This window comes from Paramagnetospirillum caucaseum (assembly GCF_000342045.1).
GTDB lineage: Bacteria > Pseudomonadota > Alphaproteobacteria > Rhodospirillales > Magnetospirillaceae > Phaeospirillum > Phaeospirillum caucaseum.
Genome location: NZ_AONQ01000017.1, coordinates 1 through 54,377, shown reverse-complemented (window position 1 = coordinate 54,377; position 54,377 = coordinate 1). Strand labels below are relative to the sequence as shown.

General features: G+C 66.2%; 63 protein-coding genes and 2 pseudogenes (1 of these 65 running past the window's edge). 39 read left to right on the top strand and 26 right to left on the bottom strand.

Annotated elements, in window-relative coordinates; all coding sequences use genetic code 11:
• On the top strand, positions 1–721 hold the 3' portion of the coding sequence (gene hemW / locus H261_RS08220; protein ID WP_008616371.1) for a radical SAM family heme chaperone HemW. Its footprint begins 407 nt before the window's first position; the window shows 721 of its 1,128 coding nt (coding positions 408–1,128); its start codon lies beyond the left edge, outside the window; the stop codon is at positions 719–721.
• 2 nt (positions 722–723) lie between these two features.
• Here the strand turns inward: hemW and H261_RS08215 are convergent, their stop codons facing one another.
• The gene (locus H261_RS08215) at positions 724–1,890 is read right to left on the bottom strand and encodes a penicillin-binding protein activator (protein ID WP_235062895.1); all 1,167 of its coding nucleotides are present in this window, start codon (positions 1,888–1,890) and stop codon (positions 724–726) included.
• 119 nt (positions 1,891–2,009) lie between these two features.
• On the opposite strand from H261_RS08215, the gene rsmI reads away from it, so the two are divergent.
• From rsmI to H261_RS25995, 8 genes and pseudogenes are all read left to right on the top strand, one after another.
• Positions 2,010–2,987, top strand: coding sequence for a 16S rRNA (cytidine(1402)-2'-O)-methyltransferase (rsmI, locus tag H261_RS08210; RefSeq protein WP_152426777.1), 978 nt, complete (start codon positions 2,010–2,012; stop codon positions 2,985–2,987).
• Positions 2,984–3,373 (top strand): YraN family protein, encoded by a 390-nt coding sequence (locus H261_RS08205; protein ID WP_008616365.1) that lies wholly within the window; start codon positions 2,984–2,986, stop codon positions 3,371–3,373. The genes rsmI and H261_RS08205 overlap by 4 nt, the downstream gene beginning before the upstream one ends.
• 60 nt (positions 3,374–3,433) lie before the next feature.
• On the top strand, positions 3,434–4,042 hold the full coding sequence (locus H261_RS08200) for a BON domain-containing protein (RefSeq protein ID WP_152426776.1): 609 nt from the start codon (positions 3,434–3,436) through the stop codon (positions 4,040–4,042).
• The gene (locus H261_RS08195) at positions 4,042–4,890 is read left to right on the top strand and encodes a transglutaminase family protein (protein ID WP_008616359.1); all 849 of its coding nucleotides are present in this window, start codon (positions 4,042–4,044) and stop codon (positions 4,888–4,890) included. Before H261_RS08200 ends, H261_RS08195 begins: the two co-directional genes overlap by 1 nt.
• 16 nt (positions 4,891–4,906) lie before the next feature.
• Positions 4,907–5,872, top strand: coding sequence for a glutathione synthase (gene gshB, locus H261_RS08190; protein WP_008616357.1), 966 nt, complete (start codon positions 4,907–4,909; stop codon positions 5,870–5,872).
• A gap of 773 nt (positions 5,873–6,645) precedes the next feature.
• The gene (locus H261_RS08185) at positions 6,646–6,786 is read left to right on the top strand and encodes a hypothetical protein (RefSeq protein WP_008616356.1); all 141 of its coding nucleotides are present in this window, start codon (positions 6,646–6,648) and stop codon (positions 6,784–6,786) included.
• Positions 6,779–7,219, top strand: coding sequence for a hypothetical protein (locus tag H261_RS24755; RefSeq protein ID WP_152426775.1), 441 nt, complete (start codon positions 6,779–6,781; stop codon positions 7,217–7,219). Before H261_RS08185 ends, H261_RS24755 begins: the two co-directional genes overlap by 8 nt.
• Positions 7,216–7,878: pseudogene (locus tag H261_RS25995) on the top strand (magnesium chelatase domain-containing protein); the annotation flags it as partial. The gene H261_RS24755 and the pseudogene H261_RS25995, both read left to right, overlap by 4 nt.
• A gap of 3 nt (positions 7,879–7,881) precedes the next feature.
• On the opposite strand, the gene H261_RS08175 reads toward H261_RS25995, so the two are convergent.
• Positions 7,882–9,630 carry a recombinase family protein gene (locus H261_RS08175; RefSeq protein ID WP_008616354.1) on the bottom strand — a complete coding sequence of 583 codons (1,749 nt, stop codon included), beginning with the start codon at positions 9,628–9,630 and terminating at the stop codon, positions 7,882–7,884.
• A gap of 289 nt (positions 9,631–9,919) precedes the next feature.
• On the opposite strand from H261_RS08175, the gene H261_RS08170 reads away from it, so the two are divergent.
• The 5 genes from H261_RS08170 (at position 9,920) to H261_RS08145 (ending at position 13,464) form a co-directional block, all read left to right on the top strand.
• The gene (locus H261_RS08170; RefSeq protein WP_152426774.1) at positions 9,920–10,633 is read left to right on the top strand and encodes a hypothetical protein; all 714 of its coding nucleotides are present in this window, start codon (positions 9,920–9,922) and stop codon (positions 10,631–10,633) included.
• The gene (locus tag H261_RS24750) at positions 10,624–11,040 is read left to right on the top strand and encodes a hypothetical protein (RefSeq protein ID WP_152426773.1); all 417 of its coding nucleotides are present in this window, start codon (positions 10,624–10,626) and stop codon (positions 11,038–11,040) included. Before H261_RS08170 ends, H261_RS24750 begins: the two co-directional genes overlap by 10 nt.
• Positions 11,030–11,326, top strand: coding sequence for a hypothetical protein (locus H261_RS08160; protein ID WP_008616349.1), 297 nt, complete (start codon positions 11,030–11,032; stop codon positions 11,324–11,326). Before H261_RS24750 ends, H261_RS08160 begins: the two co-directional genes overlap by 11 nt.
• Positions 11,319–12,194, top strand: coding sequence for a hypothetical protein (locus H261_RS08155; RefSeq protein ID WP_008616347.1), 876 nt, complete (start codon positions 11,319–11,321; stop codon positions 12,192–12,194). Before H261_RS08160 ends, H261_RS08155 begins: the two co-directional genes overlap by 8 nt.
• Before the next feature lie 607 nt (positions 12,195–12,801).
• Positions 12,802–13,464 carry a recombinase family protein gene (locus H261_RS08145; protein WP_008616345.1) on the top strand — a complete coding sequence of 221 codons (663 nt, stop codon included), beginning with the start codon at positions 12,802–12,804 and terminating at the stop codon, positions 13,462–13,464.
• Between the two features lie 55 nt (positions 13,465–13,519).
• Here the strand turns inward: H261_RS08145 and H261_RS08140 are convergent, their stop codons facing one another.
• Positions 13,520–13,729 carry a hypothetical protein gene (locus H261_RS08140; protein WP_008616344.1) on the bottom strand — a complete coding sequence of 70 codons (210 nt, stop codon included), beginning with the start codon at positions 13,727–13,729 and terminating at the stop codon, positions 13,520–13,522.
• Positions 13,730–14,172: 443 nt separating this feature from the next.
• Between H261_RS08140 and H261_RS08135 the strand changes: the two genes are divergently transcribed.
• Positions 14,173–14,895 carry a response regulator transcription factor gene (locus tag H261_RS08135; protein ID WP_008616343.1) on the top strand — a complete coding sequence of 241 codons (723 nt, stop codon included), beginning with the start codon at positions 14,173–14,175 and terminating at the stop codon, positions 14,893–14,895.
• Between the two features lie 166 nt (positions 14,896–15,061).
• Positions 15,062–15,841 (top strand): hypothetical protein, encoded by a 780-nt coding sequence (locus H261_RS08130; RefSeq protein ID WP_008616337.1) that lies wholly within the window; start codon positions 15,062–15,064, stop codon positions 15,839–15,841.
• 23 nt (positions 15,842–15,864) lie between these two features.
• Here H261_RS08130 and H261_RS08125 read toward each other — a convergent pair whose 3' ends face one another.
• Positions 15,865–16,377 (bottom strand): phospholipase D family nuclease, encoded by a 513-nt coding sequence (locus H261_RS08125; protein ID WP_008616335.1) that lies wholly within the window; start codon positions 16,375–16,377, stop codon positions 15,865–15,867.
• Between the two features lie 191 nt (positions 16,378–16,568).
• Here H261_RS08125 and H261_RS08120 point away from each other — a divergent pair, with 191 nt between their 5' ends.
• From H261_RS08120 to H261_RS08110, 3 genes and pseudogenes are all read left to right on the top strand, one after another.
• Positions 16,569–17,810: a hypothetical protein gene (locus tag H261_RS08120; protein WP_152426772.1), complete on the top strand. Its 1,242-nt coding sequence runs from the start codon at positions 16,569–16,571 to the stop codon at positions 17,808–17,810.
• A gap of 205 nt (positions 17,811–18,015) precedes the next feature.
• Positions 18,016–18,897: pseudogene (locus tag H261_RS08115) on the top strand (YifB family Mg chelatase-like AAA ATPase); the annotation flags it as partial.
• Positions 18,898–19,048: 151 nt separating this feature from the next.
• Entirely contained in the window at positions 19,049–19,654 is a 606-nt protein-coding gene (locus H261_RS08110; RefSeq protein WP_235062894.1) for a hypothetical protein, read from the top strand.
• A 126-nt stretch (positions 19,655–19,780) separates the two neighbouring features.
• Here the strand turns inward: H261_RS08110 and H261_RS08105 are convergent, their stop codons facing one another.
• The 6 genes from H261_RS08105 to hisB form a co-directional block, all read right to left on the bottom strand.
• Positions 19,781–20,149 carry a histidine triad nucleotide-binding protein gene (locus H261_RS08105; RefSeq protein ID WP_008616319.1) on the bottom strand — a complete coding sequence of 123 codons (369 nt, stop codon included), beginning with the start codon at positions 20,147–20,149 and terminating at the stop codon, positions 19,781–19,783.
• A gap of 23 nt (positions 20,150–20,172) precedes the next feature.
• Positions 20,173–20,502: a phosphoribosyl-ATP diphosphatase gene (locus tag H261_RS08100; RefSeq protein WP_008616309.1), complete on the bottom strand. Its 330-nt coding sequence runs from the start codon at positions 20,500–20,502 to the stop codon at positions 20,173–20,175.
• A 94-nt stretch (positions 20,503–20,596) separates the two neighbouring features.
• A complete protein-coding gene (hisF, locus tag H261_RS08095; RefSeq protein ID WP_008616308.1) occupies positions 20,597–21,355 on the bottom strand; it encodes an imidazole glycerol phosphate synthase subunit HisF in 759 nt (252 codons plus the stop codon).
• A gap of 4 nt (positions 21,356–21,359) precedes the next feature.
• The gene (gene hisA / locus H261_RS08090; protein ID WP_008616301.1) at positions 21,360–22,079 is read right to left on the bottom strand and encodes a 1-(5-phosphoribosyl)-5-[(5-phosphoribosylamino)methylideneamino]imidazole-4-carboxamide isomerase; all 720 of its coding nucleotides are present in this window, start codon (positions 22,077–22,079) and stop codon (positions 21,360–21,362) included.
• Between the two features lie 2 nt (positions 22,080–22,081).
• Complete coding sequence (hisH, locus tag H261_RS08085) at positions 22,082–22,732, bottom strand: imidazole glycerol phosphate synthase subunit HisH (RefSeq protein ID WP_008616300.1); 651 nt, start codon at positions 22,730–22,732, stop codon at positions 22,082–22,084.
• Positions 22,729–23,328, bottom strand: coding sequence for an imidazoleglycerol-phosphate dehydratase HisB (gene hisB, locus H261_RS08080; RefSeq protein ID WP_008616299.1), 600 nt, complete (start codon positions 23,326–23,328; stop codon positions 22,729–22,731). Before hisB ends, hisH begins: the two co-directional genes overlap by 4 nt.
• Before the next feature lie 179 nt (positions 23,329–23,507).
• Here hisB and H261_RS08075 point away from each other — a divergent pair, with 179 nt between their 5' ends.
• The 3 genes from H261_RS08075 to hslU all read left to right on the top strand — a co-directional run bounded on the left by H261_RS08075 (position 23,508) and on the right by hslU (position 26,577).
• Positions 23,508–24,635, top strand: coding sequence for a M48 family metallopeptidase (locus tag H261_RS08075; RefSeq protein WP_152426771.1), 1,128 nt, complete (start codon positions 23,508–23,510; stop codon positions 24,633–24,635).
• Positions 24,636–24,703: 68 nt separating this feature from the next.
• Complete coding sequence (gene hslV / locus H261_RS08070; RefSeq protein WP_008616297.1) at positions 24,704–25,252, top strand: ATP-dependent protease subunit HslV; 549 nt, start codon at positions 24,704–24,706, stop codon at positions 25,250–25,252.
• The gene (gene hslU, locus H261_RS08065) at positions 25,249–26,577 is read left to right on the top strand and encodes an ATP-dependent protease ATPase subunit HslU (protein WP_008616280.1); all 1,329 of its coding nucleotides are present in this window, start codon (positions 25,249–25,251) and stop codon (positions 26,575–26,577) included. The genes hslV and hslU overlap by 4 nt, the downstream gene beginning before the upstream one ends.
• 110 nt (positions 26,578–26,687) lie before the next feature.
• On the opposite strand, the gene H261_RS08060 is transcribed toward hslU, so the two are convergent.
• Positions 26,688–27,056, bottom strand: coding sequence for a hypothetical protein (locus H261_RS08060; RefSeq protein ID WP_008616279.1), 369 nt, complete (start codon positions 27,054–27,056; stop codon positions 26,688–26,690).
• A gap of 83 nt (positions 27,057–27,139) precedes the next feature.
• On the opposite strand from H261_RS08060, the gene H261_RS08055 reads away from it, so the two are divergent.
• Positions 27,140–27,724, top strand: a complete 585-nt coding sequence (locus tag H261_RS08055) for a Crp/Fnr family transcriptional regulator (protein ID WP_008616278.1) — start codon at positions 27,140–27,142, stop codon at positions 27,722–27,724.
• 5 nt (positions 27,725–27,729) lie between these two features.
• Here H261_RS08055 and H261_RS08050 read toward each other — a convergent pair whose 3' ends face one another.
• The 5 genes from H261_RS08050 to H261_RS08030 form a co-directional block, all read right to left on the bottom strand.
• Complete coding sequence (locus H261_RS08050; RefSeq protein WP_008616277.1) at positions 27,730–28,083, bottom strand: helix-turn-helix domain-containing protein; 354 nt, start codon at positions 28,081–28,083, stop codon at positions 27,730–27,732.
• Positions 28,080–28,676 carry a Smr/MutS family protein gene (locus H261_RS08045; protein ID WP_008616276.1) on the bottom strand — a complete coding sequence of 199 codons (597 nt, stop codon included), beginning with the start codon at positions 28,674–28,676 and terminating at the stop codon, positions 28,080–28,082. The genes H261_RS08050 and H261_RS08045 overlap by 4 nt, the downstream gene beginning before the upstream one ends.
• 13 nt (positions 28,677–28,689) lie before the next feature.
• The gene (locus H261_RS08040) at positions 28,690–29,451 is read right to left on the bottom strand and encodes a hypothetical protein (RefSeq protein ID WP_008616275.1); all 762 of its coding nucleotides are present in this window, start codon (positions 29,449–29,451) and stop codon (positions 28,690–28,692) included.
• Positions 29,452–29,540: 89 nt separating this feature from the next.
• On the bottom strand, positions 29,541–30,725 hold the full coding sequence (gene mltA / locus H261_RS08035) for a murein transglycosylase A (protein WP_040475991.1): 1,185 nt from the start codon (positions 30,723–30,725) through the stop codon (positions 29,541–29,543).
• Positions 30,722–31,381, bottom strand: coding sequence for a Tim44/TimA family putative adaptor protein (locus tag H261_RS08030; protein ID WP_008616264.1), 660 nt, complete (start codon positions 31,379–31,381; stop codon positions 30,722–30,724). Before H261_RS08030 ends, mltA begins: the two co-directional genes overlap by 4 nt.
• A gap of 72 nt (positions 31,382–31,453) precedes the next feature.
• On the opposite strand from H261_RS08030, the gene H261_RS08025 reads away from it, so the two are divergent.
• Together H261_RS08025 and secB are read left to right on the top strand one after the other, a co-directional pair.
• The gene (locus tag H261_RS08025) at positions 31,454–31,936 is read left to right on the top strand and encodes an FxsA family protein (RefSeq protein ID WP_008616262.1); all 483 of its coding nucleotides are present in this window, start codon (positions 31,454–31,456) and stop codon (positions 31,934–31,936) included.
• Between the two features lie 62 nt (positions 31,937–31,998).
• The gene (gene secB / locus H261_RS08020; RefSeq protein WP_008616259.1) at positions 31,999–32,466 is read left to right on the top strand and encodes a protein-export chaperone SecB; all 468 of its coding nucleotides are present in this window, start codon (positions 31,999–32,001) and stop codon (positions 32,464–32,466) included.
• 1 nt (position 32,467) lies between these two features.
• On the opposite strand, the gene dnaQ is transcribed toward secB, so the two are convergent.
• The 5 genes from dnaQ to H261_RS07995 form a co-directional block, all read right to left on the bottom strand.
• Positions 32,468–33,151: a DNA polymerase III subunit epsilon gene (gene dnaQ, locus H261_RS08015; protein ID WP_008616257.1), complete on the bottom strand. Its 684-nt coding sequence runs from the start codon at positions 33,149–33,151 to the stop codon at positions 32,468–32,470.
• Positions 33,152–33,227: 76 nt separating this feature from the next.
• Positions 33,228–33,854, bottom strand: a complete 627-nt coding sequence (gene coaE, locus H261_RS08010) for a dephospho-CoA kinase (protein ID WP_008616255.1) — start codon at positions 33,852–33,854, stop codon at positions 33,228–33,230.
• Entirely contained in the window at positions 33,851–34,687 is an 837-nt protein-coding gene (locus tag H261_RS08005) for a shikimate dehydrogenase (protein ID WP_008616254.1), read from the bottom strand. The genes coaE and H261_RS08005 overlap by 4 nt, the downstream gene beginning before the upstream one ends.
• Positions 34,684–35,274 (bottom strand): Maf family protein, encoded by a 591-nt coding sequence (locus tag H261_RS08000; RefSeq protein WP_008616253.1) that lies wholly within the window; start codon positions 35,272–35,274, stop codon positions 34,684–34,686. Before H261_RS08000 ends, H261_RS08005 begins: the two co-directional genes overlap by 4 nt.
• Positions 35,271–36,113, bottom strand: coding sequence for a pyruvate, water dikinase regulatory protein (locus tag H261_RS07995; protein ID WP_008616252.1), 843 nt, complete (start codon positions 36,111–36,113; stop codon positions 35,271–35,273). The genes H261_RS08000 and H261_RS07995 overlap by 4 nt, the downstream gene beginning before the upstream one ends.
• A gap of 410 nt (positions 36,114–36,523) precedes the next feature.
• Here H261_RS07995 and hemE point away from each other — a divergent pair, with 410 nt between their 5' ends.
• From hemE to rho, 4 genes are all read left to right on the top strand, one after another.
• Positions 36,524–37,564 (top strand): uroporphyrinogen decarboxylase, encoded by a 1,041-nt coding sequence (gene hemE / locus H261_RS07990; RefSeq protein WP_008616251.1) that lies wholly within the window; start codon positions 36,524–36,526, stop codon positions 37,562–37,564.
• Positions 37,565–37,568: 4 nt separating this feature from the next.
• Positions 37,569–38,582 carry a ferrochelatase gene (gene hemH / locus H261_RS07985; protein ID WP_008616250.1) on the top strand — a complete coding sequence of 338 codons (1,014 nt, stop codon included), beginning with the start codon at positions 37,569–37,571 and terminating at the stop codon, positions 38,580–38,582.
• On the top strand, positions 38,576–39,013 hold the full coding sequence (gene hemJ / locus H261_RS07980) for a protoporphyrinogen oxidase HemJ (protein WP_008616249.1): 438 nt from the start codon (positions 38,576–38,578) through the stop codon (positions 39,011–39,013). Before hemH ends, hemJ begins: the two co-directional genes overlap by 7 nt.
• A gap of 225 nt (positions 39,014–39,238) precedes the next feature.
• A complete protein-coding gene (gene rho, locus H261_RS07975) occupies positions 39,239–40,495 on the top strand; it encodes a transcription termination factor Rho (RefSeq protein WP_008616247.1) in 1,257 nt (418 codons plus the stop codon).
• Between the two features lie 115 nt (positions 40,496–40,610).
• Here rho and H261_RS07970 read toward each other — a convergent pair whose 3' ends face one another.
• From H261_RS07970 to H261_RS07955, 4 genes are all read right to left on the bottom strand, one after another.
• On the bottom strand, positions 40,611–40,988 hold the full coding sequence (locus H261_RS07970; protein WP_008616244.1) for a hypothetical protein: 378 nt from the start codon (positions 40,986–40,988) through the stop codon (positions 40,611–40,613).
• Between the two features lie 62 nt (positions 40,989–41,050).
• A complete protein-coding gene (locus H261_RS07965) occupies positions 41,051–42,028 on the bottom strand; it encodes a quinone oxidoreductase family protein (RefSeq protein ID WP_008616242.1) in 978 nt (325 codons plus the stop codon).
• Positions 42,025–42,477, bottom strand: a complete 453-nt coding sequence (locus tag H261_RS07960) for a methylated-DNA--[protein]-cysteine S-methyltransferase (RefSeq protein ID WP_052004188.1) — start codon at positions 42,475–42,477, stop codon at positions 42,025–42,027. The genes H261_RS07965 and H261_RS07960 overlap by 4 nt, the downstream gene beginning before the upstream one ends.
• An 8-nt stretch (positions 42,478–42,485) precedes the next feature.
• Positions 42,486–44,501: a thioredoxin domain-containing protein gene (locus tag H261_RS07955; protein ID WP_008616240.1), complete on the bottom strand. Its 2,016-nt coding sequence runs from the start codon at positions 44,499–44,501 to the stop codon at positions 42,486–42,488.
• Between the two features lie 89 nt (positions 44,502–44,590).
• On the opposite strand from H261_RS07955, the gene H261_RS07950 reads away from it, so the two are divergent.
• The 10 genes from H261_RS07950 (at position 44,591) to H261_RS26495 (ending at position 53,468) form a co-directional block, all read left to right on the top strand.
• Complete coding sequence (locus H261_RS07950; RefSeq protein WP_008616239.1) at positions 44,591–44,842, top strand: DUF6489 family protein; 252 nt, start codon at positions 44,591–44,593, stop codon at positions 44,840–44,842.
• A gap of 2 nt (positions 44,843–44,844) precedes the next feature.
• Positions 44,845–45,186 (top strand): (2Fe-2S) ferredoxin domain-containing protein, encoded by a 342-nt coding sequence (locus H261_RS07945; protein WP_008616238.1) that lies wholly within the window; start codon positions 44,845–44,847, stop codon positions 45,184–45,186.
• A gap of 10 nt (positions 45,187–45,196) precedes the next feature.
• Entirely contained in the window at positions 45,197–46,522 is a 1,326-nt protein-coding gene (gene mnmE / locus H261_RS07940) for a tRNA uridine-5-carboxymethylaminomethyl(34) synthesis GTPase MnmE (RefSeq protein WP_008616237.1), read from the top strand.
• A gap of 35 nt (positions 46,523–46,557) precedes the next feature.
• On the top strand, positions 46,558–48,414 hold the full coding sequence (gene mnmG / locus H261_RS07935) for a tRNA uridine-5-carboxymethylaminomethyl(34) synthesis enzyme MnmG (RefSeq protein ID WP_040475987.1): 1,857 nt from the start codon (positions 46,558–46,560) through the stop codon (positions 48,412–48,414).
• A gap of 46 nt (positions 48,415–48,460) precedes the next feature.
• The gene (gene rsmG / locus H261_RS07930) at positions 48,461–49,078 is read left to right on the top strand and encodes a 16S rRNA (guanine(527)-N(7))-methyltransferase RsmG (protein ID WP_040476002.1); all 618 of its coding nucleotides are present in this window, start codon (positions 48,461–48,463) and stop codon (positions 49,076–49,078) included.
• Positions 49,059–49,859 (top strand): ParA family protein, encoded by an 801-nt coding sequence (locus H261_RS07925; protein WP_008616234.1) that lies wholly within the window; start codon positions 49,059–49,061, stop codon positions 49,857–49,859. The genes rsmG and H261_RS07925 overlap by 20 nt, the downstream gene beginning before the upstream one ends.
• Positions 49,860–49,911: 52 nt before the next feature.
• Complete coding sequence (locus tag H261_RS07920) at positions 49,912–50,856, top strand: ParB/RepB/Spo0J family partition protein (RefSeq protein ID WP_008616233.1); 945 nt, start codon at positions 49,912–49,914, stop codon at positions 50,854–50,856.
• Positions 50,857–50,945: 89 nt separating this feature from the next.
• Positions 50,946–51,302, top strand: coding sequence for a hypothetical protein (locus tag H261_RS07915; protein WP_008616232.1), 357 nt, complete (start codon positions 50,946–50,948; stop codon positions 51,300–51,302).
• Entirely contained in the window at positions 51,303–51,794 is a 492-nt protein-coding gene (locus H261_RS07910) for a YchJ family protein (protein ID WP_008616231.1), read from the top strand.
• A gap of 81 nt (positions 51,795–51,875) precedes the next feature.
• Complete coding sequence (locus H261_RS26495; protein WP_008616230.1) at positions 51,876–53,468, top strand: caspase family protein; 1,593 nt, start codon at positions 51,876–51,878, stop codon at positions 53,466–53,468.
• Positions 53,469–53,913: 445 nt separating this feature from the next.
• Here H261_RS26495 and H261_RS07900 read toward each other — a convergent pair.
• Positions 53,914–54,377, bottom strand: a 464-nt coding sequence (locus H261_RS07900) for an IS256 family transposase (RefSeq protein ID WP_008616229.1), incomplete at its 5' end; no start/stop codon positions are given.

Here is a 54,377-nt window from a genome sequence, read left to right as displayed (position 1 = left end):
CCGCCATTCAGTGGACGAGGCGCTGGCGGCGCTGAAACTGGCCCAGGCCACCTTCCCGCGCGTCTCCTTCGACCTGATCTATTCCCGGCCCGGCCAGACGGAGACCCACTGGCGGGCCGAGCTGGCCCGTGCCCTGGACCTGGCCGGCGAGCACCTGTCGCTCTATCAGCTGACCGTCGAGGACGGCACCGCCTTCGCCCCCGCCCAGGCGCGGGGCGACTTCGTCCTGCCCGGCGAGGACGAGGCGGCCGCCCAGTTCGAGGCCACCCAGGAGATGTGCGGGAAAGCGGGGCTGCCGGCCTACGAGATTTCCAACCACGCCCGGCCCGGCGCCGAATGCCGCCACAACCTGACCTATTGGACGGGCGGCGAGTGGCTGGGTATCGGCCCCGGCGCCCACGGGCGGTTCGGCGGCGAGGCGTTGGCCCAGATTCGTTCGCCCGGTCCCTGGCTGGCCCAGGTGGAGCGGAACGGCCACGCCACCGAGACCCGGCACAGGCTCGCCCCCGCCGAGCGGCGGTCGGAACTGGTGCTGATGGGGCTGCGGCTGCGAACCGGCCTCGACCCCGCCCTGCTGGCCGAGGTGCGGCCGGCCCTCGACCCCAGCGGCCTCGCCCGCATGATCGAGGACGGCTTCCTGGTGGAGGATTCCCAGGGCCTGCGCACCACGCCCGCCGGGCGGCTGGTGCTCAACGCCGTACTGGGCAAACTTCTGGCCTGATCTTACTGAAAGGCACTCGGTGCCGCGCCCACTTCCCGCGCCCCGCCGGGGGCTATTTCCTTGACGATCAGACCGCGTTCGGCGATGCCGTTGGCGCCCAGGCGGAAGATACCGTCCACTCCGGCGAAGCCGTTGGGATTCTGCAAGGTGGCCGAACCGTAATCGCCCATGCCGTTGCGGGCCAGGGCGGCGGCCAGGGCGGTGGAATCATAGGCGATGCCCGCCAGCCCGCCGAGGCGCGGCGGCAGGGCGCCGAAGGCCTTGGCATAGCGCTGCTCGAAGGCGAAATGACCGCTGGGCGGCGGGGCGGGATACCAGCCGCCCGCCAGGGCCGGCTCGCTGGCCAGCCGGGGATCGTCCCACAGCAGGGTCCCGAGCAGGCGCGGCACCTCGGCGCCGTCCTCGCTCATGTAATAGGACAGCAGCGAGGCGATGTTCCTGAGCCGCACGCCCTCGTCAGGCAGCAGTACCGCGTCATAGGCCGAGCCGGGCACGCCCTTGGGCGTCACCCCCTTGCGCGCCGAGAAGCGCTTGACCACCTGGGTGAAATCGCTGGCGGCAGGATCGTAATAGTCCACCGCCACCAGTTCCAGCCCCTGCAGGGCGGCGGCTTCCCGGGCGGCCTCGGCCACGGCGCGGCCGTAATCGTCGGACCGGGCCAGCACGCCGATGCGCCGCAGCCCCTGGTCGCGGGCATGGGCCAGCACGCGCGCCACCTGGGGACCGGGCAGGAAGCCCAGGGCGTAGACCCCGCCGCCCGCCACGGCGCGGTCGGTGGTGTAGGCCAGCAGCGGGATGACCTGATCGCGCGTCACCGCCGCCGCCGCCTTGACCTCGTAGCTGAACACCGGCCCGAGGACGATGTTGGCGCCCTGGGCCACGGCCGCGCTCGCCGCGGCGGCGGCGCCTTCGGCGGTGCCCTTGGTGTCGAGCGGAATCAGGTTGAAGCGGGCATCGGCGATTTCGAACAGGGCTAACTGCGCCGCGTTGGACAGGGCCTGTCCCATGGCGGCCTGCGGTCCCGACAGCGGCAACAGCAGGGCGGCGCGCACCTCGCCCTGATGGGCCGCCCGGGCCGGGGACGGCGCCGTGGCGGGCGGCAGGCTGGCGACCTGCGGCTCGGGCGACGCGGCGGCGGGGGCCGGCGCGGGCGCCGGCTTAGACGCCACGGGGGACGGCACGGGGGCGGGGGCCGGCTGCGCCTGGGGTGCGGACTTGGTTCCGCCGAGCCAAGGTGGTAACTCTGACGCCTGTTGACAGCCCGAAACCATCAGCATGGCGGCAAGCAATGGCAGGACAGCGGCGGAGTGCCGGAAAAAGCCGCAACGGCGCAAGGGAACCCTCCTCGGACGACGGCCCCGGGGCCATGGAGCCCGGCGGCGATACAGAGGCGAAAGGTAGACCCTGGGCACGCGGAAGTAAACCGAGCGCCGGGCTCTATCTGGTCGCCACCCCCATCGGCAACCTGGGCGACATCACGCTGCGCGCCCTGGAGGTGCTGGGCCACGCCGATCTGGTGGCCTGCGAGGATACCCGCGTCACCGGACGGCTGATGCAGCTGCTGGGTCTCAAGGCGCCGCTGACACCCTATCACGACCACAACGCCGACAAGGCGCGGCCCGCCTTGCTGGCCCGGCTGGGCCGGGGCGAGGTGGTGGCCCTGGTCTCCGACGCCGGCACCCCCATGGTCTCCGACCCCGGATTCAAGCTGGTTCGGGAGTGCATCGAATCGGACATCCCGGTCACCGCCCTGCCCGGAGCTTCGGCGGTACTGACGGCTTTGCAACTATCGGGCATCGCCAGCGAACGCTTCCTGTTCGCCGGCTTCCTGCCCTCCAAGGGGGCGGCGCGGCGCGGCGCGCTGCAGGAACTGGCCCAGGTGCCCGCCACCCTGGTGTTCTATGAATCCCCCCACCGGACGGGGGAGTCCCTGGCCGACATGGTCACCGTGCTGGGCGACCGCACCGGCGCGGTGACCCGCGAGCTGACCAAGCTGCACGAGGAGGTGGCCCGCGGGCCGCTGACCGAACTGGCCGCGAAATTCGCATCGATCCCCCCGCGCGGCGAGGTGGCCATCGTGGTGTCCGGCCCCGGCGCCGCAATGGCCGGCACGCCCCAGGACATGGAGGGGAGATTGCGCGCCGAAGTGGAAAATGGCCTTTCCATCAAGGACGCCGCCGCCCTGGTGGCCGCCGAAACCGGCCATCCGCGCCGCGATGTCTACGCCACGGCGCTGCGACTGTTCCGAGGGGGCAACGAGGAATGAATTCCGCGCCCCCGTCAGCGCCGCGTCAGGCGGCCCAACGGCGCGGCAAGGCGGCGGAACGGGTCGCCGCGCTATGGCTGCGACTCAAAGGTTATGGAATCCTCGCCCAAGGCCTGAAATCCGGCCGGGGATCGGGGGCGGGCGAGGTGGATCTGGTGGCGCGGCGCGGCGACCTGCTGGCCTTCGTCGAGGTCAAGAGCCGGGCGACCATCGTTCAAGCCGTTGAATCCCTTACGCCTTTTCAAAGACAGCGCATCGAGCGCGGCGCGGCGGCCTTCCTGGCCCGGCGGCCGGACCTGGCCGGATGCGGCGTGCGCTTCGACATGGTGCTGGTCGCCCCCTGGCGTTTGCCCCGCCACATCCCCGACGCTTGGAGAATTGATTAGCGACTCCCCCCCGCCGTACACTGGGGGTGAAATCCTGTGCCTTCCATGATGGAGTGTCCCGTGACTGGGGTTCGACCGCTGTTCAATGCCCTGCTGATCGCCGCCCTGGGCGGCCTGCTGTCCGGCTGCGCCGCCACCGTGGTGGGAGCCGGCGCCACCGCCGGCGTCGCCGCCGCCGAGGAGCGCGGCATCGAGGGCGCCATCGACGACGTCAAGATCAGGGCCGAAATCAATCACTTGTGGTTCCAGAAGGATGTGGAGATGTACCGCAAGGTCACCCTCAACATCTCGGAAGGCCGCGTGATGCTGACCGGCATGGTGCCCACCGAGCAGGCCCGCGCCGACGCGGTGCGCCTCTCCTGGCAGGTGGGCGGCGTCAAGGAGGTACTGAACGAGGTCAAGGTGGTGCCGGCCGGCGAATCCGGCTGGGATCAGGCGGGCGACCTGTGGATTCAGAACAAGCTGAAGGCCCGGCTGCTCACCGACGGCGAGGTCAAGAACATCAACTACATCGTCGACGTGACCGATTCGGTGGTCTATCTGCTGGGCATCGCCCAGAACGGCGCCGAGCTCGACCGGGTGATCGCCCATGCCCGCGACGTCAGCGGGGTGAAGCGGGTGATCAGCCATGTGCGCCTGAAGACCGATCCCCGGCGGAACGGCGGCTGATGTCCGAGGCCGCCGCCCGGGTCCGCGACCGTCTGACGGCCTTCGGCCGGATGGAGGACCGCGACCTGGACCCGGCGGAACCGGCCCTGCTGCTGGCCGCCCTGGGGCGGGCCGGCGGCCGGGAGCCCCTGGACATCGCCCCCTATCTCGCCCTGCTCGACCGCATGGCCGCCGAATTGCGGGACGAGGCCGCCGGCTGCCCCGACGCCGAATCCCTGGCGCTCTGCCTGTTCCACCTGCTGGGCCGCCGCCACCGCTTCCACGGCGACGAGGGCGACGACGAGGATCTGGGCGATCTCGACCTGCTGACCGTCATGGACCGCCGCCGGGGCGGCAACGACGCCCTCGGCCTGTTGGCCCTGGCGGTGGCGCGGCGCGCCGGCATGGTGGCCGAGGGACTGGCCTTTCCCGCTCATTTCCTGCTGCGCCTCGGCCTCGCCGACGGCAGCCGGGCGATCGTCGATCCCCTGGGCGGTGGGCAGGCGCTGGCCCCGCCGGATCTCAGGGCCATGCTGAAGGCCGCCGCCGGCCTGGAGGCCGAGCTGGAGCCCGCCCATTACGCCGCCATGAGCAACCGCGACCTGCTGCTGCGCCTGGGCAACGCCGCCAAGCTGCGGCTGTTGCGCCTGGGCCATGTGGAGCGCGCCCTTTCCATGGTGGAATCCCTGCTGCTGGTCGCCCCCGACGCCCCGCTGCTGTGGCGCGAGGCCGGACTGATGCACATGCGCCTCGACCATGTGCATCAGGCGGTGGCGGCGCTGGAACAGTTCCTCGGCCGCACCTCCAGCGCCCAGGCCAAGGCCCGCACCCTGGCCCTGCTGGCCGAACTCAAGCGCCGCATGCACTGAACAGAAGGACCCGACCATGAGCCTTGCCGTCGCCATCCAGATGGATCCCATCGAGTCCATCGACATCGATGCCGATTCCACCTTCGCGCTGGCGCTGGAGGCCGAGAAGCGCGGCCATGCCCTGTTCCACTACCTGCCGCGCGACCTGGCGCTGCGCGACGGCAAGGTCCTGGCCCGGGTGCGGCCGCTGTCGGTCCGCCGGGCCAGGGGCGACCACTTCACCTTAGGGCAGGCCAGGACCGTCGACCTGGCCGGCATGGACGTGGTGCTGATGCGCCAGGACCCACCCTTCGACATGGCCTACATCACCGCCACCCACCTGCTGGACCACATCCATCCCCGCACCCTGGTGGTCAACGACCCCACCCATGTGCGCAACGCCCCGGAAAAGCTGCTGGTCACCCATTTCGGCGGCCTGATGCCGCCCACCCTGATCACCTCGGACCGCGAGCAGATCATGGATTTCCGCGCCGAGCACCGGGACATCATCGTCAAGCCGCTGTTCGGCAACGGCGGCGCCGGCGTCTTCCACCTGCTGCCCGGCGACGAGAACCTCAATTCCCTGCTGGAGATGTTCACCCAGCTCTACCGCGAGCCGGTGATGGTCCAGCGCTACCTGCCCGAGGTGCGCCAGGGCGACAAGCGCATCATCCTGGTGGACGGCGTGGCGGCGGGCGCCGTCAACCGCGTGCCGGCCGAGGGCGAGGCCCGCTCCAACCTGCATGTGGGCGGCACCGCCAAACCCAGCCGGCTGACCGCCCGCGACAGGGAAATCTGCGAGGCCATCGGCCCGACCCTCAAGGAACGCGGCCTGATCTTCGTGGGCATCGACGTGATCGGCGACTACCTCACCGAGATCAACGTCACCTCGCCCACCGGCATCCAGCAGATCGATCGGTTCGATGGCGTGTGCATCGAGGGCCTGATCTGGGACGCCATCGAGCTTCGCAGGGCGGTTTCATCCGGCCCGGCAAATACCTGATATTCCTTTATAAGCCATCCGAACGGTCAACGGATGCAGTTGCGCGGAGCCGTATCGCGGCCCTGCGACTGCGTTTGTGGTTGAAGGAATCGGGCCAGGGAGGCCATTCAACTGCATTCGCGGTTGCGGCACCGGCGGCGATGTCCGTGAAGGAAACGCCGGGTGGGGCGCCAAAGGGCGGTTAAAGGTATTCCCCCGGTGTTTATTCCTACTAACCGCCTCGGCAATCCCGGCTCCGTCACCGCGCCGTCATCGCCGCGCCGCACCCCCGCCGGACGGCGCCTCCGGCCCCCTGCATCTTTCCGGCGATCAGGCTCTTTCACCCCAGGAGACCGTCCGGGCGGTCCCGTCGCCGTTCCAGGCCGTGCCGGAATGCCGACCGGGCGTCCGGTGACGCCGCCGGGAGTATTGCCGCCGGTCCGGGATGGCCGGCGCAACGGGACCATCGGGACCGGAGGGACAGGGGACGCCGCCACCCGCCGCCCCGAACCCGGCCGACGCCTTCCGCATCCCGCCAAGCGACCCCGATCTCCCCCCCTCCTCCTCTTCCCAGCCGACTTTTCCGCGCCGGAAGGTCCCGGTCCCGGCCATCGGGACTCCACCCGAGCCTGCGGGCGAAACGAATCCGCGGCCCCGGTGAGCCAACCCGGGAGCCGGCAACGTCACTCTTCCTCAGGTTGTGGATCGGGTGGATCGGCGGCCCCCCTTGGAAGCGCTAGCATCGATTGTATCCACTGGCTATGATTGCCCGTGTTCCACCGGATGCCGTCCCCATGACCACCCGCACCAGCACCGTCGCCTTTTCCGGCATCGACTGCCTGGACATCGATGTCCAGGTGCAGGTGGCGGCCGGCCTGCCGGCCTTCACCCTGGTGGGACCATTTACACCAGTTTGGGGATGTTCCCATGATTGACCCAGAAGCAGTGAAAGCGTGGACGCCGATAGGCATTGGAATAATGGGTTATTGTATTGTGGTCTGGGGCTGGTTCAGGACCGCTAGATTGAACAGAGAAAATGAAATTTTTAAGCAACGGCTTGCAATACGTCTAGAACAGCGAATGAAAATGTACGAAAAGGTAATCAACTCAATAATTCCTATAATTGATCACGCAAACGGGCATGGCGAGCAGCCAGATCTAGGGATGCTGTCCCTTGGCGATGCACACTTGTTTGTAAATCTATATGGAACGGACAAGGAGATATTAACGTACAGGAAATTTGTTGACATCACTAACACGAGACAAAGAACTTCTAGCCAGATCACAATTTCTGCCGACGAAATGAATGCGGTTATTACTCTCTTTAGAATAAATTTGAGAAACGAATTGAATTGCGACAAACCATGACCACCCACGCCCCAACCGTAGCCTTCTCGGGCATCGATTGCTTGGATATCGATGTTCAAGTCCAAGTCGCTAACGGGCTTCCTTGTTTCACCCTGGTGGGCCTGCCCGACAAGGCGGTGGGGGAAAGCCGCGAACGGGTGCGCGCCGCCTTCAACGCCATCGGCCTGGCCCTTCCCCCCAAGCGCATCACCGTCAACCTCGCCCCCGCCGATTTGCTGAAGGAAGGCAGCCATTTCGACCTGCCCATCGCGCTCGGCCTGCTGGGGGCCATGGGGGTGATCCCCGCCGACGAGATCATCGGCTATGTCGCCCTGGGCGAGCTGGGCCTGGACGGCTCCATCGCCCCGGTGGCCGGGGTGCTGCCCGCCGCCATCGCCGCCAATGCCAGCGAGCGCGGGCTGATCTGCCCGCAATCCCAGGGCCCGGAGGCCGCCTGGGCGGGAGAGGTCGAGGTGCTGGCCGCCCCCTCGCTGCTCGGCCTGATCAATCATTTCAAGGGCAGCCAGATCCTCGCCCGTCCCGCCCCCCGGCGCATGGAGGATGATGGCGCCTTTCTCGACCTCAAGGACATCAAGGGCCAGGAATCGGCCAAGCGCGCCCTGGAGGTGGCCGCCGCCGGAGCCCACAACCTGCTGAGAGTACGCACTCCACAACTAGGCTTCTTACATCTCAGGAATTGGAACTCGACCACCAATCGCCTGAACCTGCCGCACGTCACCAACAGCGGAACGCAGCATTTCAGCAAACACCCGAGCGACTGCCGCCGGATCGTCCACCAGCCGAATGCTCAATGTCCGGTCAGGATTGACCACCACCTGATCCACTAAAGCCTTCACGACGAACACCACGTCGGAGTCCTGTCCCTCCCCGGCCTCGGTCGCTGTCATGCTCCTCATGCCGGCCTCGATCCGATTGACGATCTTGTCCAGTTCGGCCCCACTCACGATAACGCCCGTATCGAGGAGGGACTTCTGATCCATCAAGGCTGAGAGAGCCGAGGCAGCGCGCTGGCGTTCGGCCCTTGCCCTGTCGTTATCAGCGACTAAGTCTGGAATGCTCGCACGTTCCACTTCCATTTCATCAAGCCGCCCAAGAATGGCCTGCTTTTCCTTCCACACCATCTCCGCCCTGGCCAGCTCTGCTTCCTTCTCCTCGATATTCTGCGTGAGCTGCCGCCGGTCACGGAGCGATTGACCCATAACCAGCTCCCTGATCTTGGCCGGGCCACCGATGCGGTTCTCAATGAAGCCCTTCACCGCGGCCTTCACCTCGTTGTCCACCTTCACCATCTGGAGATACGGCCCCTTGCAAAGCTTGCCGGTTTTGCGGGCGTGGCAGACGTAGTAATGCACACCCTTGGAGTCGGTGTGGAAATAGTTCTTACCGCAGGAACCACAGACGATTTTGCTGACCAAGAGCCACGGGGTTACTGGTCGCCGCCCTGGTCGCCGTCCAGGCTCTCTCCTGGTCTCCTTGGCCTTCGCGGCATCGTTAAATTCTGACTCCGTAACGATTGGGCCTCCGTGGATCACCAGCTTTACGGTTTCCCTTTTCGGAACGGGGTTTCCATCTTTATCCTTCCGCTCGGCGGCCCATAGCCAACCGCATGCGGCGCTGTTGTCCAGAACCCGAGCCACGGTTCTCGATTGCCATTCAGGAATGCCGTCTACCCTGGCACCATTCTTCTCCAACCAGGCTGTAAACGCGCCCACGCCACCATCGGCTTCGATCAGGGCCGGTCGCATTCTCCGGGTGGTGCCGTCCGGGAGAACCACCTTCACCTCGGGCGGCGGCACCCGATCTTGGTTCAGACTGCGGGCGATCTGCGTCCGCCCCATACCGCCGGTGGTACAGGAGCGGAAGATCCGCCGCACCACATCGGCTTCACCTGGGCACTTCTCCAGCGACTTGTCGGCCCGCTTCCGGTAACCGAACGGCGCTTGGCCGTTGACGAACACACCAGCGGCCCGTTGGCGCTCTTTCGGCGGAATGGTTCGTTCTCCCATGCGCTCGATTTCTCGGGCCGCGATTGCAATCAGCACACCCAGGCGGATCGTGTCGTTTAGATCACCCTCCTTAACGGTGTAGGTGGTGATGCCCACGTCCTTGAGATCCCCGACTGCGTTGACGGCAGCTCGGAGAGTTCGGCCAATGCGGTCCACAGACCAGATAAACAGACAATCAAACTCGCGCCTCCTACCGGCCGCCATCAGGCGCAAGAAATCAGGGCGATCATCACGGCGTCCCGACATGACATCTTGAAACTGGAGATGTTCAGGAACCTCGTACCCCTGCCGGCGGGCCTCAGCCAAGCATTCCGCAAGCTGGCTGTCCAAGGACGACTTGTTGGGACCGGATTGGGCCGCCGTGGACACACGGCTATAGATCGCGGCGATCTTTCGAGTGGACATGCTGATTGCTCACATTGGGATACATCATCGCGAGATTGTGTCAGCTAGACGGCTTTGGTCAACCCGCTTGGGTCAGAAATCAGAAATGTGGTTTAGTCATAACTAATAGCTAATATGTATTTCATGGAAAGTTAGACAAAAATTGTCAAAATAAGAAACAGCTTAAACAGATAAGAAGTACGTATCTCAATATCTACAATGGGGCAAAACCTCTTGATTTCTGCCATTTTTGACAACTAGTTTCTTCATCGGTACTATCATGCGAACTTCACTTGTTATGGAGGCTCGCATGCCTTACTTGCACATCCCCGCTCTCGCAAACACCCGTGAGCATCCCCGCCTTGGATGCCCGACCTTCGCTGGCATCACCCTGTCCGAGGCAGCCCCCAGCGCCGAAGCGTTCTTCACCAGCGCCGGGGTCTTGAAGGCCGCCCTGACCGGCGCCCAGGCCACCGCCGCCATCATCGCGGAGATCGCCGCCCTGGCCGGCGAGGTCGAAGCTGCCCGCGCCCGCACCGAACGTCCGATTGCCGATGCTGCCCGGTTCACCTCCGAGGCGGGCCTGCTGGCCGACATGCCGCTGGTGGGGAATGAGCGGGCGACCATCATGGGCTTTGCCTCGATGATCGCCGCCGCCCTGGAGGGCACCGCCATCAATAGCGGCACGACCTCGCCGGTCACTTTCTTCAAGAGCGTCCGGCACCTGGCCCACGGCCTGGACGGCAAGGGCATCGACGCCGCCGTCCAGAGCTTCGACCGCGCCTTGGCCGGCCATGAGGCCGCCACCACCAAGCTCAAGGCCGCCCATGCCAAGCTGCTGGAACTGGCCGCACTGGCGGACGATGGCGCGAACCGCGACCGGGTCTCGATGCTGAAGGCCAGCATCGACTTCAAGCGCCGCTTGCCCCAGGCCCTCGACGAACTGGCCGCCGGTCGCGAACAGGTGGTCGCCGCGCTGGCCCGGTTCGACCTCGCCCTGACCACCTTAAAGGAGTGCGCGTGATGGAGAGTTTCGGCATCGTCATCAAGTCCGCCAGCGGCAGGTTCTTGAGCCCCGCTGCCAGATGCGCCATCCGCCTGGAAGTGGGTCTCCTTGGCCGTTCCTTTCCCGAAGTCGCCGGGCGGTATGGCATTGGCCGCCAGCGGGTTGGTCGGATGGTCAAAGGCATTCCCAGCTATGGCGGTAGCGACGCCTCCATGAATGAGGTCATTGCCGCCGCCCGTGCCTGCTGGAAGAACGAAAATGGCCGGCGGTCCTCCGAGGCTGGCTGGACGCTCGTCCTTCTCGACGCCCTGGCCCTGGCCATCGGCGATCCCCGTCTATCGTCCAGCGCCTTCTTGAATGCCGCCATCGCCCATGCCGGCGTCGGCATCCATCGTGTCCTTGAGGAGAACAACCATGTCGGTTGATACCCAGCGCCTCGCCCAACTCCGAGACCGTCAGCGGCAGGCCATGTCCGTTGACGACGACACGATCCTGAGCGATGCCGAGATTACCGAGCTGGTCTCGTTGGAGCGCCAGCACGAAGCCGAGCAATCCCAAATCCGAGCCACGGCCCGGCGGGAGGTCGAACAGCGCAAGGTCGAAGCCGAGCGGCAGGAACGCCGCAACGCCACCGCCTTGCCCTATCGACGCCCGACGTCTTTGCCGGGTCGTGGCCTGGATGCCATCCGCAAGGGCCTGGGCCGTGCCTGACGAACGCCCCGGCCTCGCCGGTCTCGACAACAACATGATGGACCGCATCGAGCGGGGCCTGTTGACGAAGGTCGAGGCCGCCCGGCTGCTGGGTGTTTCCAAACAAGCCGTTTCTAAGGGCCTACAGCGCCGTAGGGCCAAGGCCGCTGGGGCAGTAGCGCCCGAACCGGCCAGGACGACTCCAGCCCCGGCGGATCGCCCGCCAGAGTCCCAGCCGCAACAGGTGGCCACCGCCTCGCCCGCCGAACGGAGCGACCATGCAAATGAGACTCAGGCGCAAGCCTTCGACGAAGCCGAGCGATGGGCGGAAATCGGAGGTCAGTCCTGGCGTGGGTTGGCCCATGCCTACGCCGCAGTGGTCGTGGAGGCCCGCGATCAGGTGGTGGCGGGCCGGGGCAAGATTGGGCCGGTCGCCATGAATGGTCTGGTCCGGTCGCTTCGCGAGAGCGAAGAGGGCCTTCGTCGGCTCGGGCTTCTCCCCGCCATCGCCGGTGGGAACCAGGACAACGACAAGCCCGCTAATCTGGTTATCACCGTCCTCAGTCCGGCTGAGGAGGACGAGATCCGAGCCGAGATTGCCGAGCGTGCTGGCGAGAGCCTGGACAACACCGCCGCGGACTCTCCCATCGAACCTGCACCGCCGGTCGCGGCTCCGTCCGCTATGATCCCCGGCACCCTGCCGACGCCCGAGAACTTCCGGGCATGGCTTGAAACTGAGGCCCATTTCAGGGGCACCAAATGGCTCAAGCAGGTCGTGGGCGCCCTCGGCGGGAAGATCAGCCACTCCAAAGCCGACCTGATTGCCGAGCTGCTGCGTCTGACGGACAGTGACCCCGAGAAACTTCAGCCCCTACAGGTGCCAGCATGATACCCGAAGAAAGACTCCTCTGGTCGGCGATCATCGCTCAGGCGGTCAAGGACGCCCGAGGCGAGGGAGGCACTGCGACAGGGGCATTACCCTGGCCGGGGTACGATGCCAAAGCGGAGGCGTTGGAGTGGATCTTCGGCACGGCCACCGGCTTCGAGCTGGCTTGCGACTTCGCGGAGGCCAACCCGGATTTGGTCAGGCGCATCGTCTTGACCCCGCCATTCCGCACCCCTCGTCCAGCCGCCGGTGGATGGTCCGCCAGGAAGGCCAAGGAGGCAGAACAGCAGGTCGCCCAAATCCCCTTGGCCGCATAGGGCCTAAATGCCGACAGTCCCGGCCAGGACTGCCCCAAAGCAATTCCAGACCCACACAAGCATTCCCACGCGGGCATCTCCTCCGTGTCTGGTATAGATCGCGATAAATTTGAAAATAGCGGGTTACCAGCAGGGAAAATACCTGTCATCACATAAGTCAACGAGCGTTGATTACTGTGATGACCAAGGAGAACCCCAATGAAACATGCTCTCGACTTCCAATGGGCATTCCACCGCTCCTATGTCGGCATCGTCCGCGTTCGTCGCTGCAAGCTCTGATATTGGAGGGGACTATGGCAAACGGGAAATTCATCAGCTACTTCCGCGTCTCGACCGAGAAGCAGGGCAAGTCCGGCCTGGGCCTGGAAGCCCAGCGCCAAGCCGTCATGGGCTTCCTCAACGGCGGCGAATGGGAACTCCTGGCCGAATACGTCGAGATCGAGAGCGGCAAGCGCAACGACCGGCCCCAACTCACCCTGGCGCTCAAGGCGGCGCGGAAGGCCGGTGCCGTTTTGATCGTCGCCAAGTTGGATAGGTTGGCCCGCAACGTCGCCTTCGTCTCGAACCTGATGGAGGCCGGTGTGGATTTCGTGGCCGTGGACAATCCCCACGCCAACCGCCTTACCTTGCACATCCTGGCCGCCGTGGCTGAGGACGAGGCCAGACGCACAAGTGAGCGCACCCGTGCCGCCCTGGCCGCCTGCAAAGCTCGCGGCAAGACTCTGGGAGGCCGTCGCACAGAAGGCCAGTACGAGGCCAGCGCAGCAACACGCATTGCCGCTGCTGATCTTCTGGCCGCGAACGTGCGCCCCATCATCAGCGACATTCAGCGTGCCGGCATCGTCGGCTATGGCGCTCTAGCCACGGCCCTCAACAGCAGGGGCATCAAGACGGCTAGAGGCGGTTCCTGGCATGCCGAGTCCGTCCGGCGCGTCATGCTGCGCACAGAGGCATAGGCCAAACGAGAAGGGCGCCGGATCATCTCCGACGCCCCTACTGGTCAACCTCGGGTCAACCTCGGGTCAACTCCGGGACCATGGCCAACAGCTTCTTCTCAAGCTCGTTGCTCGTCTCAACGATCTGCAAGCCGCTCACATGCTCGTCGCTCAAGTCGAGCGTGCCATGCTTGATCATCTCGTGAAGAAGTGCGACGCAATTAGACGCACTCAAGTCCGTACCGGCAAAGCGATTATCATTGAAGGTGATGGTGAAGGTGTTCATGGCTGCCTCTTCAAGTCATACAGCAATTGCGCTGCATCACTGTTCTATCACGAAGCAACACATTTGCCTAATATGCGAGTGCTTACTTAGATCGCGGCCGCATCACTGCCATTGCTGCTTTCATCAATAGTCAAGAAAGTTATTTGCGTTTATGCGAATATTTGTTTTCCGCCAGCAAGAGCGCATAGAGGCCCTACCCCCGCCCGGCCCATGAAGGGGTCGTGGATAAAAAAACCATGGGTGGGTACCAGGCGGAGGGTGGTCGTCTCATTGGCCGGAGGGGCCGGCAAAATGGTCAACCCGAATGGCATGGCTCCAGGATTGGCGCTCAGCAATCCCATATCAGAGAACAACCACCATCAATTAGTGCATTGAACATACTCCTTCTGATGTTAGTTTGTGCTCTTGATGTACCAATTGAGTTGATCGAGTGGTGAGTTGATATGGCCAATGTCATCGTTGTAGATGACGATCCTGATCTGTGCCGGTCGGTCGCCCGTTATCTTTCTCTCGTCGGCATGACTGTCCAATGCGCAGGCTCCGGTCCAGAGCTTGACGCCTTGCTGCCGACATTTACCCCCGACCTGGTGGTGCTCGATGTCAACCTGCCGGGGGAGGACGGATTTTCCATCGCGGCGCGACTGCGGTCCAATTCCAAGATGGGCATCGTCATGCTGACCGCGCGTAGCCACCTCGACGACCGGGTGTTGGGCTTGGTCGCTGGAGCAGATGCATATCTGATCAAGCCGGTGGAGTTTCGTGAGCTTGAAGCAACCATCCATAGCCTGATGTGGCGACTGAGCACCACCAACCGCACTGCACGACAAAAAGCAGGCGAAGACGAACAAGCCGCATGGGGCTTCGATGCTTCCACTTGGTCACTGATCACGCCATCCAGTCATATGGTGCCTTTGACAAACGCCGAATATCGGGTTCTTCAGATACTGAGCGCTGATCCGGGGGAGCCGGTTTCGCGTGAAAGCATCGCTTTCGCGCTCGGGAAGAGAGTTGGCAGCTATGACGACCGGAGCATCGACGCTGTAATGGCCAGACTCCGCCGCAAGATCAAAACCATCTCGGGAGAAAACCTGCCGATTAGGGCTGTGCGGGCGGTGGGGTATGTCTTCGCAGCTCCGGTAGGTCGTCCTATCAAAGAAGATGCCTGATTAACGATCAGATAGAGGGTGCCGGTTTCGCTTGTCATTCCGTGGAGTGCCCGGTGAACAACCTAGGAATAATTTGTGGCTGGCCACCCAGGCGCTGATAGCCCCATTGATGCTCTGTCTCAGTAGTATAAGATGGTTGCCTATTACAGCAGGATGGGCATGCGATATGGCCGACAAGAAGATTGAAGGCGTTCAGTCCATCGAAGCCCTGTACGCCCTCATTGAGCACAATCGTCTTACCGATGAGGTGGTGGCAGAACGGGTCTTCCAGAACGAGGTCAACGCCGCCATCAACACCATCACCGAGATTAGCACCGTGGCCAGCGCCCGGATTATGACGGACACCCAGGTCGCATCCGCCAAAATCCAGATTGATGCGGAGGTCCAGGCAGCCCGTCTGGCTGCTGATGCGGAAATGGCTGTTGCAAAGATCAAGTCTCGCGGCGGTCGCCAGTCCCAGGCCAGCGTGAAGGCGGCGATTGTCGCAATCGGGAATGCACAGTCGGAACGATTATCGGATGCCGGCAAGCAGTCAATTCACGAGATGGTGATTGAGGCGGAAGCCGCCATCGCCAAGCTCCGGCAACTTGCGGATGCTGCCATAGAAGAAATCCACCGATATGCCACCAACACGACGGCGCGAATGCAGGCCGCCGCTGTTGCCACCGCCAGGATGAAGGCTTTCCAAACAGAGGAGCACACTCGCGACGAGATCGTTGCCGAAGGAGCCAAGGCGGCAGATTTTGTGTCCCTGGCTGCCGAGAGTGCGTCTCGGGTAGTCCAGCAGAGCCTGGATGCCACATTAAGGAACATCCGGGCAGTGACCGACGAGGCATGCGCTAACATCAAGTCATCTGTGGAGAATGCGGTGGAGCGCATCGAAGCCGCTCGGATCAAAGCCCAGGCCAGAATTGATGAGGCGGTGCGTCAAGCCACGAAGACGTAGGGCGAGGGCTCGTCCACTCGTATTCAGCGGCCCTCATATCGTTCCGAATGATCCGCGTGGCGGTGCCAATTCTCGACGTAGCGCCTGGCCACATCCTCACCGGCCAGTATCACGACATTCTCCGCGTTGCGATCCTGGGCAGCCTTGGTGAAGTTGAACGACCCAGTGACCACCCGCTTACGGTCTATCACCATAGTCTTGTTGTGGGCAATGGCGTGGGCGTCATCAATCAGCACCGGCACCTTGGCAATCACCAGCGTGTCGGCTGCGATCTGGGATTTCTTCTGGCCGGTCTGGCTCTGGTCGAGAATGACCCGAACGTCCACACCTCGGCGGCGGGCATCGGCAAGCGCCTTGGCGATCTGTGGCGAGGTGAAGCTGTACGCCTGCACCAGCACCTCGCGCCTGGCCTGCTCCACCTCATGGACGATCAGGCCGGTGCAGTCCTCGCCGGGGGTGAAGCAGGTTGCCGCGACATCGGCGGCGATGGCCGGAACTGACCCAAGAACCAGGCTGAAAGCCAGAGCCAGCCTCAAATTTGCTATTCGCATTTTGCCACGCTATCGTAAATGTGATTGAGGCCGAGCGTTGACGCGCCCGGCCTCGGTTGCACAGTGAGGAGCCGCACTGTGCGTGGATATGTCCTGTATTCGAGGAGTCTAGCTGAACTCCTCGGCCCGCGCAAATCGCCCTAGCTGTGCTCCCTATGACGACGAGGAGCACCAGCATGACCACCTTTTTCCCCATAAAGCCAACACGCCCGAAACGGCGGCTGGCCCCTTACAAGAGTTACGACAAGAGCCGTGGAAAAACCCCCGGTCTTCTCAGTTCCAGGCATGACCCAATAGCGGCTGAACGCCTTGACCGGCTTGAGTTTGCGCGTTGCCTGCCCAGGACCATGCAATCACGTCAGGCGGCAGCCCTGATAGTGTTTCTTAGCCACACCAACCACCCCACCATCACCCACGCCAAAAAGACCACCCCCATCACCTTCCCGAAATGGGACCGGCTATCGCAGCAAGAGAAGTGGGCGCTCTACGCGATGGGATCGGTGGAAGCAGGCATTCCCCTCAACAAGGCCGTGACCCTGCACCTGCGATCCGAGGAAATCTATCTCGCTCAATTGAAGGGCTATGGTCCTGCCAGGTTGGTCGGCAGCATCATCAACGCGAAGCTGGAACCGATCTATCGCCGGGCGAAGCTACACCTCTCCTACGCCTACAAGATCGAGGTCGAGCAAGCCTATGATCCTGATCACAAGGTGATGCTCTGCCGACGCGAAACGGATCGGGTCGATTTCCACGCCACCATCCTGCTCCATGTTCCAGATGCCCTGGTCGAGAAGGTCGAGGAGGTCTTCGCCGCCTATGCCGCAACCACCCGCCAGGTAATCCGCCAGTACCATACCGGCAAGCGGGCTCACATCGCCGACATCGGTATGGATCGCCAGTGGAATGGTAAAAATGCCTCCCGTCGTAGGGGCCTTCTCGGCAAAGCCGACTACGCGGGCAAGGACTTCCACAAGCTGGACGATGTGGCCGGTTGGGAGAAGCAGCACTATGCCTCTCCCCTCGACCTGAGGAAGCTCTGTCATGCCAGCACCGACGTGGTCGCCACCGCCAAGGCGCTCTATACCGAGTTGGTATCCTGGCTCACCCTGTCCGGTCCCGAAGCAATCGACCGGGCCAAGGGCCTGCCCTCCGCATTCTCGGCATTCGCCGTCAACGAGATTGAGACGGTCGAGCGGATTGCCAGCACCAGGCCGGACATTCTCGACATGATGAAGCGGGTACAGACCGACGAGGACGCTGTCTCCTATCTGGCCGGCGGGTCCACCAGCATGTCGTCGCCGGTATTGCCGTCATCAGGATCGGACGATAGCCCTCTCGTCAGGATGCTCAAGGCGCCGGTGGCGGACGATGACCCGACCTACGTAATGCTGAAGGCGATGATCCTGAAGGACACATAGCCCGCCGGCCAGACAATCCCCGATCCAGGCCATCACCAACGGGTGTCCGAGAATAGCCGGGTGGGCGTGAGGGCCAGATACAGCCCTCCTGACTCCCAGGATGGGCCTTCCAGCCCCGAAGCCGTTCGCGACATGCCGACGTAGACGGCAAGCATCTCGGGCCTTCCAGGGGCCGGAAATCGCATCTAGTTGTGCAGTGCTGTATCTGCTGATGATGGGGCCGCCCGGCTCGGGCAAATCCATGCTGGCCGCCCGCCTGCCCGGCCTGCTGCCGCCGCTGGAGCCCGCCGAGGCCCTGGAGGTCAGCATGATCCACTCGGTGGCGGGTCAGCTGGCCGAGGGCCGCCTGCTGACCCGGCGCCCTTTTCGCGATCCCCATCATTCCGCCTCCGTGCCCGCGCTGGTGGGCGGCGGCATGCGGGCCCGGCCGGGCGAGGTGTCGCTGGCCCATAACGGCGTGCTGTTCCTCGACGAGCTGCCCGAGTTCCAGCGCGGCGCCCTGGAAGCCCTGCGCCAGCCCCTGGAATCGGGTCGCGCCGTGGTGGCCCGCGCCAACGCCCACGTCACCTATCCCGCCCGCATCCAGCTGGTGGCCGCCATGAATCCCTGCCGCTGCGGCCATCTGGGCGACCCGGCCCTGGCCTGTTCCAAGGCCCCCAGATGCGGCCAGGACTATCAGTCGAAGATTTCCGGCCCGCTGTTCGACCGCATCGACCTGCATGTGGAGGTGCCGGCGGTCAGCCCCGCCGACCTCTCCCTGCCACCGCCCGCCGAGGGCTCGGCGGAGGTGGCGGCGAGGGTCGCCGCCGCCCGCACCCTGCAGCTCGACCGCTATCGCGGCACCGGCATCCGCACCAATGCCGAGGCCGACGGCGAAGCGCTGATGCGGGTCGCCACCCCCGACGAGGCCGGACGCCGCCTGCTGGCCGAGGCGGCGGAGCGCATGCGCCTGTCGGCGCGCGGCTGGCACCGGGTGCTGCGCGTCGCCCGTACCCTGGCCGACCTGCAGGGCGCCGAAACGGTCGGACGCCTGCAGGTGGCCGAGGCCCTCTCATACCGAAGGCTGATGCCCGGCCGCGCCGGTTGAGACCTATTGCCCTATGACCTCTGTGGCATTGCGCCTTTTGCGTGCCCGGCCCCATGCTCGGACAGCCGGTGAGAAATGGGGTCTACACCCGATGAATGCCTGTGCACCGATGAACGGCCCGACGGGAAAGCGGCGTTGCCACGACATGGCGATGATCGTCAGCGACGTGATCATGACGCTGGTCCGGGAAAAGGCCCGGGACGGCAAGGTGAGCCTCCACGACCTGGAGCGCATCGCCACGCTGATCGGCAGCGGCAGCATGGTGCTGGACAGCGCCTATGTGCATCAGGAAGAGGCCTGCCGCAAGTTCCACCAGCTGCCCAAGGGCAATGTGGGGGCGCGCTCCAATCCGTTCCACCGCCTGATGGTACGGCCCTTCGAACACCTGCTGGCCGGCGACGATCTGGTGCTGCGGCGCGACTACCTGCCCCATTATTTCGAGTTCCTGGAACACGCCCTGGAAAAGCGCTTCGAGGCCTTCGAGCGCCATTGCCGCACCATCATCCAGGCGCTGATGGTCATCCACGGCAACAACCTGACCTGGGACCAGTTCTATGCCGATGGCCGCACCGTCAAGACCCTGCAAGGGGCGCTCAAGCTGCTGCGCGCCTATCTGGACGGGCCGGAGGGCCAGCGGGTCTGGCATGCCTGCATGATGCGCCCCATGGGCGACCTGCCCCAGCCCTCGGTCGGCCAGGTCAACCATATCCGCCAGGTCCTGCTGGAAACCGCCCGCGGGCTGGAAGCGGCGGAATAGGCGGGTGAAATAGTGGACTGCCGCTTGGGGCCAGCGGCCCCAAACCTTATTCATTTCATTTAGGAAATAAAGGAAGGGTTCGGGAGACATGCCTCCCGATGGGGCCGGGGCGACGGCCCGCCTTGCCTACGCTCCCGTTCGGGGCAGCATGTGGCCCAGCTTGCAGCCGCCGAAGATGTGGATGTGCAGATGCGGCACTTCCTGGTGGCCGTTCTCGCCGATATTGCTGAGCATGCGCCAGCCGTCCTCGGTCACCCCCGCCATCTCGGCCACCTTACCCACGGCGCGCACCAGACCGGCGATCTCGGCATCGGAGGCCCGCGCCGAGAAATCATTCATGGAGACGTAGGCACCCTTGGGGATCACCAGGATATGGACCGGCGCCTGGGGATTGATGTCGTGGAAGGCCAGGGTGTGCTCGTCCTCATGCACCTTCTTGCAGGGGATTTCCCCCCGCAGGATGCGGGCGAAGATGTTGTTGGAATCATAGGCCATGGCTCTCTCCCTTGCAGGGGCCGTCACTTCTTGGCGCGCGACTTCTTCTCGTCGATGCCCGAGGTGCCGGTGCGCCGGGCCAGTTCGGCCCACACCTTGGCCGGCTCGACGCCGCAATCGGCCCACAGCACCAGCAGGTGATACAGCGTGTCGGCGCTTTCGCCCACCAGCTCGTCCCTGCCCTCGGACAGGGCGGCGACCACGGTCTCCACCGCCTCCTCGCCGAACTTCTGGGCGATCTTGCCGCGCCCGCGGGCGAACAGCTTGGCGGTATAGGACTTGTCGGGATCGGTGCCCTTGCGGCTGGCGATCACCGTGTAGAGTTCTTCGAGAATCCTGCTGTCCTGGGCCAAGGCACCCTCTCTTTAATTATTCCAGACCGTCATCGTCCCCGGACCCCTGCCTAACAGATGACGGCGGGCCTGTCACCCCTTCAGGTCCCCAACCTCAGGGGCGCACGGGAATTCCGGCGGCGCGCATGTGCGCCTTGGCCTGGGCGATGGTGTAGGTTCCGAAATGGAAGATGGAGGCGGCCAGCACGGCGGTGGCGTGGCCGTCGCGGATGCCCTCTACCAGATGGTCGAGATTGCCCACGCCGCCCGAGGCGATCACCGGCACGGTGACGGCATCGGCCACGGCGCGGGTCAGCGGAATGTTGAAGCCCTGCTTGGTGCCGTCGCGGTCCATGGAGGTCAGCAGAATCTCGCCCGCCCCGTACCCGGTCATGCGCCTGGCCCATTCCACCGCGTCGATGCCGGTGGCGTTGCGGCCGCCATGGGTGAAGATCTCGAACTTGCCCGGCGCCACCTGCTTGGCGTCGATGGCCACCACGATGCACTGGCTGCCGAATTTCTCGGCCGCCTCGCGCACGAATTCGGGGCGGTGCACGGCCGCCGTGTTGATGGACACCTTGTCGGCCCCGGCCAGCAGCAGCTTGCGGATATCGTCGTTGACCCGCACGCCGCCGCCCACGGTCAGCGGCATGAAGCAGGCCTCGGCGGTGCGGCGCACCACGTCGTAGATGGTGTCCCGGTTCTCGTGGCTGGCGGTGATGTCGAGGAAGGTCAGCTCGTCGGCCCCGGCCCGGTCGTAGAGCTTGGCCTGCTCCACCGGATCGCCGGCGTCGACCAGATCGACGAAGTTGACCCCCTTGACCACGCGGCCGTCCTTGACGTCCAGGCAGGGGATGATGCGCATCTTGAGCATGGACTCAGGCCTTCAGGAGGGCGATGGCCTGGGCCACGTCGATGCGCCCGTCATAGATGGCGCGGCCCGAGATGACGCCTTCCAGCTTGGGATAAGCCTTGAGCGCCCTGAGATCGTCCAGCGACGATACGCCGCCCGAGGCGATCACCGGAATGGAGATGGCATCGGCCAGGGCCGCGGTGGCCGCCACGTTGGGGCCGGCCAGCACGCCGTCGCGGTCGATGTCGGTGTAGATCAGGGCGGCGACGCCGCAATCTTCGAACTTGGCCGCCAGTTCCAGCACGGTGAGGTCGGAGGTCTCGGCCCAGCCTTCCACCGCCACCTTACCGCCCTTGGCGTCGATACCCACCGCCACCCGGCCGGGAAAGCGCCGGCAGGCCTCCCTGACCAGGTCGGGATTCTTCAGGGCCACGGTGCCGAGGATCACCCGGCGGACGCCGCGCGCCAGCCAATCCTCGATGGTGGCCATCTCGCGGATGCCGCCGCCCAACTGGACCGGGACCGTAACGGATTTGAGGATGCCGTCCACCGCGGCGCCGTTGACCGGCTTGCCGGCGAAGGCGCCGTTGAGATCGACCACATGAATCCACTCGGCCCCGGCGGCGGCGAAGTCGCGGGCCTGGGCGCCGGGATTGGTGTTGAACACCGTGGATTCCTCCATCAGGCCGAGCTTGAGCCGAACGCAGGCGCCGTCCTTGAGGTCGATGGCGGGAAAGAGAATCATCTTTAAGGAGCCCACGTCAGGAAGTTGGAGATCACCTTGAGTCCCGTCATCTGGGACTTCTCGGGATGGAACTGGGTGCCGACCATGTTGTCGCGGCCGACCACCGCGGTGACCATCCCGCCATACTCCACATGGGCGAGGCGATGGGCGGGATTGGCCGGCTCGAACTTGTAGGAATGGACGAAATAGGCGTGGGCCTCGGAATCCAGGCCGGTGAGCAACGGATGGGACAATCCGTCGGATATCAGCTGGTTCCACCCCATGTGCGGCACCTTGAGCCCCTGGGCCTCAACGCCCAGCGGCACCACCTCGCCGGCGATCCAGCCCAGGCCGGCATGCATGCCGTGCTCGCGCCCGATGCTGGCCATCAGTTGCATGCCGACGCAGATGCCGAAGAATGGTGTGCCCCGCGCCAGCACCCGCTCGGTCAGGGTCTCGGCCATGCCGGGCAGCGCCATCAGCCCGGCGCGGCAATCGGCGAAGGCGCCCACCCCCGGCAGTACGATGCGCGCCGCATTTTCCACCACCTTGGGATCATCGGTCACCGCGACGGTAAAATTCAGCCCGGCCTCGGCCACCACCCGCTCGAACGCCTTGGCGGCCGAACGCAGGTTGCCCGAACCGTAATCGATGATGGCGATGGTGCCGCTCACAGCGACCCTCCCAGCGTCCCCTTGGTCGAGGGCACGGCGTCGGCCTTGCGCGGGTCGATCTCCACGGCGTCGCGCAAGGCGCGGGCCAGGGCCTTGAAGCAGCTTTCGACAATATGGTGGTCGTTGTCGCCGTAAAGGTTTTCCACATGCAGGGTCGCCCCCGCCGCCCCTGCAAAGGCCTGGAACCATTCCTTGAACAGCTCGGTGTCCATGGTGCCCAGCTTGTCGCGGCCGAAGCTTACCTTCCAGATCAGGTAGGGACGGTTGGACAGGTCGAGCGCCACGCGGGTCAGCGCCTCGTCCATGGGGACGTAGGCCGAGCCGTAGCGGCGGATGCCCTTGCGCTCGCCCAGGGCCTGGTTGACCGCCTGGCCGATGGCGATGCCCACGTCCTCGGTGGTGTGGTGGGCGTCGATGTGCAGGTCGCCCTTGGCCTCCACCTCGAGATCCATCAGCGAATGCCGGGACAGCTGCTCCAGCATGTGGTCGAGGAAACCCACCCCGGTCTTGACGGCGTACTTGCCGCTGCCGTCCAGGTCGATCGCGACCTTGATGCTGGTCTCGGTGGTATTGCGCGTGATGGCAGCCTTGCGCATGGGGACCTCCTTAATTCCGCCCCGTTTAGTATCAGGAATGACGCCCGCATGCCAGTCCGACCCGCCGCAAGCAATCGGACATTCCCAGGATTATGTCTTCTGCCTCGGATTGCCGAATACCCGTTTCGCCTGTATGATGCTCGCCTTCCTTCTTTCGATTGGATGCGGGGGGCATCGCCATGAAGCTGGGTTCCTGTCTGACCGCCGTCGCCATGGTGGCGGCGCTGGGTGGTTGCGCCCCTCAGAGCCAGCGACCAGCCATCGAAAGCGAGGCGGTCAAAGCCGAGGAACTCGAGCAGAAAAAGCTGGTAATCAAGACCATGCTCGACCAGCGTGACCTTCTTTACCGGATCAGCTATCGCCTCGCCAAAGCCGGTGCCGACTTATGCGGTGACCAGATCACATGGAGCCTTGGCTTCCTTACCTTGGGTCGGGAGGATGGGGCTGAGACCGACCATCCCACTCTGGCCGCCTTGTTCCCTGACTTGGGGAATAATCCAATCGTCAGCTATATTCCCCCGGACTCGGTGGCCGCGGCAGCCGGCCTGCGCAAAGGTGATGAAGTCATCTTGGTCGGTGAAGGTGGCGTCGAACCCAACCGGTATCTCGCCGCCAATATCGGACTCCGGCTCACCACCACGGATAACAACCCGGTCAAGCTAAAGATCCGCCGTAACGGTACTCCGCTGGATATAGCCGTCACTCCGGCCAGATCGTGCAATTACCCGGCCGGCATCACCTCGGAATCGGTGGTCAACGCTTTTGCCGATGGCCGCGGTGTCTACATCGCCAAAGGCATGATGGACTTTGTCCGGACGGACGAGGAACTGGCCCTGGTCACCGGCCATGAGTTGGCCCACAACTTCCGCAAGCATCGTGATGCCAAGCAGGGCAATGCCGTAGCGGGTCAAGTTGCCGGAACCATTCTGGACATTCTCGTCGCCGTGGCCGGCGTCAACACGGGCGGGGCCTTCGGCAAGGCCGGGGCTCAGTTGGCAGGCAACGCCAACAGTGTGGAATTCGAAGGCGAAGCGGACTACGCCGGCCTTTACGTCATGGCCCGCGCTGGATACGCCATTGATGATGCGCCGACCTTCTGGCGCCGGATGGGCGCCAACAATCCCAATGCCATCAGCCATGCGACCACTCATCCGGCCACCGCTGAGCGTTTTGTCGCCCTGAACGCGGCAATCAAGGAAATCAAGACAAAGCAGCAATCCGGTGCGCCACTGGTCCCCAATGAGAAACCCAAGGAGGCCGCGCCACAGCCGCTCCCCGGCGAACCGCCGCTCGGTGTGACCCCCTGAGACCCGACCGCGACAGGGAGGCGGGCCTTTGCTATGATGCCCGCCCCTCTTCCTTTCGGGTCCTGTCCATGTCCGAATCCTCCCTTCCCTCCTGGCACGGCACCACCATCCTGTGCGTGCGCAAATCGGGCCGCGTGGTCATCGCCGGCGACGGCCAGGTGAGTCTCGGCGCCACGGTGATCAAGGGCAACGCCCGCAAGGTGCGCAAGGTGGGCGGCGACACCATCCTGGTGGGCTTCGCCGGGGCCACCGCCGACGCCTTCACCCTGCTGGAGCGCCTGGAGGCCAAGCTGGAGAAGCATCCCGGCCAGCTGACCCGGGCCTGCGTCGAGCTGGCCAAGGACTGGCGCACCGACCGCTATCTCCGCCGGCTGGAGGCCATGATGGCGGTGGCCGACAAGGACGTCTCGCTGGTGCTGACCGGCCAGGGCGACGTGCTGGAGCCCGAGGACGGCATCATCGGCATCGGCTCGGGCGGCAATTACGCCCTGGCCGCCGCCCGCGCCCTGATCGACATCGAGTCCCTCGACGCCGAGGAAATCGCCCGCAAGGCCTTAGGGATCGCGGCGGGCATCTGCGTCTACACCAACGGCAACATGATCGTGGAAAGCCTATGAGCGCCGCCGCCTTTTCCCCCCGCGAGATCGTTTCGGAACTGGACCGGTTCATCGTCGGCCAGAACGACGCCAAGCGCGCCGTGGCCATCGCGCTCAGGAACCGCTGGCGCCGCCAGCAATTGCCCGAAAGCTTGCGCGAGGAGGTTCTGCCCAAGAACATCCTGATGATCGGCCCCACCGGGGTGGGCAAGACCGAGATCGCAAGGCGCCTCGCCCGCCTGGCCCAGGCCCCCTTCCTGAAGGTGGAGGCCACCAAGTTCACCGAGGTGGGCTATGTGGGCCGCGACGTGGAGCAGATCGTCCGCGACCTGGTGGAGGTCGCCATCCTGATGACCCGCCAGCGCCTGCGCAAGCAGGTCACCGCCAAGGCCGAGATCGCCGCCGAGGAGCGCCTGCTCGACGCCCTGGTGGGCGAGACCGCCGGTCCCGACACCCGCCAGAAATTCCGCAAGATGCTGCGCGAAGGCGCCCTGGATGCCAAGGAGGTGGAGATCCAGGTGGCCGACAGCGGGGCCGGCGGCATGCCGGCCTTCGACATCCCCGGCATGCCCGGCTCGCAGATGGGGATGATCAACCTGTCGGACATGCTGGGCAAGGCGCTGGGCGGCGGCCGCACCCGGCCGCGCAAGCTGCCGGTCAAGGAGGCCCTGGAGGCCCTGACCGGCGAGGAATCCGACAATCTGCTCGACCAGGACAAGGTGGTGAAGGACGCCGTCTGGATGGTGGAGAACCACGGCATCGTCTTCATCGACGAGATCGACAAGATCTGCGCCCGCTCCTCCGAGCACCACGTGGGCGGCGACGTCAGCCGCGAAGGGGTGCAGCGCGACCTGCTGCCCCTTATCGAGGGCACCACCGTCGCCACCAAGCACGGACCAGTGAAGACCGACCACGTCCTGTTCATCGCGTCGGGGGCCTTCCATCTGGCCAAGCCCTCGGACCTGCTGCCCGAGCTGCAGGGCCGCCTGCCCATCCGCGTCGAGCTGAAGGCCCTGTCGCGCGACGATCTGGTCCGCATCCTCACCGAGCCCGAGGCCAGCCTGCTCAAGCAATACGAGGCCCTGCTCGGCACCGAGGAGGTCCGGCTCACCTTCGAGCCCGGCTCCGTCGAGGCCATCGCCGACCTGGCCGCCGAGATCAACGCCTCGGTGGAAAACATCGGCGCGCGCCGCCTGCAGACCGTCATGGAGCGCCTGCTGGAAGACATCAGCTTCACCGCCCCCGACCAGCCGCCCGGCACCGCCGTGACCATCACCGCCCAGATGGTGCGCGAACGGGTCGGCGATCTGGCCAAGAAGGCCGATCTGGCCAAGTTCATCCTGTAGCGTCAATGGCCCGAATGCCCCCGCAGCCGGCCATACTGCGCCGCCTGCTCCGGGGTCAGCCCCGCCGTCATGGCCAGATGGGTTTGCAGATGAACCCAGCGCAGCCGGCCCTAGAGGGCGGCGATGTCGGCCACCAGGGCCTCGGCCGCCGCCGTGTCGGGATGTGCGGCGGCGAAGACGGCGTCCAGCCCGGCCTCCCGCGCCACCACCTCCCGGCCGAGGGGGATGGCCGCCGCCTTCATGCCCGCCACCAGTTCGGCCGCTGCCCGGCGCTGCGCCTCGGTCAGTTCCAGGGCATCGGCCAGTTCCAGCACATGCAGGGGACCCGGCTTGCCGTTCATCTCGGCGGGCATGGACAGGCCCATGCCGCGCCCGGCCAGCAGGCCCTCGATCTGTTGGGGATTGAGGCCGCTGGGCCGCTCGGCGGCCAAGACGGGCAGGGCGATCAGGGCAAAGGCGGCGGCAAGGGTAATCTTCATGGAATCCTCCCGTGACGAAGTGATCCACCATAGGCAGGCCCCGGCTGCTGCCATATGATCCCGATCATACCAGGGAGAAGGACATGGACGATTGGGGCAAGGTTCTGGGCGGTATCGGCGGCACCGTCCGTACCCTGGAGGCGGGTGAGGCGCTGTTCCATCGCGGCGACGAGGCCCGGGCGGTGTTTCACGTGGAGCAGGGCCGCCTGCGGCTGATGCGCTGCGGCGCCGACGGCTCGGCGGTGACCCTGCATGTGGCCCGTGCCGGTTCCCTGTTCGCCGAGGCCGCTTTGTTCGCCCCCCATTACCATTGCGACGCCGTGGCCGAGACCGATTCCCGAGTGCGGATGTTTCCCAAGGCGGCATTGCTGCTTTACCTCCGTGCCCATCCCGACCTCAACCTGGCCTTCTCCGCCTACCTCGCCCGCGAGGTGCAAAGGCTGCGCGGCCGGCAGGAGGTGATGCGCCTTCCCCATGCCCGTGATCGGGTGGTGGCCTGGCTGACTCAGCTGGGCGCCGCCGAGGATTCCGTCGCCCTCGATCGCCCCATTTCCGTCGCCGCCCAGGAAATCGGGCTGACCCACGAGGCGCTGTACCGCACCCTGGCCGCCCTGGTCGCCGAAGGCCGGCTGGAGCGTCCGGGCAAGCGGGTGTTCCGGCTGCGGTGACCGGGCTATCGCCCGTCCAGCACCGCCAGCAACCGCTCCACCATCTCCTCCGGCAGCTCACGGATCGAGCGCCCCAGGCGGTTGGCCAGTTCGGTATGGGCGGGGGTAAGGCCCGAGGTGTCCAGCGTCACCTTGGGGTGGGACAGTTCGGCCAGGGCCTTCAGCTCCTCGGCCTCGTCCCAGATGCAGCCGAGATAACCACAGATCTGCATCACCAGGCCGGGAGCCGGGCGGCCGCGATGGCCGTGTTCCAGCGCCGAAAGATAGGCGGCGGAGATGTGCAGGTCGGCGGCCATCCGGCGCAGCTGGATGCCCTTGGCGTCGCGCAGGGCGCGGATGCGGGCGCCGAACGGTGTCATGCCCGCTGTCTGCGGATCAGCACGTAGAGCGCGCCGTCGCCGCCATGGCGCGGCTGGGCGTAGGAAAAGCCCAGGATGCGCTCGCGCAGAGGGCTCTGGTTGAGCCATCGCGGCACCTGGGCGCGCAAGATGCCGACCCCCTGGCCCCCCTTCCCCTTGCCGGTCACCACCAGGACGCAGCGGCGCTGCGCCGCCCAGCAGCGCTGGATGAAGGCGGTCAGCTGGGCGTGGGCCATGTCCTGGGTCAGGCCGTGCAGATCGAGATCGGCCTCGATCTCCATCTCGCCCTTCTTAAGCCGTTCGGCGGAGCGGCGGTCGAGGCCGGGGGCCTTGCCGTGGTGCAGTTCGCCGTGGCCGCTGCGGGGCGGGGCGGGGGGATGGGCCGAGGGCCGCGCCGGCGGAACGCCGGGCGGCGGCGGGGGAGAGGCCACCGGCTCGGGCAGGGCAGCGGCTTCCGGCGAGGGATCGGCGGGCGGCGAATGGCCGGGCAGCGGCCGGGCGTCGGCGACCACCGCCTTCCACACCTTGATCTCGTCGGCGGTGACCACCCGGCGGCGGGGCTGGCGCGGCTCGACCAGACGCCCCCGGCTCATCGCCCGACGATCCTCATGATTTTGGCACGACCTCGTCGCGCGGCGGGTCCTCGTCGGCGATGGACGCCCAGCGGTCCCCGGGCTTGGGGGCAGGCGGCGCCATGATCTCGGGCGCGGCGGCGGGAGAAGGAGCAGGGGACGGCGCGGGCTGCACCGCATCGGCCAGGGGGGCGGTCTCCATCACCACCGGCGCCGGCTCGGCAATCGCCTCGGACGGCGGAGCCGGGGCGGCGGCGGGCTGGGCGGGCGGCGCCGTCATGCGCGGACCGGCGGGAACCGGGGCGTTGGCCATGGGCGCCTGGGCCTGGGGCTCGCCCTCGCCGAGGTTGCGGCGAATGAATTTGCGCCAGTCGCCCTTGGGCGCCAGGCAGGGGGCCTCGTTGACCCCCTTGACCACCAGGGCGATGCCGCCCAGCTGCCACAGGGCGACGAATTGCGGATAGCTGCCCAGCAGATAGGCCAAGGCGCGGGTTTTCAGCCGCCAGGCCACGTAATATTTGTTGCCGTAGAGATGGGCCAGGACGCAGAGCGTCATGGCGATGATGCCGGTGGCGATGCCGGTGGCCAGCAGGACGACCAGGGCCAGGGTGGCCTCGATGGTCAGCGGCAGCAGATGGTCCCAGTGCTGATGCACCGGCGAGCCCTGGAAATCCAGCAGGCGGGGATCGGTGTAGACCTGGACCTGACCGGCGCGGATGGCGGCGCACAGCTGCTCGTGCAGCTGTTCCTCCTCGCGTCCCTTGCGTTCCCGCCATTCGGCCAGCAACCGGCTCATCGCCGCGATCCACTCCGTCCTGAAGTCATCATATCACGGCGAAGGATGGAGAAGAGGGACCCGGAAGGCAACCCCTACCTCTCGGCCCCCTATCTCTCGGCAAGCCGGGGAGAACGGGCCTTGGGCAGGAACACCACCAGCCGCCCCGGGCTCTTCATCTTGCCGGCGATCTGGAAGGCGGCCTCGCCGGCTCCCCAGAACACGTCGCCGCGCACCGGGCCCTTGATGGCGGCGCCGGTATCCTGGGCCATCATCAGGCGGCGCAGCGGCTTGCCCGCCGGATCGACGCTGTCCAGCCACACCGGGGCGCCCAGCGGCACGAAGCGCGGATCGACGGCCAGCGAGCGCTCGGGCGTCAGCGCCACGCCCTCGGTGCCCAGCGGCCCGTCGGTGCCGGAATTGAGACCATAGAAGATATAGCGGGGATTGCGGCCGAGCAGGGCGCGGCCTTCCTGGGGGTTGGCCTTCAGCCAGGCGCGGATGGCCGGCATGGAGGTGTCGGCGCCCAGCTTGCCCTCGTCCTTCATCACCTTGCCGATGCCGATGAATTTGTGGCCGTTGCTGCCGGCTACGCCCAGGCGAATCACCGTGCCGTCGTCCAGGCGCACCCTTCCCGAGCCCTGGATCTGCATGATGGCCAGATCCACCGCGTCGTCGGTCCACGCCACCACCGGGGCCTTGCCGTCGAGGGCGCCCCGTTCAATCTCGGCGCGGGTGGGATAGGGGACCAGCCGTCCGTTCTCGACCCGGCCGACCAGCTGTTCCCCCGCCCAGTCGGAGCGGAACCTGCCGAGATCGGCGGTGACCAGATCGCCGGGCTTGCCGTGGATGGGCTGGGCGTAGGCCCCCTGACGCTGGCGCGACCCCCTGATCTCCGGCTCGAAATAGCCGGTGAACAATCCGTCGGTCTTGCCGTCGCCGGTGACCTGCCAGGGGGTGAACCACGTCTCGAACAGGACGCGCACCGCCTTGTGGTCGCCCTCGGCCACCCGGGCGGCGGCGGCACAGGGGGGATACCAGTCGGCGGCGGTGCCGCCCACCCCCTCGAAGCCGATGGATCTGTCGGTGGGCAATTTGGTGACGCGGTTGCAGGATTTGAGCAAAGCGGGCAGCACCCGGGCCGATTCATCCGCCGACCAGCCGGCCAGCTGGTCATAGCCCAGGGGCTGCAGCACCATGCGCCCCGGCCCGGCCGGCGGCGCGGGGGCCGGTTCCGGCGTGGCGCAGGCGGCCAAGGCGGCGGCCACCAGCAATACGGTGGCGATATTCCTCATGCGTCGGGCGTATGGGTGGCGGCCAGCGCCCAGTTGGGATCGGCGGAGCGGGTGTCGCGGCGGAAGGTCCACAGGTCGATCACGTCGATCACCCGCTCGGGATTGCCCTCGACCACCTCGCCCTTGGCGTCGCGCAGCGCGTTGACCTGCTCGCTGACGAAGCGGATGGTCAACGCGGCGAAACGGCCATCCATCCCGGCTTCGACCAGCTCGGCGGAGCGGATGCCCACCAGTTCGGTCTGCAGCGTCTCGCCGTGCTGGCGCCGGGCGTCGATGGCGTCGCTGAAATGGCGGTAGACGTCGGGGGCCAGCAGCGGCTGCAGCGTCGCCTTGTCGCCATGGGCGAAGGCGATGACCACCATCTCGAAGGCCGCCTTGGCTCCCCCTAAGAAGCCGTCCAGGTCGAAGCCCCGGTCGGCGGCGCGGATGGCGGCCAGACCCTGGCCCACCGGCGTCTCGGCCGGCGGTTCCGCCGCCGAGCGGCGGGCGCTTTGCAGGTCCACCACGTTATCGGCGGGGGAGTCCGGCTGGCTCCACTGTTCGGGCGGGCGTTCGGCGCCGGTGCGCTTGCCCAGCACGCTGCGCAGGCGCAACACCAGGAAGGCGGCGACCATGGCGAAAAAAACGATGTCGAGAAAGTGATAGCCGTCGTTCATCAGGCCAGTCCGAGGTAGGGTAAGCTGCTTGTCCAGTCAAAGACATAAGGCGGGTTGGGAGAAAGAGCAAGCATGGCATGGGCATTCCTGGTCGGCATACTAACCTTGCCGGTAGCCGAGATCATGGTGTGGATTCGCGTGGCCGATTCCATCGGCGGGCTGGCCACCGTGGCGCTGACCGTCCTGGCCATCCTGGCCGGCTCGGTCCTGCTGCGCCACGGCGGGCTGGGCATGGCGCTGGAAGTACGGACACGGATGGCCCGCGGCGAGCCGCCCGGCCCGGCGGTGTTCGACGGAATCTGCATCGCCCTGGCCGGTTTCCTGCTGCTGCTGCCCGGCTTCATCACCGACGCAATGGCGCTGATGCTGATGCTGCGGCCGGTGCGCATCCTGCTGCTGCGGGTGGTGGCGGCCCGTGTCGTGGTGGGGAATCCGGGGGCGGGACCGGGCGCCGCCCCCCATGCCGGCCCCACGATCATCGATGGCGAATACGAGATCATTCCCCCCGAACCCGGCCGGTCCCAACCTTCGGACCACAAGCGGCTTGAGCCGTAAAGGTGTCCGTGCTACGCCCCTTGCCAGCCTTTTGATCGAAGTCTTCCCATTCGGAGAGCACCATGACCGACGCCCAGACGCCGTCCGAGGATCTGCCCCAGCTGCAGGTCAACATGCAGTACATCAAGGATCTGTCCTTCGAGATCCCCGGCGCGCCCCATTCCTTCATCGAGATGCAGGGCAAGAATCCCGAGATTCCGATCCATGTGGACGTCAACGTCGCCAATGTGGGCGCCAACGCCTACGAAGTGGTGCTGCACCTCAAGGTCGAGGCCCTGCTGGAAGGCAAGGCGCTGTTCATCCTGGAACTGGCCTATGCCGGCGTGTTCACCCTCAACCTGCCGGAAGACCAGATTCACCCGGTGCTGCTGATCGAGTGTCCGCGCCTGCTGTTCCCCTTCGCCCGCAACATCGTCGCCGACATGACCCGCGACGGCGGCCTGCCGCCGCTGCTGCTGCAGCCGCTGGATTTCGTCCAGCTCTACCGCGCCCGCGTGGACGAGATGAACGCCCAGCAGGGTCAGGCCTGACCTATTCCCTGAGCCACACGGCGTTCTTGAACTTGGCCACGAACGCCGTGTGCGCCGCGCTTTCCTCCTCGGTCGGGGCGTGGGGCCGGGGGGCGCGGAACTCGCGCCTGACCTCTGCCGCCGAGGCATTGCCGCCGCCGTTACCCTTGCCGCCACCCAGTTCGAGACCCGGCTGGCGCCCGCCGATCAGCTGGAGATAGACCTCGGCCAGCAATTCCGAATCCAGCAACGCCCCGTGCCGGGTCCGGTGGGTGTTGTCGATCTCGAAACGACGGCACAGCGCGTCCAGATTGGCCTGGGCGCCGGGAAACTTCTTGCGCGCCATCAGCACCGTATCGATGGAGCGGCTCATGGGCAGCGCCGGAAAGCCCAGCCGCGCCAGTTCGGCATTGAGGAAGCGCATGTCGAACTCGGCGTTGTGGATGACCAGCGGCGCGTCGCCGATGAATTCCAGGAAGTCGGCGACGATCTCGGCGAACAGCGGCTTGTCCGACAGGAAATCCGCCGACAGGCCGTGCACCTTGAAGGCCTCTTCCGGCATGTCGCGCTCGGGGTTGCAGTAGCGGTGGAACACCGAGCCGGTGGGCAGGTGGTTGAACAGCTCGACGCAGCCGATTTCCACCAGCCGGTGGCCGCTCAACGGATCAAAGCCGGTGGTTTCCGTATCGAGCACGATCTCGCGCATGGGCACTGCCTTTTCCTGACATAGATTCAGCCACAGATGAACACAGATTCCCGCTACGCGGGACACAGATGAAGATCTATCTGTGTCTATCCGTGTTCATCTGTGGCCACTTTCCCTCACGTACCGCCCAAACCAAAGCCTTCAACCGCTTCAGGGCCGGACCCTTGCCCAATCCGGTGGGAATTACCGCGTCGGCCTTTCGCCGCTTTTGCCAATCGGGCATCTGCTTGGCAAGCACCGCGTCAAGCCGGGCCCGCGTCATGCCGGGCCGGGCCAGCACCCGGGCGGCCTGCAGGAAGGCCGGCGCGCTGACCACCGCCACCACGTCGCAGCGCGCCTCGCCCCCGGTCTCGAACAGCAGCGGGATGTCGAGCACCACCAGGGGCGTGCGGCGGCGGCGGTGACGGGCAAGAAAATCACGCTCGGCGGCGCGCACCAGGGGATGGACGATGGCTTCCAGCGTCTTCAGGGCCGCATCGTCGCCGAACACCTTGGCGCCCAGGGCCGCCCGGTCCACCGCGCCCCCCCTGACCACCCCGGGAAAGGCGGCGTCCACCGCCGCCACCGCCTTGCCATCGCGAGCGAACAGGGCGTGCACCGTGGAATCCGCGTCGTGCACCGGCACCCGCAGCAGACGGCGCAGCATGGCGGCCGCCGTGCTCTTGCCCATGCCGATGGAGCCGGTGAGACCCAGGATCTTCATGACAACACGAAGGCTCGCAATTCGTCACTGACCACCGGCCGCCGACCGAACCACGCCGCAAAGCCGGGCACCGCCTGATGCAGCAGCATGCCCAGCCCGTCCACCACCGGATTGCCGCGCCGCCGGGCGCGGGCCAGCAGATCGGTTTCCAGCGGCACATAGACGATATCGTTGACCAGCGCCGTCTGGGGAAGGGCCGAGAGGTCGAGGTCCAAGTCCGGCTGACCGCTCATGCCCAGCGTGGTGGTGTTGACCAGCAGGGCGCAGCCGTCAAGCATTCCGGCCCGTTCGCTCCACTCCACCACCCGCACCGGGCCGCCGAGATCGGCGGCCAGTATCTCGGCCCGCTCCCGCGAGCGGTTGGCGAGACGGATTTCCGGCACGCCGGCATCGGTCAGCGCCGCCACCACGGCGCGGGAAGCGCCGCCGGCGCCGATCACCGCCGCCGGGCCGGAGGCGGGCGCCCAGGCGGGGCAGCCCTGGCGCAGATTCTCGAAAAAGCCGTAGGCATCGGTGTTGCGGCCCTCCAGCGATCCGTCGTCACGGGCCACCAGGGTGTTGACCGCGCCGATGCGCCGGGCCAGGGGATCGAGATGATCCACCAGTCTCATCACCGCCTCCTTGTGGGGAACGGTGACGTTGGCGCCCCTGAACCCCATGCGGGGCAGGGCGCGGATGACGGCCTCCAGATCGCCGGGCGCCACCGGCAACGGCAGATAGGCGCCGTCGATATCCAATTGTTCCAGCCAGAAGCCGTGCAGGCGGGGCGAACGGGAATGGGATACCGGCCAACCCAGCACCCCGGCCAGTCTGGCCTTGCCCGAGACGATCATGAAACCAGCTCTCCGTTGTCGCGCAGGAAATCCATCAGGGCCAGCAGCGGCAGGCCGAGAATGGTGAAGAAATCGCCCTCCACGGCGAGGAACAGTTGGGCGCCCAACCCTTCCAGCTGGTAGGCCCCCACCGAGGACAGCACCGCCTCGCCCGCCTGCTCCAGATAGGCATCCAGGAAGGCTTCCGAGAAGTTGCGCATGGTCAGCCGGGCCGCCTCGGTATGGTGCCACACCCGCCGCCCGTCCCTGACCGCCACCACCGACGAGGTCAGGCGGTGGGTCTTGTGGCGCAGCGCCAGCAACTGGGCGCGGGCCGCCGGGCGGTCGGCGGGCTTGTCGAACCATGTGCCGTCGCAGTCCAGCATCTGGTCGGCGCCGATCACCAGGGCGCCGGGATGGCGGGCCGAGACCCGCACCGCCTTCAGTTCGGCCAGCACCTCGGCCACCCGGGCGGGATTGCGGGTTTCGGCGGCCAGCGAATCCTTGACCGCCGCCTCGTCCACCGCCGCCACCTCCACGGCAAAGGCCACGCCGGCCTCTTCCAGCATGCGGGCCCGCGCGCGGCTGGCCGATGCGAGGACGATCATGACGGCACGCCCTCCGCCTTGACGCCGCGCTTTTCCAAGTGGCGTTCGTAGAGCTGGATGATGGCCGCCGAGGCCTCCTCGATGGAGCGGCGCGTCACGTCGACCACCGGCCAGCCCAGGCGCGAGAACAGGCGGCGCGCCTGCTGGACCTCTTCCTTGACCTTTTCGAACTGGGCGTAATCGGCTTCCTCTTCCTGGTTGAGCAGGCGCAGCCGGGCGCGGCGGATGTCGGACAGGCTCTTGGGGTCCTTGGTCAGGCCGACCACCAGCGGTTTCTTGGTCCGCTCCAGCTCGGGCGGCAGCGGCACGCCGGGCACCAGGGGATAATTGGCGCATTTCAGGCCGCGATTGGCCAGATACATGCAGGTGGGAGTCTTGGAAGAGCGCGACACGCCGACCAGCACGATATCGGCCTGATCCACCAGTTCGATCAGCTGGCCGTCGTCGTGGGACAGGGTGAACTGCATGGCGTCGATACGGCGGAAATACTCGGCGTCCAGCTGGTACTGGCGGCCGGGCAGGGCGGTGACCTCCACGCCCAGGAAGGCCGACAGCCCGGCCATGACGGGATCGAGCAGCGAGATGCAGGGAATGCCCCGGTGGCGGCAGGCTTCCTCCAGCAGGCCGCGCACCGCGCCGTCCACCAGGGTGAAGAACACCAGGCCGGGATTGTCCTCGATGCCGGCGATGACCCGCTCCACCTGGCCCTGGGTGCGGACCAGCCACCAATTATGCTGGATGGGCTGCACGCCCTCGAACTGCACCAGACAGGCGCGGGCGACCGACGTGACGGTCTCGCCGGTGGCGTCGGAAACGAGATGAAGGTGAAAGCTCCGCATGGCTGTGGATAACCCGCAAGTCCGTGGATAAGGGGGGGTCCCGGCGGGAAGGGGGAAAATCGCTCCCCACTGACCCGAATTCCATGGAGGCACATCCCCCCATGTCCAAAACCGTTCCGCACTCCCCGACAATAGCGTGAATCGCCGCCGGCCACACCCGATTTCCCCGTTTTCCCCATGGAGCGAAGGCGTGCAAAAACAAGGCGCTGGCCCTGTTGCACCGCACTCATCCACAGCCAAGACAGGGAGGGGCGAAATTCGGGACAAGCCTGTGGATCCCTTGGGCAAAACATCCAATCCCCGTTATCCACAGGCACCCACTAACCACAGCAACCTTTTCTCTAAACCTTAAAGTCTGTAAGAGAGAGCCATCCCCAGCCTGCGAGGCCCCCAGTTCCGAGGAAACGCCCGTGTCCAGCTCGTCCAAGCCCTTCCTCCGCGCCCTCGCCGGCGAGACCCTCACCCCGCCGCCCTTCTGGCTGATGCGCCAGGCCGGACGCTACCTGCCGGAATACCGCGCCACCCGCGCCGAGGCCGGCAGCTTCCTCGACCTGTGCTACAATTCCGACCTGGCCTGCGAAGTCACCCTGCAACCGCTCAGGCGCTACGGCTTCGATGCCGCCATCCTGTTTTCCGACATTCTGGTGGTTCCCGACGCGCTGCGGCAGCAGGTTGCCTTCAAGGAAGGCGAAGGTCCGGTATTGACGCCCATTCGCTCGGCAGAGGATTTGAACGCCCTCGACCTCTCGGGCCTGCACGACCATCTCGCTCCGGTCTACGAAACGGTCCGGAAGCTGTCGGCCGCCATCCCCAAGACCACCGCCCTGATCGGTTTCGCCGGCGCGCCGTGGACGGTGGCCACCTACATGATCGAGGGCAGCGGCTCCAAGGACTTCGCCAAGGCCAAGGGCATGATGTTCGGCCAGCCCGAGCTGTTCGCCCGCCTGATGGCGCTGCTGGTCCAGGCCACCGGCGACTACCTGATCCGCCAGATCGACAACGGCGCCGAGGCCATCCAGATTTTCGACACCTGGGCCGGGGCCCTGCCCGAGGACATGTTCGAGCGCTGGGTGATCGGCACCACCCGCAGCCTGGTGGAACGTATCCGCGCCGAACGGCCGGGCGTGCCGGTGATCGGTTTTCCGCGCGGGGCCGGCTATCTCTACAAGCGCTACGTCGCGGAGACCAAGGTCGACGGCGTCTCGCTGGACCCCTCGGTGCCGCTGGAGTGGGCGGCGGCCGAATTGCAGACCCGGTGCACGGTTCAGGGCAATCTCGATCCGCTGCTGCTGGTGGCCGGCGGCGAGGCGCTGGATTCCGGTATCGACCGGGTGCTCAATGCGCTGTCCAAGGGACCGTTCATCTTCAACCTCGGCCACGGCATCACGCCGCCGACCCCGCCGGACAATGTGGCGCGGCTGGCCGAACGGGTGAAGGGCTGGAAGGGCTGAAGTCATGAGCTTGGCAGGGGGCAGGAAGACGGCCATCGTGCTGTTCAACCTGGGCGGACCCGATTCGCTCGAGGCGGTGCAACCCTTCCTGTTCAATCTGTTCAACGACAAGGCGATCATCGGGGCGCCCGGTCCCATCCGTTGGCTGCTGGCCAAGTATATCTCGGCCAAGCGGGCGCCCATCGCCCGCGGCATCTACCAGATGCTGGGCGGCCGCTCGCCCCTGGTGCCGGAGACCGAGGCGCAAGCGCGGGCCTTGGAGCATGTGCTGGGCCAGGGCTTCCGCTGCTTCATCGCCATGCGCTACTGGCATCCCTTCACCCATGAGGCGGTAGCGGCCATCAAGGATTGGGGTGCCGACGAGGTGGTGCTGCTGCCGCTCTATCCCCAGTTCTCCACCACCACCACCGGCTCGTCGCTCAAGGAATGGCGCGAGCAGGCGGAAATGCAGGGTCTCGCCGCGCCGACCCGCCTGGCCTGCTGCTATCCCACCGAGCCCGGATTGGTGGCGGCCATGGCCGATCTGGCCCGGATGGGCTACGAGGAAGCGGCGGGTGCCGGCCGGCCGCGCATCCTGTTCTCCGCCCACGGCCTGCCCAAATCGGTGATCGCCAAGGGCGATCCCTATCAGGCCCAGGTGGAACTGACCGCCGCCGCCGTGGCGCGGGCTACCGGGATTCAGGATCTGGACTGGGCAATCTGCTACCAGAGTCGGGTCGGCCCCATGGAATGGATCGGTCCCAGCATCGAAGCCGAGCTGGAACGGGCCGGTAGGGACGGGGTGCCGGTGGTGATCGTGCCGGTGGCCTTTGTCTCCGAGCATTCCGAGACCCTGGTGGAACTGGACATCGAATACCGGCACAAGGCCGATCAGCTGGGTATTCCCGCCTATGTCCGGGTGCCGGCGCTCGGCTGCCATCCCGCCTTCATCCGGGGGCTGGCCGATGTGGTCCACCGGCCCCAGGCCTTCACCGGCCAGGCCTGCAAACGTCTCGGACGGAGCTGCCCCTCATGCTGAGCGGATCGGCCTATCTGTGGATCAAGGCGGTGCACGTCATCGCGATCATCTCGTGGATGGCGGGATTGCTCTATCTGCCCCGGCTGTTCGTCTACCATTGCACGGCCCGCCCGCGTTCCGAGACCTCGGAAACCTTCAAGATCATGGAGCGCCGCCTGATCAAGGCGATCATGACGCCTGCCATGGTGGTGGCCTGGACCCTGGGTCTGGTCATGGCGGTGGACGGCGGCCTGTTCAGCCAGGGCTGGTTCCACCTCAAGCTGGCTTGCGTCGCGGCGATGACCGCGGCTCACTTTTTCCTGGCCCGCTGCAAGGACGCCTTCGCCGAGGACCGCAACACGCGGCCGGAAAAATTCTATCGCGTCATCAACGAGGTCCCCACCCTGCTGATGATCGTCATCGTCATCGTGGTGATCGTCAAGCCGTTTTAGAACTTGAGGTTTGAACTTGAACTTGAGGTTTGACAGGGCCGCCGGCTTTGGCTAATGCTCTAGCGAAATCTCTCAGGGCGGCCAACACGCCCGTTTCCCACCATCCCCCTTCCGCGCCGGATCGTCAGCATCCGTTCCTGATCGGCAGCCGGTCCGCCCCGAGTCGGACCCGTCCCACCTTAAGCCGGTCGTCAGCGCGGGATATCCATCCAACGGATTTCTCCCATGCATTTGCAGGACCTGAAGAAAAAGAGCCCGGCCGAACTCCTGGCCTTTGCCGAAGAGCTGGAGGTGGAAAACGCCAGCACGCTGCGCAAACAGGACATGATGTTCGCCATCCTGAAGCAGCTGGCCGACAACGACACCCCCATCTACGGCGACGGTGTCCTGGAAATCCTGCAGGACGGCTTCGGGTTCCTGCGCAGCCCCGAAGCCAATTATCTTCCCGGCCCCGACGACATCTATGTCAGTCCCAGCCAGGTGCGGCGCTTCGGTCTCAGGACCGGCGACACGGTGGACGGCCAGATCCGCTCCCCCAAGGACGGCGAGCGCTATTTCGCCCTCCTGAAGGTCAACAACATCAATTTCGAGGACCCGGAAAAGGTCCGCCACCGCATCAATTTCGACAACCTCACCCCGCTCTATCCCGACGAGAAGCTGAAGCTGGAGATCGAGGACCCCACCCGCAAGGATCTCACCACCCGCGTCATCGATCTGGTGGCGCCCATCGGCAAGGGCCAGCGCGCCCTGATCGTCGCCCCGCCGCGCACCGGCAAGACGGTGATGCTGCAGAACATGGCCCACGCCATTTCGCTCAATCATCCCGAGGTCTATCTGATCGTGCTGCTGATCGACGAGCGGCCCGAGGAAGTGACCGACATGGCCCGCTCGGTGAAGGGCGAGGTTATCAGCTCCACCTTCGACGAGCCGGCGTCCCGCCACGTCCAGGTCACCGAGATGGTGCTGGAGAAGGCCAAGCGCCTGGTCGAGCACAAGCGCGACGTGGTCATCTTGCTGGATTCCATCACCCGCCTGGCGCGCGCCTACAACACCGTGGTGCCCAGCTCGGGCAAGGTGCTGACCGGCGGCGTCGATGCCAACGCCCTGCAGCGCCCCAAGCGCTTCTTCGGCGCCGCCCGCAACATCGAGGAGGGCGGCTCGCTGTCCATCATCGCCACCGCGCTGATCGATACCGGCTCGCGCATGGACGAGGTGATCTTCGAAGAGTTCAAGGGCACCGGCAATTCGGAAATCATCCTGGATCGCAAGCTTTCCGACAAGCGCACCTTCCCGGCCATCGACATCACCAAATCGGGTACCCGCAAGGAAGAGCTTCTGGTCGACAAGGGCATCCTGTCCAAGATGTGGGTGCTGCGCCGTATCCTGATGCCCATGGGCGTGGTCGACGCCATGGAGTTCCTGGTGGACAAGCTCAAGCACTCGAAGAACAACGGCGATTTCTTCGAGGCGATGAATTCCTAAGGGAAAACAAGGCGAGGGACTTGTCCCTTCGCGCATCCCTCTTTCTGATGAATTCAAAGGGGGTCCGGGGCATTGCCCCGGGCAGGGGTTTGGGGGCTGAAGGCCCCCAATATCTTCAATTATGCCCGGACGTCCGCCGCCGGTGATGGCGGCGATGGCTCTGGCTCAGCAGGTCGTCGGAAGGGCTGTCGTCCTCGGAGCGGCGGCGCCACAGATGGATGCCGCCGGCCAGCAGCATGGGCGGCACCACCACGATGGCGATGCGGCCCAGCATGTTGAAGAACGAATTGCGGTCGGTATCGATGACGATGGCGTTCTTGCACTCGTAGCGCTGCTTGAAGGTGCCCGAGCAGTCGCGCAGGCGTTCCTTCACCGTCTCGGAGGAATGGTTTTCCACCGTACCCTGGGGAAGATTGGCGAACTGGTCCCAGCCCGCCCAGGCCATCCAGGCCAGACTGATCACCGTCACCGTGAAATTGCCGATCTTGGACACGCCTTCCTCCAGCCCGGGGCCAATTCTCGGCCCCGGACTCTACTATCCTTTCGGAAGGGGCCTCACGGCAAGAGGAGAGTGGAGCCGGTGGTCTTGCGCCCCTCCAGGTCGCGGTGGGCCGCCGCCGCATCCATCAGGGCGTAGGTCTGGTTGATCTCCACCTTGACCACACCCTTTTGCACCACCTCGAACAGTTCCTTGGCCGATTCCACCAGATCGGCCCGTTTGGCGGTGTAGGTCATCAGGCTGGGCCGGGTCAGGAACAGCGAGCCCTTGGCGCCCAGCAGGCCGGTATCGAAGGGCTCGACCTTGCCCGAGCTCTGGCCGAACGACACCATCATGCCCAGCGGCCGCAGGCAATCGAGGGATTTGAGGAAGGTGTCCTTGCCCACCGAATCGTAGACCACCGGCACGCCTTCGCCGCCGGTGATCTCGCGCACCCGGGCGGCGAAATCCTCGGATTTGTAGAGGACGGGATGGTCGCAGCCATGGGCCCTGGCCAATTCCGCCTTGTCCTCCGATCCCACGGTGCCGATCACCGTGGCGCCCAGATGGCGGGCCCATTGGCAGACCAGCAGGCCCACCCCGCCGGCGGCGGCATGGACCAGGATGGTGTCGCCCTTCTGCACGGGATAGGTCCGGCGCAGCAGATACTGGGCGGTCATGCCCTGCAGCATCATGGCGGCGGCCTTGTGCTCGCTGATGCCGTCGGGCAGCCTGACCAGCCGGTCGGCGGGCATCAGGCGCGCCTCGGCATAGGCGCCGAGCGGCGGGTTGGCGTAGGCCACCCGGTCGCCCGGCCTGAACTCGGTGACGCCGTCGCCCACCGCCTCGACCGTGCCGGCCCCTTCCAGGCCGGGGGTAAAAGGCAGCGGCGCGGGATAGAGGCCGGTGCGATGGTAGACGTCGATGAAATTGAGGCCCACGGCGGCATGGCGCAACAGCACCTGACCGGGGCCGGGAGCACCGATTTCGACCTCTTCCCAGACCATGACCTCGGGACCGCCGGGCTGGTGGATGCGGATGGCGTGAGTCTTCACTTCACCGATACTCCCTCATGGCGCAGCAGGAATTCCTTGGTCTCCACACCGTCGATACCGGAATAGCCGCCCATGGCGCCGTTGGCGCCCAACACCCGATGACAGGGGATGATCACCGGGATGGGATTGCGGCCGCAGGCACCGCCCAGGGCACGCGCCGCGGTACCCAGTTGCTCGGCCAGTTGGCCGTAGCTTCGGGTCTGGCCGAAGGGAATCTTAGCCAGGGCCGCCCAGACCTTCTGCTGGAATGCCGTGCCGTGGGGCGCCAGCGGCAGGTCGAAACTGGTGCGCTTGCCGTCGAAATATTCCTCCAGCTGGTCGCGGGCTTTCAGCAGCAGGGGCGTTTCGTCGTTTTCAGGCAGGAAGCCCCAATCCAATGCGACGATGGCATCATCGGCCTCGAACAGGGCCAGCGGCCCGATGGGGGAGTTGAAGGCGAGCTGCGGCATGGCGGTGGTCACTTTTCGCTGAGCAGGGCGGCCAATCTTTCGGAATCGGTGACCGGCGCCCGGCAGGTGGAGCCCCGGCAAATATAGGCCGCCGCCCGTCCCTCCACCAGCGGCTTGCCGTGGGCCGGATGGCCGGCGGGCAGGGTGGTCCCGTCCTCGACCCGCAGCAGCGAGGCGGGGGGCAGTGGCGTGGCGGCATAGGCGCGCAGCAAAGCGAGGCCGTTGCGGTCGTCCAGCTTTCCGACGATCACCACCTGCAGCGGCTCGGCCAGGATGGCGAAGGCCTCCAGCAGCGAGGTCATGTGGGGGATCTGTTCCGGCAGGGCGGCGGCGAAGGCGTCGATCACCGCGCTCGCGCGGTCGCGCCATGTCTCGTCGCCGGTGGCCAGCCACAGCCGGGCCAGCGCCTCGGCCATCATGCCGTTGCCGCTGGGCACCGCCGAATCGAAGGCCGGCTTGGTGCGGACCACCACGTCGGTGGCGTCCTCGGCCGAGAGAAAATAGCCGCCGCCGTCCTTGTCCCAATGATGGGCGTGGACCTGCTCGGCCCAGGCCATGGCGCGGTCCAGGTATTCCGGCCCGGTGGTGGTTTCGTATAACGCCAGCGCCGCCAGGATCAGCCAGGCGTAATCGTCGAGCACCGCGGCGGTCTCGGCGCGGCCCTGGCAGAGGGAATGGGCGGGCCGGCCATCGGGCCGGGTCATCTTGTCGACAATGATCTCAAAGGCATGCTCGGCGGCGGCCAGCCAATCGGGGCGGTCGAAGGCCAGCGCCGCCTCGGCCAAAGCGGCGATCATCATGGCGTTCCAGTCGGCCAGGACCTTGCCGTCGCGGCCCGGCCACACCCGCTTGTCCCGCTCGGCCAGCAGGGCGGCCTTGGCCTCGGCCAGGGTCCCGTCATCGCCGCCGCCGTGCTTGTGGTTGCGGTGGAGGATGTTGCGGCCCTCCCAATTGCCATGGGCCTGCACCCCGTAGAGCCGGCCGAAGCGGGTGGCGGTCTCCGTGTCCAGCAGGGCCGAGAGTTCCTCGGCGGTCCAGGTGTAGAACAACCCTTCCTCGCCCTCGCTGTCGGCGTCCAGGGCGGCGGCAAAGGCCCCGCCCTCGGCGGTCATGTCGCGCAGCAGCCAGCCCACCGTCTCGAAGATGCGGGTGCGATAGAGCGGCGAGCCGGTGTGCTTCCACACCCTGGTCAGCAGCGACAGCAGCTGGGCGTTGTCGTAGAGCATCTTCTCGAAATGGGGCACCAGCCAGACGTCGTCGGTGGAATAGCGCATGAAGCCGCCGCCCAGGTGATCGTAGATGCCGCCCTGGCAGATGTGGTCCAGCGTCACCGTCACCGCGTCCTTGAGGCTGGAATTGCCGGTCCTCAGATACGAGTGCCAGAGGAAGCGGAACAGGCCGGGCTGGGGGAACTTTGGCGCGCCCACCGTGCCGCCGTCCTCGAAATCGATCAGGCGCAGGCATTGGGTGGCGCCCAATTCCACCACCTCCATGTCCAGATTCATGGGTCCGGGCGAGCGGGCCATCTGCTCCAGGGCGTCGCGGATGCGCTCCACGTTGTGGCCGATCTTCTCCGGGTCCTTATGGAAGGTGTTGGCGATGCCCTCCAGCACGTCGGGGAAGGCGGCGCGGCCATAGCGCGGCGTGGCGGGAAAATAGGTGCCGCCCCAGAAGGCCTCGGCATCGGGGGTAAGGAACATGGTCAGCGGCCAGCCGCCGTGCTGGCCCATCAGGGCCAGGGCGTTCTGGTACAGCGCGTCCAGGTCGGGACGTTCCTCGCGATCCACCTTGATGTTGACGAACAGGTGGTTCATCAGCCCGGCGATGCCGGCGTCCTCGAAGCTTTCATGGGCCATGACGTGGCACCAGTGGCAGGCGGAATAGCCCACCGACAGCAGGATCGGCTTGTTGCTGGCCTTGGCCTCGGCCAGGGCGTCCGGTCCCCAGGCCCACCAATGGACAGGGTTATGGGCATGCTGCAGCAGATAGGGGCTGGTCTCGGCGGCCAGTCGATTGTGGGACATTCCTTGATCCTTGAACGGCGGGACATTGCGTCATGGTGGGCTAATGCTTAGTTTGGGAGGACGGGCGACAAGCGCAAGACGAGGATGACATGAAGATTACCGTGGATGTGGACTGTACGCCGGAGGAGGCGCGGACCTTCCTCGGCCTGCCCGACGTCAAGCCCATGCAGGAGGCCATGATGAAGCAGATCCAGGATCAGATGGCCGCCAACCTGCACGCCATGGAGCCGGAGACCATGCTGAAGGTCTGGCTGCCCGCCGGCGTCCAGGGCATGGAGCACTTGCAGAAGATGTTCTGGTCCCAGTTCGCCTCCGGCGGCCAGCGTCCCAAGGAGAAGTAGCAGTGAGCCGTCTGCCCAGCGATCCGCCCGATTATTTCCGGGTCCACGTCTTCATCTGCACCAACCGTCGCCCCGACGACAACAAGCGCGGCTCCTGCGCCCAGAAGGGGTCCGAGGCCCTGCGCGAGCACATGAAGGACGCCCAGAAGAGGCTCGGTCTCAAGGACGTGCGCATCAATTCCGCCGGCTGTCTCGACCGTTGCGGCCAGGGCCCGGTGATGGTGATCTATCCCGAGGGCGTCTGGTACACTTTCGCCACCACCGCCGATATCGACGAGATCCTCGACACCCATGTGGTCAAGGGCGGCCGGGTCGAGCGCCTGATGCTCGCCCCCGATTCCTGATTTCCCTCCCATGTCCGACACCATCTATGCCCTCGCCAGCGCCACCGGCCGGGCCGGCGTGGCGGTGTGGCGGCTGTCGGGCGAGGGGAGCGGGACGGCGCTCGCCGCCCTGACCGGCAAGCCCCCGCCCGAGCCGCGCAAGGCCCGGCGGGTCCGCCTGCGCGACGGGACGGGCGAGATGATCGACGACGGGCTGGTCCTGTGGTTTCCCGCCCCTCATTCCTTCACCGGCGAGGATGTGGCCGAGCTGCACCTGCATGGTGGCCGCGCCGTGGCCGCCGCCCTGACCGCCCGTCTGGGGGAGTTGGGCCTGCGCCCCGCCGAGCCCGGCGAGTTCTCGCGCCGGGCCTTCCTGGGCGGCAAGCTCGACCTGACCCGCGCCGAGGCCATCGCCGATCTGGTGGACGCCGAGACGGCGGCGCAGCGGCGCCAGGCGCTGCGGCAGCTGGACGGCGGGCTGGCCGGTCTGGTGGAAGGCTGGCGTTCGCGCCTCGTCCGCGCCATGGCCCACCTGGAGGCGGTGATCGACTTCGCCGACGAGGACATTCCCGACACCCTGCTGGATCAATCGGTCGGGGAGGCGGACTCGCTGCGGGCCGAGATGGCGGGGCATCTGGACGAGCGACGCAGCGGCGAACGTCTGCGCGACGGTATCCACATCGCCATCCTCGGCGCCCCCAATGCCGGTAAGTCCAGCCTGCTCAACCGTCTGGCCGGGCGCGAGGCGGCCATCGTCTCGGCCCAGGCCGGCACCACCCGGGACGTCATCGAGGTGCATCTGGACCTGAACGGCTGGCCGGTGATCGTCGCCGACACCGCCGGGCTCAGGGACAGCGCCTGCGAAATCGAGAGCGAGGGGGTGCGCCGGGCCGAGGCCCGGGCAGCGGGGGCCGACCTCAAGCTCTGCGTCTTCGACGGGGCGCTCTATCCCGGTCTGGACGCCGCCACGCTGGAAATGATAGACGACGCCACCCTGGTGGTGCTCAACAAGCGCGACCTGATGACGGAAGAGGTTCCGGCCATCCTCATGGGCCGCCCGGTCCTCGCCCTGTCGGCCAAAGCGGGCGAGGGCATGGACGGGCTGGCCGCCGCCCTGGCCGAGACGGTGGAACGCCGCTTCGCCGTCGGGCCGGCCCCCGTCCTGACCCGCGAACGCCACCGGAAAGCGGTGGCCGAGGCGGTGGCGGCCTTGGGCCGCTTCGACCCGGCCTTGGGGGTGGAGACGGCCGCCGAGGACCTTCGTCTGGCGGCGCGCTCGTTGGGCCGCATCACCGGACGGGTGGAGGTGGACGAGATCCTGGACGTGATCTTCCACGAGTTCTGCATCGGCAAATGAATCCGATGGGCTTCTATGGATAGGGTCTGTTTCACGTGAAACAAACAAGTTCTTGCGATGTGGTGGTGATCGGGGCGGGCCATGCCGGATGCGAGGCGGCAGCGGCGGCGGCGCGCTTGGGGGCGCGCACCGTGCTGCTCACCCAGCGCCTGGAGACCATCGGCGAGATGTCGTGCAACCCGGCCATCGGCGGTCTGGCCAAGGGCCAGCTGGTGCGCGAGGTCGACGCAATGGACGGGCTGATGGGCCGCGCCATCGACCGGGCCGGCATCCAGTTCCGCATCCTCAACCGCAGCAAGGGACCGGCGGTGCAAGGCCCGCGCGCCCAGGCCGACCGCAAGCTCTATCGCCTCGCCATGCGCGCCTTGCTGGACGAGACCGCCAATCTGTCGCTGTTGCAGGGCTCGGCCGAGGATCTGGTGATCGCGGATGGACGGGTGACCGGCGTGGTGCTGGCCGACGATTCGACGCTGGCCTGCGGCGCGGTGGTGATCACCACCGGCACCTTTCTGCGCGGCCTGATCCATCTGGGGGAGAAGACTTGGGCCGCGGGACGGGTGGGGGACGCGCCGTCGCTCGGCCTGTCCCTGGCCCTGGAGCGGGCGGGCCTGCCGCTGGGCCGCCTCAAGACCGGCACGCCGGCACGCCTCGACGGCCGCACCATCGATTGGGATTCGCTGGACCGCCAGGAGGGCGACGACCCGCCGGTGCCGTTCTCCACTCTGACCGACCGCATCACCACGCCCCAGGTGGCCTGCGGCATCACCGCCACCACGCCGGAAACCCACGCCGTCATCCGCGCCAACCTGGCCCGCGCGCCGATGTATTCCGGCCAGATCCAGAGCACCGGGCCGCGCTATTGCCCCAGCATTGAGGACAAGGTGGTGCGCTTCGCCGAGCGCGAGCGGCATCAGATCTTCCTGGAGCCCGAGGGCCTGGACGACGACACCGTCTATCCCAACGGCATCTCCACCTCGCTGCCCGAGGATGTGCAGCGGGCGATGATCGCCACCATCCCCGGCCTGGAACATTGCCGGGTGATCCGCCCCGGCTACGCCATCGAATACGATTTCGTCGATCCCCGGGCGCTGCACCGCTCGCTGGAGACGAGGGCGGTGGGCGGGCTGTTCCTGGCCGGGCAGATCAACGGCACCACCGGTTACGAGGAGGCGGCGGGCCAGGGCCTGATGGCCGGGCTCAACGCGGCGCGCCGGGTGGGCGGGTCGGCGCCGCTGGTCCTCGACCGGGCCGACGCCTATCTCGGGGTGATGATCGACGATCTGGTCGGCCTGGGGACGTCGGAGCCCTACCGCATGTTCACCTCGCGGGCCGAGTACCGTCTGCTGCTCAGGGCCGACAACGCCGACCTCCGTCTGACCCCCAAGGGGCGCGAGGCGGGTTGCGTCGGCTCGGAGCGCTGGGCCTCCTTCATGGTCAAATCCGCCGGGCTGGAGCGGGGCAGGGCGTTGCTGCACACCCTCAAGGGGTCGCCCGACATGCTGCGACGCCATGGGCTGGAGATCAACCGCGACGGGGTGGTGCGCTCCGCCTGGGACCTGCTGGCCTATCCCGACCTCGGCCTGGGGCGTCTTGCCGGAGTGTGGCCCGAGCTGGGGCAGCTGTCGGGGGCGGTGGCCGAGCAGCTGGAGATCGAGGGCAAGTATGCCGGCTATCTCGAGCGGCAGGAGGCCGACATCCGCGCCTATCGCCGCGAGGAAGGCCTGTCCCTGCCAGCCGATCTGGATTACGACGCCATCGGCTCGCTGTCCAACGAGGTGCGGCAGAAGTTCAAGGCGGCGCGGCCCGAGACCCTGGCGGCGGCGGCGCGCATTCCGGGCATCACCCCGGCGGCGGTCACCGCCCTGTTGGGGCATGTGAAGCGGACCGCCTAGATTTAGTGTTTCACGTGAAACACACCACAGCATGGGGAATTCGATTGTGGGTCCGGAAGAGTTCCTAACGAAATCTGGTGTTTCACGTGAAACATTCGAACGCCTGCGCCTCTATGCCGAGTTGCTGCTCAAGTGGCAGGCCCGCATCAATCTGGTGGGGCCCGATACGCTGCCCGATCTGTGGTCGCGGCATCTTCTCGATTCCGCCCAGCTGTTTCCGCTGATCAAGCCGGGGGCCGGGCGGCTGGTTGATCTGGGCAGCGGCGCCGGCTTTCCCGGCCTGGTGCTGGCGCTGATGGGGGCGTCCGACGTCCATCTGGTGGAAAGCGATTCGCGCAAATGCGCCTTTCTGCGCGAAGCGGCGCGGGTCACCGGAACCCCGGTCACCGTGGTCAACAGGCGCATCGAGCAGGTGCCGCCGCTTTCCGCCGACGTGGTGACCGCCCGCGCCCTGGCGCCGCTCGACCGCCTGCTGGGTTGGGCCTTTCCCCACCTCGCCCCGGGGGGCGAATGCCTCTTCCTGAAGGGTAGGGGGGCGGAAGACGAATTGACCGCAAGTGCGAAAGAATGGAATATCACGGCGAGCCGGGTGCCTTCGCTTTCCGATCCCGGCGGTCTTGTCCTTCATCTGCGTGAGGTATCCCGTGGCCGAGCCCAGCCGTAGCAGCGCCCGTGTCATCGCCGTCGCCAACCAGAAGGGGGGCGTGGGCAAGACCACCACCGCCATCAATCTGGCCACCGCCATGGCGGCGACCAAGAAGACGGTGCTGATCATCGACCTCGACCCCCAGGGGAACGCCAGCACCGGGCTGGGCATCGACCGGGGCGCGCGCGAGGTCAATTCCTATCATGTGATGCTGGGCGAGGCGGCCCTGGCCGACGCGGTGATCGCCACCAATATTCCCGGCCTGTCCGTGGTGCCGTCGGGCGTCGACCTGTCGGGCGCCGAGATCGAGCTGGTGGAGTTCGAGCGCCGCGAGCATCGGCTGAAGGAATCCCTGGCCGGGTCGCTCGCCGCCTATGATTACGTGCTGATCGACTGCCCGCCGTCGCTCAATCTGCTGACGCTCAACGCCCTGGTGGCGGCCAACGCGGTGATGGTGCCGCTGCAGTGCGAGTTCTTCGCCCTGGAAGGCGTCAGCCATCTGATCAAGACCATCGAGCGGGTGCGCCAGGCCTTCAATCCCGGCCTGGAATTGCAGGGCATCATCCTGACCATGTTCGACAAGCGCAACAACCTGTCCGACCAGGTGGCCGCCGACGTGCGCGAGTATTTCGGCGACAAGGTCTACAAGACGGTGATTCCGCGCAACGTCCGGGTGTCCGAGGCCCCCAGCCATGGCAAGCCGGTGCTGCTCTACGACATGAAGTGCACGGGGTCCGAGGCGTATATCAACCTGGCGTCGGAAGTGTTGAAGCGCGAACGGGAATTGTTGAGGGCCTAGAAAGCCTGAGCGACGCGCTTAGGCAGACTGAGGGCTAACCAAGAGGGTCAAAGTGGCTGAAGAAAAGAAGAAGGGCCTGGGGCGCGGCCTGTCCGCCCTGCTGGGCGATCACGCGGCCTCGGCCATCGCGGCGGTGACCAGCGCGGCGGCGGCGGGACCGGAAGGCCAGGCGGCCATCAAGGGCCTGCGCACCATGCCGCTGGAGCATCTCCAGCCGGGCAAGTTCCAGCCGCGCCGCACCTTCGATGAGGATCGCATCGCCGATCTGGTGGAATCGGTGCGCGAGAAGGGCATCCTGCAGCCGCTGCTGGTGCGGCCGCTGCCGGGCAACCCGGCGCGCTTCGAGATCATCGCCGGCGAGCGCCGCTGGCGGGCGGCCCAGGGCGCCAAGCTGCACGAGGTTCCGGTCATCGTCCGCGAGCTTTCGGACCGCGAGGCCCTGGAAGTCGCCCTGGTCGAGAACCTGCAGCGCCAGGATCTGTCCCCCCTGGAAGAGGCCGATGGCTATCGCCGCCTGATGGACGAGTTCTCCCATACCCAGGAGGAACTGGCCAAGGCGGTGGGCAAGTCGCGCTCGCACGTGGCCAACATGATCCGCCTGCTGGCCTTGCCCGATCCGGTCAAGACCATGCTGGAGAAGGGCGAGCTGACGGCGGGCCACGCCCGCGCCCTGCTGACGGCGGCCGATCCCCTGCGCCTGGCCCGCGACGTGGTGGGCCGGGCGCTCAACGTGCGCCAGACGGAAAAGCTGGTCAACGACGAGGGCAAGGCCAGGCCGACCAACGGCGGCCGGCCGGCTGGTTCGGCCAAGGACCCGGACATCGCGGCGCTGGAACGCGACCTGACCTCGTCGCTGGGCTGCAAGGTGGGCATCCGCTCCCTGGGCAAGGGCGGCGAGCTGACCATCTCCTACGGCTCGCTGGAGCAGCTGGACGACATCCTGGCCCGCCTGTCGCGCAATCCCGACCGCTCCGTCGAGGATCTGGACGCCGTCTGATCCGCTTCAAATCTTCCCCTCTATGAAGACGTCGCCCGCCTTTGTAGTATGGGGCGGGCGGCGCGGAAGAATCCGGGGGGAAGACGAGGATGGCGAATACCGAAGACAATGCGACCCTGGATGCGTTGCTGGCCAATCTGCCGGACAACGTCATCGAATCCTTCACCCCCGAGCAGCGGGCCGCCCTGTGGAATGCCGCCAAGCCCATCAGTTGGCGCAAGCATCCCATCAACATCCGCATCACCTTTCCCTTCGTCGGCGGGCGCTATTTCGTCACCATCGTCGGCGGCTTCGAGCGCCGGTCCATCGACCGCATCGACCGCGACCGCCATATCCATCCCCTGCGCACCGCCGGCAACGTGCTGTTCATGCTGGGGGTGGGGGGGGCCTTCTACCTCGCCGCCGTCATCGGCATCTTCATGTTTTCCAACCTGATCGAGTTCTGAATGACCACCTGTCCCTGCGGCTCCGGCCAGACTTTCGCTTCCTGCTGCGAACCCTTCATCCTGGGCAAGGCGCTGCCGCCGAATCCGGAAGCGCTGATGCGTTCGCGCTATGCCGCCTTCACGGTGGCGGCCATCGACTACCTGCACGACACTCTGGCCCCCGGCGAGCGCGGCGATTTCCACCGTGCCGACACCGAGAAGTGGGCCAGGTCGTCGCAATGGCTGGGCCTGACCATCCACGGCGCCAACGGGGGCGGCGAGGGGGAGAATGAGGGCACGGTGGATTTCACCGCCCGCTTCCGCCTGGACGGCAAGAACGAGGCCCACCGCGAGCTGTCCTCCTTCCGGCGCGAGGACGGCCGCTGGTACTATGTCAGCGGCCATATCGGCGGCGCCCCGGTGGAACAGCGCCGTGTCGCCGTCAAGGCGGGCCGCAACGACCCCTGTCCCTGCGGCTCGGGCAAGAAATTCAAGAAGTGCTGCGGCGCCTGAGTTAAGCCGCTTAGATCAATCGGGCTACCCCGTCCGCCGCCGGATGGCATAGAATATTGCCGTCTGTTCCGGGAGGCGGGGATGCGCAAGCTTGCGGTGCCGATCCTGCTGCTCGCCCTCGGCGGGTGCGCGACCAAGGTGGAAAGCAGCGGCAACCTGCAGGTCTGCCGCAACGGCCGCTGCGCTCCCGCCGGGGAGACCATGACGCGCGCCGATCTGGTGGCGGCGCTGCACGGCCTGTTCCGCGATTCGGCCGGCGCGCCCATCGGCCTGTGCGAGGCCGCCGGCTCCGCCTGCAAGGACCGCAACGTCTCGTTCTACGTCCAGGGCGGGCCGATTCCCGGGCTGGCCAGCATCGACGCCGCCGACGCCGCCGGAATCAGCCTTGACCGCGACCAGGGAACCATCAGGCTGAGCCTGACCTACCGCGCCAGCTTCCTCGGTGTTCCCACCGCCTGCGGCGCCTCCGAGACGGTGGTCACCGTCGCCTCGCTGACCGATGTGCGGATCGAAAGCGGCAACTTCTACTGCAATTGGCTGCTGGTCGGCAACGTGGTGGCCAACAGCCATTACGCGGTGGAGCGCATCGATCTCGATACAGGAAAACTGACCGGTCGGTATTCCATGGGTACGGTGGGCCTGCTGGTGGTGGGCGGCGGCAAGGGCGAGTTCCTGCTCGACTTCAAGCGTCAGCCCGCGACGGCGGTGGCCGCCGCGCCGCCGTCATCGCCGTCGCCACCGCCGGCACCGTCGCCGCCGGCACCGATACCGCAATCCCGCCCGGAGTCGCCTCCGCTCTCGCCCTCGCCACCCATGGCCGTCCGGCCCGCGACAGCCGCTCCGCCGCCTATTCCCGAGGGTTTCGCCACCACGCCGCCGGTCACCCGCTTTCCCCGGGGGCCGGAGCGCCCCGACGACGTGGCGGTGGTCATCGGCAATGGCGACTATTCCCGCCAGGGCCGCGACATTCCCAACATCCGTCCGGCCTATGCCGATGCCGAGGGGGCGCGGCTGCTGGCCGTCCAGGCCCTGGGTATCCGCGAGGGCAACGTCATCTTCCTGCGCGACGCCACCGGCGCCCAGATGACCCGCATCTTCGGGTCCGAGCGCGACCATCGCGGCCAGCTGTTCGACTGGGTAAAAGCCGGCAAGAGCCGGGTCTACGTCTATTACGCCGGCCACGGGGCGCCGGGGGCGCGGGGCAACGGCCCCTATCTGGTGCCGTCCGACGCCGACGTCGCCCGCATCGAGCTGAACGGCTATCCCCTGAAGACGCTCTACGACAATCTCGGCAAGCTGCCCGCCGATTCGGTGACCCTGGTGCTGGAGGCCTGCTTCTCGGGCTTGAGCCCGGCCGGTTCGGTGCTGGGCCAGGCCTCGCCGGTGTTCTTCGAGGTCAAGTCCCCCGAGGTGCCGGCCAACCTGACGGTGATCTCGGCGGGCGCCGCCAACCAGATGGCCTCGTGGGAGCAGGACGGCAGCGACGGCCTGTTCACCAAGTACTATCTGCTGGGCATGAGCGGCAAGGCCGACGCGGCCCCCTACGGCAACGGCGACGGCAAGGTCGGCCTGGACGAGATGGACCGTTACCTCAAGGACACCATGACCTATTGGGCCCGGCGCTATTACGGCCGCGACCAGAACGCCCAGATCATTCGGGGAAGCGGACGTTAGAGCCAAATCTGGCGCACGCTTAGGCAGAGGGCAAGATCAAGGCTAAAGCGTGATGCAGATTTTCCGCGCCATGCTTTAGAAAAGCAGAAGGGCCACGGTTTCCCGCGGCCCTTTGGCTGGTCCGATTGGAGCGGGCGAAGGGATTCGAACCCTCGACCCCAACCTTGGCAAGCAAGAAACTACCACGTTCACTCGGTATCATTGTGTGCGCTGAATTTCAACCCAGTCCCGGCAAATGCAGCGTCTGACGGACGATCTGGGCATTTCGCCGGACTGAACTGCACGGAATTCGGTGACACGGTGTTGAAATTGGCTGGAGCCTGATGCGAGTAACCGGGCGGTAACCGCGGGCCAAGCAAAGCGATAAGCGAGAGGGGATCGCGTCCCAGGACGTGGTGTAACAGCGGTGTCGCCGTCTGATCCTCGGCCGGGTTGGCCGTGTTGATCAAGCTGCCGCGACGGGCGGCAGGCTCACCAGGGGATCATCGCTCAGGGGAGCGACGGTTTCCAGGGTCATGTAGCGGGATCGCTGGACGGCCCATTCGTCGTTCTGTTCAAGGAGGATGATGGCGTCTTCGTTGGGGAAGATGCCGACCACCTCGGTGCGGCGCTTGATCTCGCCGTTGAGGCGCTCGATGGGATTGGTCGAGTGCAGCTTGGTGCGGTGCGCCTGCGGGAAGCCCATGTAGGCCAGGACATCCATCTCGGCATGGTCCATCAAATCGACCAGCTTGTGCGCCCTGGGGCGAAGCTGATCGGCGACCTGGCGCCATTGGGCATGGGCGGCGGCATTGGCTTCCTGGGCAAAGGCGGTGCCGATGAAGGCGGAGACCACCAACTTGACGCCGCGCAGGCCGCGACGGGCCAGCTTGCGCAGGAAGTCCTTCCAGAAGATCTCGGCCTCCGAGG

Coding starts and splice junctions, on each gene's coding strand:
- hslU (WP_008616280.1), top strand. CDS start 25,249: ATGAGCGCCGCCGCCTTTTCCCCCCGCGAGATCGTTTCGGAACTGGAC.
- H261_RS08140 (WP_008616344.1), bottom strand. CDS start 13,729: ATGAACACCTTCACCATCACCTTCAATGATAATCGCTTTGCCGGTACG.
- H261_RS08060 (WP_008616279.1), bottom strand. CDS start 27,056: ATGAAGATTACCCTTGCCGCCGCCTTTGCCCTGATCGCCCTGCCCGTC.
- H261_RS08105 (WP_008616319.1), bottom strand. CDS start 20,149: ATGGCCTATGATTCCAACAACATCTTCGCCCGCATCCTGCGGGGGGAA.
- H261_RS24755 (WP_152426775.1), top strand. CDS start 6,779: ATGATTGACCCAGAAGCAGTGAAAGCGTGGACGCCGATAGGCATTGGA.
- hemH (WP_008616250.1), top strand. CDS start 37,569: ATGAGCTTGGCAGGGGGCAGGAAGACGGCCATCGTGCTGTTCAACCTG.
- dnaQ (WP_008616257.1), bottom strand. CDS start 33,151: ATGCGCGAGATCGTGCTCGATACGGAAACCACCGGCTTTGATCCGTTG.
- H261_RS08110 (WP_235062894.1), top strand. CDS start 19,049: ATGATCGTCAGCGACGTGATCATGACGCTGGTCCGGGAAAAGGCCCGG.
- mnmE (WP_008616237.1), top strand. CDS start 45,197: ATGTCCGACACCATCTATGCCCTCGCCAGCGCCACCGGCCGGGCCGGC.
- rho (WP_008616247.1), top strand. CDS start 39,239: ATGCATTTGCAGGACCTGAAGAAAAAGAGCCCGGCCGAACTCCTGGCC.
- H261_RS08170 (WP_152426774.1), top strand. CDS start 9,920: ATGCCTTACTTGCACATCCCCGCTCTCGCAAACACCCGTGAGCATCCC.
- H261_RS07950 (WP_008616239.1), top strand. CDS start 44,591: ATGAAGATTACCGTGGATGTGGACTGTACGCCGGAGGAGGCGCGGACC.
- hemJ (WP_008616249.1), top strand. CDS start 38,576: ATGCTGAGCGGATCGGCCTATCTGTGGATCAAGGCGGTGCACGTCATC.
- H261_RS07915 (WP_008616232.1), top strand. CDS start 50,946: ATGGCGAATACCGAAGACAATGCGACCCTGGATGCGTTGCTGGCCAAT.
- rsmI (WP_152426777.1), top strand. CDS start 2,010: ATGGCAGGACAGCGGCGGAGTGCCGGAAAAAGCCGCAACGGCGCAAGG.
- H261_RS08050 (WP_008616277.1), bottom strand. CDS start 28,083: ATGACACCGTTCGGCGCCCGCATCCGCGCCCTGCGCGACGCCAAGGGC.
- H261_RS26495 (WP_008616230.1), top strand. CDS start 51,876: ATGCGCAAGCTTGCGGTGCCGATCCTGCTGCTCGCCCTCGGCGGGTGC.
- H261_RS08005 (WP_008616254.1), bottom strand. CDS start 34,687: ATGATCGTCTCGGGCAAGGCCAGACTGGCCGGGGTGCTGGGTTGGCCG.
- H261_RS08075 (WP_152426771.1), top strand. CDS start 23,508: ATGAAGCTGGGTTCCTGTCTGACCGCCGTCGCCATGGTGGCGGCGCTG.
- H261_RS08160 (WP_008616349.1), top strand. CDS start 11,030: ATGTCGGTTGATACCCAGCGCCTCGCCCAACTCCGAGACCGTCAGCGG.
- H261_RS08030 (WP_008616264.1), bottom strand. CDS start 31,381: ATGAACGACGGCTATCACTTTCTCGACATCGTTTTTTTCGCCATGGTC.
- H261_RS08175 (WP_008616354.1), bottom strand. CDS start 9,630: ATGTCCACTCGAAAGATCGCCGCGATCTATAGCCGTGTGTCCACGGCG.
- H261_RS08040 (WP_008616275.1), bottom strand. CDS start 29,451: ATGAGCCGGTTGCTGGCCGAATGGCGGGAACGCAAGGGACGCGAGGAG.
- H261_RS07910 (WP_008616231.1), top strand. CDS start 51,303: ATGACCACCTGTCCCTGCGGCTCCGGCCAGACTTTCGCTTCCTGCTGC.
- H261_RS07960 (WP_052004188.1), bottom strand. CDS start 42,477: ATGCCGCAGCTCGCCTTCAACTCCCCCATCGGGCCGCTGGCCCTGTTC.
- mltA (WP_040475991.1), bottom strand. CDS start 30,725: ATGAGGAATATCGCCACCGTATTGCTGGTGGCCGCCGCCTTGGCCGCC.
- H261_RS08195 (WP_008616359.1), top strand. CDS start 4,042: ATGTCCGAGGCCGCCGCCCGGGTCCGCGACCGTCTGACGGCCTTCGGC.
- H261_RS08000 (WP_008616253.1), bottom strand. CDS start 35,274: ATGATCGTCCTCGCATCGGCCAGCCGCGCGCGGGCCCGCATGCTGGAA.
- H261_RS08045 (WP_008616276.1), bottom strand. CDS start 28,676: ATGAGCCGGGGGCGTCTGGTCGAGCCGCGCCAGCCCCGCCGCCGGGTG.
- H261_RS08130 (WP_008616337.1), top strand. CDS start 15,062: ATGGCCGACAAGAAGATTGAAGGCGTTCAGTCCATCGAAGCCCTGTAC.
- H261_RS08145 (WP_008616345.1), top strand. CDS start 12,802: ATGGCAAACGGGAAATTCATCAGCTACTTCCGCGTCTCGACCGAGAAG.
- H261_RS08055 (WP_008616278.1), top strand. CDS start 27,140: ATGGACGATTGGGGCAAGGTTCTGGGCGGTATCGGCGGCACCGTCCGT.
- H261_RS08185 (WP_008616356.1), top strand. CDS start 6,646: ATGACCACCCGCACCAGCACCGTCGCCTTTTCCGGCATCGACTGCCTG.
- coaE (WP_008616255.1), bottom strand. CDS start 33,854: ATGAAGATCCTGGGTCTCACCGGCTCCATCGGCATGGGCAAGAGCACG.
- hslV (WP_008616297.1), top strand. CDS start 24,704: ATGTCCGAATCCTCCCTTCCCTCCTGGCACGGCACCACCATCCTGTGC.
- H261_RS08205 (WP_008616365.1), top strand. CDS start 2,984: ATGAATTCCGCGCCCCCGTCAGCGCCGCGTCAGGCGGCCCAACGGCGC.
- hisB (WP_008616299.1), bottom strand. CDS start 23,328: ATGCGCAAGGCTGCCATCACGCGCAATACCACCGAGACCAGCATCAAG.
- H261_RS08135 (WP_008616343.1), top strand. CDS start 14,173: ATGGCCAATGTCATCGTTGTAGATGACGATCCTGATCTGTGCCGGTCG.
- hisA (WP_008616301.1), bottom strand. CDS start 22,079: ATGATTCTCTTTCCCGCCATCGACCTCAAGGACGGCGCCTGCGTTCGG.
- H261_RS07955 (WP_008616240.1), bottom strand. CDS start 44,501: ATGTCCCACAATCGACTGGCCGCCGAGACCAGCCCCTATCTGCTGCAG.
- gshB (WP_008616357.1), top strand. CDS start 4,907: ATGAGCCTTGCCGTCGCCATCCAGATGGATCCCATCGAGTCCATCGAC.
- secB (WP_008616259.1), top strand. CDS start 31,999: ATGACCGACGCCCAGACGCCGTCCGAGGATCTGCCCCAGCTGCAGGTC.
- H261_RS08025 (WP_008616262.1), top strand. CDS start 31,454: ATGGCATGGGCATTCCTGGTCGGCATACTAACCTTGCCGGTAGCCGAG.
- H261_RS07995 (WP_008616252.1), bottom strand. CDS start 36,113: ATGCGGAGCTTTCACCTTCATCTCGTTTCCGACGCCACCGGCGAGACC.
- H261_RS08120 (WP_152426772.1), top strand. CDS start 16,569: ATGACCACCTTTTTCCCCATAAAGCCAACACGCCCGAAACGGCGGCTG.
- hisF (WP_008616308.1), bottom strand. CDS start 21,355: ATGCTCAAGATGCGCATCATCCCCTGCCTGGACGTCAAGGACGGCCGC.